Origin of the sequence: Microvirga sp. HBU67558 (assembly GCF_018069605.1) — a bacterium.
Lineage (GTDB): Bacteria > Pseudomonadota > Alphaproteobacteria > Rhizobiales > Beijerinckiaceae > Microvirga > Microvirga terrae.
In genome coordinates, this window is sequence record NZ_JAGPUP010000553.1 from 1 (window position 1) to 57,671 (window position 57,671).

Sequence of the window (57,671 nt, forward strand, 5' to 3'; positions counted from 1 at the left end):
AAGGTGATCGCCTCCGCGTTCGCCGATCTCGGCTTCGACGTGGATATCGGCCCGCTCTTCGCGACACCCGCGGAGGCGGCCCGCCAGGCGATCGAGAACGACGTCCACATCATCGGCGTGTCGTCGCTGGCGGCCGGCCATCTCACGCTGGTGCCGGAGCTCAAGGGGGAACTCGCGAAGTACGGCCGCGACGACATCATGATCGTGGTGGGCGGCGTGATCCCGCCACAGGACTTCGACGCCCTTCATCAGGCCGGAGCTTCGGCGATCTTCCCGCCCGGCACCGTCATCGCCGATGCGGCCGTGAACCTGATCGACGACCTCAACCGGCGCCTCGGCTACGGGCCGAAGCAGGCGGCGGAGTAGCGCCGCCCGGGGTGGATCGTCACTGCGCTCGCACCCGGTGCCGCAGGCATTGGCGGATCTCTCAAGTCTTCACCGTTAACACTGCCTTCATCATCGACCGCGAATAGGTACTTCCACCTAATTGCCCGCCCTCCGATCCATGAGAAACATGTCTCAAAGACCAAGTTTTTCATTGATCACTTTGCGGAGCACCGATGTCGGTCAATCTCGACGGATATTCACTGACTTTCTCTGACGAATTCGCCGGCTCCTATCTCGATACGTCGATCTGGGGCACGCAATACTGGTGGGGCGGCCGCACGATCGCGAGCAATGGCGAGATGCAGTATTTCGCCGACCGCTCGACGCCCGTCATTCGGCAGAACCCGGCACTCGATCCCTTCTCCATCGTGGCGGATCCGATAGAAGCCGGGGACGGCATCCTGACGATCACGGCGCGGCCCTCGCCCGATCCAGGTCTGACCGACGGGCTCCCCTACGTGTCGGGACTCATCAACACCCATGGCACCTTCTCGCAGACCTACGGGTATTTCGAGATTTCGGCCCAGGTGCCGTCGGGCCAGGGATTATGGCCCGCCTTCTGGCTTCTGCCGCAGAGCGGCAACTGGCCGCCGGAGATCGACGTTCTGGAACTCCTCGGCCACGACCCCGCAACCTACTATGTCGGGTCTCACTGGACCGACAGCCGCGGCGGCCATTTCTACGACACGCAGGGCATCTCCGCCGGGGTCGATCCTTCGCAGGACTTCCACGCCTACGGCACGATGTGGACAGCCGATGCCATCACCTTCTATCTCGACGGGACGGCGGTCTACTCCATGCAGACGCCTGCGGGCATGAGCGAGCCCATGTATCTGCTCGCCGGACTGGCCGTCGGCGGCAACTGGCCGGGCGCGCCCGACGAGACGACCCGGTTCCCGGCGGAGTTCAAGATCGACTACATCCGCGCCTGGTCGCTCGACACGCCATCGTCGATTCCGACGACCACGCCCAGCCTGAAGGGAACCTCCGGGGCCGACCTTCTCGTCGGCGACGCGAATGCGAATGCCTTGAACGACATCGTCTTCGCCTATAGCGGCAACGACACGCTCGAGGGCCTGAGAGGCAACGACACCCTGGCGGGCGGCCATGGGGCCGACACGTTCCTCTACCGGACAGGGCCGAGCGGAAACGACGTCATCGTCGACTTCGACCCCATGAGCGGCGACGCGGTTCGCGTCACGAAGGCCATCCTGGGCCAGAAGAATTTCTCCGGCCTCTACCGGATGATCAAGGACAACCCGGCCGGCGATGCGGTCCTCAAGCTGGCGGATGGCGGCTCCATCACGTTCGAGGGCGTCAGCAAGGCGCAGCTCGGTTACGACGACTTCTTCATCGTGTGACCTTGCCGCGGGCGGGCACGGCGTCGTGCTACGACCGCTCGATCGCCCGCTTGATCACCTGCTGCACGTCCTTGTTCGTCAGGAACAGGTCGTGGTTGATGATGCCGCCGCCGAACTCCGAGGCGTCGGCCACGCGCACGCCGAGGGATTCGAGCCGCTCGCGATCGGCCGCGCCGGCCCGGATAATGCCGCCTGCAAGACGGCTCGAAACGGCGAGCGCCCGGTCGTTGGTGGAGCTGATGACCGTGATCTTCTTCGCGTCGGGCCCGAGACGTTCGAGGCCGCGGGCGAAGAGGTCGATGTCGATGTCGGGGGCTGCCAGCACCACGGCGCCGATGCGGTCCATGGCGTTCTCACCGCCCGAGGCGCGCAGCATCCGCAGGGTCTCGAGGGTGAGAAGGGTGCCCATGCTGTGGGCCACGATGTGGATCCGCCCGCCGCTCGGGGTCTTGGCGATGGCGGTCAGCAGATCCTCGAGAGCGTCGCGGGACCACATGGCGCTTTCGCGATCGGCCACATAGCTGAAGGTCGAGGCTGCGGACGGCCAGGTGAACAGGCCCGTGACCCCGGCGAACTTGATGCCCTCAGACAGGTCGATGGTCGACGTCGCGGCCGTCTCGAAGCTCTCGCGATAGCCGTGAATGTAGAGCAGCAGGTTGTGCCCGAAGGCCGCCTGGGCGAAGGCCTGAGCGGCATTGCTGTGATCGACGTTCTCGACCTTCGCGATGCTCCAGCCGCTGCTCCCGATGAAGGAATCCGACGGCGGCTTCAGGCGCGCTTCCGCGAAGACGAGGTCCGCCGAGCGCTCGCTGCTGAACCAGGGCTTCTTCGGCGGATCGCCCACCGGCAGCCGCGTGGTCGCCACGAGGAGTTTCGGATCCCGGGCGAGACCGACCTGCGACGAGACCGGGCTGGTGAGGGCCGAGTCCTCTCCGAGGCATCCGGACAGGGCAAGGCCGGCAAGGCAGACGAGAGCAAGGCGCGAAAAGGGAAAGAGCATGAGGCCGGGTTTCAAGAGACAAGGGGGCAACGCTGTTTTGTCCTCGATCATGGCATGCGCAAGGCAGAGGACCGTCGATGACCCGTTCAAGCAGGAAGACGGTAAACCAAAGGTGAACGACGGCGTCCCCGTGTCGCCTTGATGGTGCGCCGGCGCATCCGTACTTTTGCGTGATGCTTGCCTTCCTGTCCCGTGTCTTCCTCGTCATTGTCGGCCTGTTTGTCCTGCCTCTCGGGGCTCATGCGCTCTGGTGGGCGATGCGCGACGACGTGGCGCCGAGCTGGCGCGCGGCGGATTGGTCGAGCGCGAAGCTGCTGCCGGCCGCATCCGAAGCGCCTCAGGCCGTCGTGGCCGTCTATGCGGCGCGGGTCGGCCGCTGGCGCGGCATCTTCGCCCACCACACCTGGGTGGTCGTGAAGGAGGCCGGCGCACGCACCTATACCCGCTACGACAAGGTCGGCTGGGGCAGCCCAGTCCGCACCAACGGCTGGGCGCCGGACGGCCGCTGGTTCGGCAACGCGCCGCATCCGGTCGTCCTGATCGAGGGAGAGGCGGCGGAACGGCTGATCCCGCAGGTGCGCCAGGCGGTGGCGAGCTATCCCTACCAGACCTTCGGCGCCTACAACGCTTGGCCGGGTCCGAACTCGAACACCTTCGTGGCCCATGTGATGCGGTCTGTCCCGGAACTCGGCGCGGCGCTCCCGCCGACGGCCCTCGGCAAGGACTGGCAGCCGTGGCGGGACATGGTCGGCCTGACGCCAAGCCGCACAGGCATCCAGATCTCGCTCGGCGGCTATGCGGGCCTCGCGCTCGGCTGGGTTGAAGGCATCGAGATCGATTTCATGGGGCTCGTCGCCGGCATCGACCTGCGCCGCCCCGCCGTCAAGATTCCCGCCTGGGGACGAATCGGCATGGACCCGATCACCTGGTGAACGCGGCACCGAGACGCTTCCCGTCTCGCTGAGCGAATCGTTCGACGCAGACCCGGAGGGCCGCGTCAGCGAAATCCGAGTCCACTTTTGCGCACGATGCGCTAAAGCTCTCCCATGACCGGGGGCTCGCAGCGAAAGACGGAGATTACGGCCGAAGCCGTGGCAGGGGGCGACCGCGCTGCGCTCGCGCGCGCCATCACCCTGATGGAATCGCGCCGCCAGGATCATCGCGAGGCGGCCCGCGCGCTCCTGCAGACGCTGATGCCCCGCACCGGCCGGGCGGTGCGCATCGGAATCACCGGAGTGCCTGGCGTCGGCAAGTCCACCACCATCGATACCTTGGGGGCGATGCTCACAGAACGAGGGCACAAGGTTGCCGTTCTGGCGGTGGACCCCTCCTCCACCCGCACGGGCGGCGCGATCCTCGGCGACAAGACCCGCATGGCCCGGCTCGCGGCCGATCCCAACGCCTTCATCCGCCCCTCGCCGTCCTCCGGCACCCTGGGCGGCGTCGCGGCCAAGACCAGGGAGACCATGCTGCTCTGCGAGGCGGCCGGCTTCGACGTGATCCTGGTCGAGACGGTGGGGGTCGGACAATCCGAAACAGCGGTCGCGGACCTGACCGATTTCTTCCTCGTGCTCATGCTGCCCGGCGCGGGCGACGAACTTCAGGGGATCAAGAAAGGCATCCTGGAGCTCGCCGACCTGATCGCCGTCAACAAGGCGGACGACGCGGGCGCGAAGGCCAAGGCGGCCGCCGCCGAGTACAAGGCCGCGCTGCACATCCTGGCGCCGGCCTCCGCCACCTGGACGCCGCCCGTGCTCACGATCTCGGGACTGACAGGCCAAGGGCTCGACGAGGTCTGGGACAAGGTGAAGGACCATCGCGCACGCCTGGAGGCCACGGGGGAGCTCGCCGCCAAACGCCGGGCACAAGACACGAAATGGATGTGGGCCCTCGTCCATGAGCGCCTGTACGAGCGCCTGCACCACGATCCCGCTCTGCGCCGGCGCGTGCCGGAGCTCGAACGGGCCATCGCGGACGGCACCCTGTCGCCGACCGCTGGGGCGATCGAGATCGCGACGCTGCTGGGACTCTAGCGCCAGCCATGCTCACAGGTCCACGCCCTCACCGGCCTTATGCCGGTGGCTCCACACCTCTCCGGCGCAGCACTCTTCCGAGCGGGATAGCCGGGACGAGCCCGGCCATGACGTGACGAGCCAATGAATCCTGACGCCCCTATCCGGAATTCCACCTGATCTTGCGCGCGAAAACCGCTTCACTGGATAGGTGCCCGACGGGCACCCGCAAGAGCGAACCGCGTCGTGATCGATCGGCTGCATCAGCTGCCCATTTTCATGGGCGCCGTCATCGTGTGCCTTTTCTTCCTGGTGCCGACCCTGATCGGTTCGGTGCTGCTGCAGCCTGCGGTCGGACGCCTCCTGCGCGACGAGCGGGACCCGAACACGATCGTCGGTCTGCTCCTGAACGCCTTCACCCTCTATTACGGCGTTCTCCTCGCGCTGCTCTCGATCGCGGTTTTCGACAATTACGGTAAGGCGGAGGATGCGGTCGGGCGGGAGGCGTCCAGCGTCATCGCCCTCTACCGCACCTTCAGCGGCTATCCGGAACCCCTCCGTACCGCCCTGTCGGACAATCTTCGCCAATATGTGGACGAGGAAACCGGCCCGGGCTGGTCGTTCCAGCGCAGCAACCAGGCATCGACCCGTGGAACGCTGCTGGTGGACCAGCTGAGTCGCCAACTCATGGCCTTCAGGCCCAATCGGGATGCAGGCGAGGACCTGATCCATCAGGCCGCCCTGCGGATCTTTGAGGACTTCATCGAGCAGCGCCGCCTGCGCATCCAGGCGGCCGGGACCAGCGTGCCCAAAGTGATCTGGTCGGTCGTCCTGGCGGGCGCCGCCCTGAACGTCTTCATCCTCTGGCTGTTCGACCTGAAGCGGACGACGCATTTCCTGCTGGGAGGCGTCCTCATGATCTTCGTCGGGCTGGTCGTCTACATGGTGGGCGTCCTCGACCGGCCGTTCCATGGCGCGCATGGGCTCAAGCCCGACGACCTCCTCCACGCCCGCCAGCAGATGAATCCGAGACCGTGAGACCCGGCTTAGATCGCTCCCAGGACCTCGGAGGCCAGGCGGATCCGCCCGACCTCGATCCCGTTCCAGTTCTTGAACACGGGCTGAGCCAGCTCCTCGACGGCCCGGCGCTCCCCGGTGTCCAGGTTGAGGAAGCGCAGCACGAGACCGGCCATCATGGCCTCGGCCGCGCGGCTGTTGCCGTCCTCGGCCTTCAGGGCAACTCCGTAGCCGAGGTCGGGAAAGGACGCGCAATAGACGCCCTCGGCCCCGACCTTCACGAAGGCGCGCTCGCCGAGAAGCTCCATCAGCCTGGTGTCGAAGCGGCCCGTGCCGGCGACCATGAAGGGGTGGCGTGCCACGGCCCGGCGGATCCAAGCGGAGGCGGCTCTTCCATCACCCGGAAGGCCACTCCCGGTGCCGAACCGGGCGAAGCCGAACGCGAGCGAGGGCAGCGGGATCGCATAGGTAGGGATCGAGCAGCCGTCGATGCCGCTCTTCTCGACCGTGTGGCAGGCGCCGGTGATCTCCTCCAGGGCTTCGCGCACGCTGCGCTGCACCGGGTGGTCCGCCAGCACGTAGCCCTTCGGGTTCTGCCCCTGACCGCAAGCCAGGCAGACGAAGCCCGCATGCTTGCCAGAGCAGTTGTTGTGGAGCGCGCTCGGAGTGCCGCCCGAGGCGGCGAGCGCCCGGTTCGCCGCCTCACCCATGGGCCAGTGCACGCCGCATTCCAGGCAGCCGGCATCCTGCCCGGCCTTGGCCAGCATGGCCTTGGCGGTCGCCACATGCTCGGGCTCGCCCGAATGGGACGCGCAGGCCAGCGCGATCTCTTCGTCGGTCAGCCCGTATTTGTCCGCAATGCCGCTCTCGACCAGCGGCATCGCCTGAAGCGCTTTCACGGCGGAGCGCGGAAAAACGCGCCTGTCGACATCGCCAATCGACAGAACTGTGGCCCCTTCGGAATCCACCACCGAGACGCTGCCCCTGTGGCGCGACTCGACCAGGTTCCCGCGGGTGACCTCGACAAGAAAAGGATTGTTCATCAATGCCCCGTTTGAAAAGCGGCGGTGTTGTGGAGGCACTTATTCCAGAAGTCAAAGGGGGCATTGTTGCAAAAGCCAAAAATGGTGCCCCGGAATGGTCTGCCGGCGCGGGTTGCTGTGAAGCCCGCGCCACTCTAAACCCAAGGTTGGAACAAACAGGGAGTCTCTGATGCGTGTTGCGATGATCGGAGCGGGCTATGTGGGGCTGGTGTCGGGCGCCTGCTTTGCTGATTTCGGGCACGAGGTCTGCTGCGTCGACAAGGAGCCGGCCAAGATCGAGGCGCTCAACCGGGGCGCGATCCCCATCTTCGAGCCGGGCCTGGACGATCTCGTGGCCAAGAACGTGCGCGAGGACCGCCTGACCTTCACCACCGATCTGGCGCAGGCCGTCAAGAGCGCACAGGCCGTGTTCATCGCGGTCGGCACCCCGTCCCGGCGCGGCGACGGCCATGCGGACCTGTCCTATGTCTACCAGGCCGCCCGCGACATCGCGGCCGCCATGGACGGCTACACCGTGGTGGTGACCAAATCGACCGTGCCGGTGGGCACCGGCGACGAGGTCGAGCGCATCATCCGCGAGACCCGGCCCGAGGCCGAGTTCGCCGTGGTGTCGAACCCGGAGTTCCTGCGCGAAGGTGCAGCGATCGCCGATTTCAAGCGCCCGGACCGCATCGTGGTGGGCACTGAGGACGAGCGCGCCAAGGACGTGATGACCGAGCTCTACCGCCCGCTCTACCTCAACCAGTCTCCCCTGCTCAGCATGTCCCGGCGCACGGCCGAGCTGACCAAGTATGCCGCCAACGCGTTCCTGGCCACCAAGATCACCTTCATCAACGAGATCGCCGATCTGTGCGAGCAGGTGGGCGCCAACGTGCAGGACGTGGCCCGCGGCATCGGCCTCGACAACCGGATCGGGGCGAAGTTCCTTCATGCCGGCCCGGGCTATGGCGGCTCGTGCTTTCCCAAGGACACGCTGGCCCTGATCAAGACCGCGCAGGACCACGAGGCGCCGATGCGCATCGTCGAGACGGTGGCGGCGGTCAACAGCCAGCGCAAGCGCGCCATGGGCCGCAAGGTGATCGCCGCCTGCGGCGGCTCGGTGCGCGGCAAGACCGTGGCGGTGCTCGGCCTGACCTTCAAGCCCAACACCGACGACATGCGCGATGCGCCCTCCATCGACGTGATCACGGCGCTCCAGGACGCCGGAGCACGGGTGAAAGCCTATGATCCGGAAGGCATGGAGGCGGCCCGGTCGGTGCTGACCGACGTGGCCTATGCCCGGGATGCCTACGATTGCGCCCGCGGGGCCGACGCCCTGGTGCTGGTGACCGAGTGGGACACGTTCCGGGCCCTGGACCTGTCGCGCCTGAAGGCGACGCTTGCCGCCCCGGTGGTGGTGGACCTGCGCAACGTCTACCGCCCCGAGGAGATGCGCCGCCACGGCTTCGCCTATGTGAGCATCGGACGGGGCTGAGGACGGCCCTAGGACCTTCGGCCGTGCCCTCCCCGTATCACCGGGACAAGCCCGGCCATGACGCCGTGTCAGGTTGAACCACAGAGGTTCTCACCGGCGTGCTCCCGTGCCATATCTCCCTGATCCTCACGTTCCAGACGACGCTCCGGAGACCCCATGCAGACCTTCTTCGTCGAGATCAAATGCAAGCTCGGCAAGACCTACGCGGTCGCCAACGCCCTCGCCGACCGGGAAATCGCGTCGGAGATCTACTCGACGGCGGGCAATTACGACATTCTCGCCAAGTTCCATGTGGATGACGGGGTCGATATCGGCCATTTCATCGCGGAGAACGTGCAGGTCATCCCGGAGATCGCCGACACGCATACGATCATCACGTTCAAGGCGTTCTGAAACCTTGGCCCTGCCAGGTGACTCCAAGCACAGCCCGGAGACGGCACCCGCGATAGGATAGAGGCTCCTTCAAGGAGGAGCCGATGGCATCTCATACGGACTGGCGCGAGGTCTACGACTTCTGGTTTCCTGTCGACCTCTCGGAGGCCGACGTCGCGGCGCACTGGCAGATGCTGGCCTGGTGGATGCGCGGCGGAGCCAATGCGGAGCTGCATCGGTTCGCCCCCCTGGTGTGTGCGGCCAGGGCCGGCGAACTCGACCGCTGGCGATCCACCCCGCTCGGTCGGCTGTGCCTGATCATCGTGCTCGACCAGTTCCCACGCGGCCTGTTCGCCGGCACGCCGGACGCCTATTCCTCCGATCCGGAGACGGTGAGGTTGGCCGAGGAAGGGTTCGATAACGGGCACTACGACGCCCTGACGAGCCCTTACGAAAGGTTCTTCTATTTCCTTCCGCTAGCCCATGCGGAAGGTCCGGACCATCTGGAGCGGATGAGGCGCATCGTGGCCATCTCGGAACAGGCCCTCGACGAGGCTCCGGAGCACCTCAAGCCGGTCTGGCATTTCTCCCTCAGCCAGGCCCGAGCCAATTTCGACATCATCGCCCGTTTCGGCCGCTTCCCGCACCGGAATCCGGTCCTCGGGCGCCACTCGACGCCGGAGGAGCTGACCTACCTGGCCAAGGGCGATTTCGTTCACACGCGCTCGCTGCCGGCCTCCGCGTCGTCGGCCATCAGCGCAGTCGGATGACGTTCGGGCGCAGCCCTTACTGCACGAGCGGCGATGCGTCGGCCGACACCTCGGCTGTGCGCTCGGTCTGACGGGAGATTTCGGCCAGATAGGGGCCGATGCCCTCGTAGCGGTCGAGGCGGCGGACGATCTTCGAATCGATCTTGTTGTAGAGCTCCGCCACGCTGACCGAACGGCGCTTGCGCCCCTTGCCTTCCGTGAACAGCCCGGCATTGGCCTTCGCGGCCCTCGGGAACAGCTTGGAGGCCTTCATGTTCGGGTCCTGGTCGAGGACCTCGAGGAACCGCACGGCGCTGGAGGCGCCCAGGAAATGGGCCAGGTAGAGCTCGGCCTCGGCAAGTTCCCGCTCGCCTTCCGCCTGCAACGCCCGCTCCACGTCCTTGATCAGCTCGCCGGCCATGAGGGCCGAGAAATATGGATCCGTGCGCAGGCTCATGATCCACTCCCGGTGCTTCGGACTCACCTCCAGCTCACCGTTGACGTAGCTGATCGCGTCCGCAGCGGCCCCGAACCCGTAATCGGCCGCATGGGCGTAGATGGTCTCGATCCAGGTGCTGTCGATAAACTGGAACAGCCCTTGGGCGGACGACGTCGGCGCCTTGGCCTCGGGAGAGAGGCTCGATTCCACATCCGCCAGGGTCATCATGTAGACCGGGTCGACCCCCGTCGCATGAGCGGCCTTCAGGATGGAATGCACGAGCCAGCGCGGCACGGTGCGACCGTTGAAGGGGATCAGCTCATCCGGATCGCCTGCTGTCTCGTCCGCCAGTTCCTGCGGCGCCGGCTTGACCGCGTGGGGTTTCTTGAACGTGAACGCACCCTCGAGGATCGCCTTGAAGAGGCCCGGCTCCTTCAGGAGCTTCGGGGTGAAGTCCATTGACGCGGTGATGAGCGAGCCGGTGGTGAGCGGCTGCTCGGCCGGGGCCGCGACGGGTCTTGCCAGAAGGGCGCTCGGGAGGGTGGCGACGGCCGCGGGTCCGGCTGCCAAGCCCTGAAGGCCCAGCATCAGGCCCGCGGCCAAGGTGAGGTGAATGAAGCGGCGATGTCCGGACTTGCGCACATCCGCAACAGGCTGCGGAACCGCGCACAGCAGCGTTCTCGCGTTACTCATCATCACTAATCCCGCAACAGCCCGACCTGATGACCGGGCCTTCCCTTGTGTCGTTCTGGGACAAGGGTTGACGGGTAGATGTGACGAGAATCGGTCAGCTTGGCCATAAGAAGTAGGATTTTGCTAACCGTGTCGGCATTTTCCCCGAAAAAATCTCAGGGGTTGGCCGGAAATTTAGGATGACTGCGCGACAAGCTGCGCGTTCGTCCGCTCGAGGCGCTTCGCCAGCTCCCGCATGATCGCCAGGGACATCTGCGGGAACTGGGCCAGAAGCTCGAGGAAGACGCGCTTGTCGATTCGCAGGGCCGTGGTCGGCTCGGCCGCCATGATCGTGGCGGAGCGCGGCGTGTCCGACAGGATACCCATCTCGCCCACCAGGGCGTTGCTCCCGAGTTCGGCCACCTGGATGTCGCCACCGGGCGTGTTGAGCAGGACACTCGCCCGGCCGTCGAGGATCACATAGGCGGCGTCGGACGGATCGCCCTGGGAGAAGAAGCGCTGCCCGTTGGAGAACTGCACCCGCTCGCTCGTGAAGGCGAGGAGCTTCAGGCGGGCCGGATCCACATCTCGAAACATGGGCACCTGCCGCAAGGACTGAACCTCTGTCTCAAGCGTCATGCCACCTCTCCTGTTATCCTCTGTGCGGCAGCCGACTCGGGCCTGGCAGGCCTGGGAGCCGGAGCGGCCGTCTTGTCCGTGATGATTTGTCCGTCGCGGAAGCGCAACTGAACATCGAAAGCGCCTGCCTGTCGATCATTCGGAAGGACCATGAACAGGCTTTGTTGGTCGAGGAACTCGAGCAGCAGTTCGAGCAGCTGCTGGCTGCGGGCTTCATCGAAGGGCGCGAAGGCCCCGTCGATGACCAGGATGTCCGGACGCTTGACCAGGCAGCGCACGAGATTGACGCTCGCCCGCTCCTGCGGCGACAGGAGCCTGCCCGCTGTGCCGACCTGGTAGTCGAGGCCGATCCGCTCGATACCCTCCAGAAGATCGAGCTCCCGGACCACTGTTGCGATGGCCTCCGCGACACGGGCGCGGGCATTGGCCACCTGATAGCTGACGCGTCCGAACAGGAGGTTGTCCCGGAGTGGCGCCGCCGCGCAGTAACGCTCGGGGTCGAGGAACTCCACGCCATCGGAACCGGCCTTTTCGAGAACCTCGCGGACAAGAGCCCGCGCCTCCACGATCCGAGCCGTCAGCTGGCTGTCCAGGAGGCCGAGGCGGTGCCGGGCCTCGACATAGGCGAGCGGCAGCGCCAGAAGCCGCGTCCGGTCCTCCCGCCTCAGGGTGCCCTCGCCCCTGCCGTGCCGGCGCAGGATGGCCTCGAATTCGGATAGCTCGTCGGCGCCGATGAAGGAAAACTGCTCGAACAGGGAATGGCCGGGGGGCAGACCTTCGAAGATCTCGGTCATGGTCTCGGCGATCTGCAGGCCCATGCGGACGAGATCGTCGGTCAGACCGGCTCGGTCGATGGCGCTGCGGAACTGGCCGTTCTCGGCGAGATTGCGCCCCCTGAACTCCTCCGAGATCGGCACCCCGAAGAGAAGATTCTCGGCGATGGTGGCCTGGCTGTTGTAGCGATCCGGATCGAAGGGCTCCACGAGATCGGCCATGCCGTTCGACAGGAACGTCTCGCGCAGGCGCCGCCGGGCTTCGACGACGCGCTCCGCGAGAGCCAGATGGCGTTCGGGATCGATCCTGCCCGCGAGGCCGAACAGGTAGACGGTGTCTCCCATGCCGATGCGGTCCAGGAGATCGAGGAGGATGCGGTCGAGATCGTTCTCGTCCCTTGCGCCGACCCGCTCGTAATCCACCCAGCGGTCGCCGATGCTCTCGATCGGATTGCCCGTCTTGAACGCTTCGGCGATCCGCCGGTCCATCTCCTTCTTCTCCTCCTCCGAACGGGCCAGGGGCTTCGTCCGGAGGCCGTAGATCAGGTTGTCGCGGATGCTGCCGGGAAACAGGATGGGATCAACCCCCGCATAGGCGATCCGACGCCCGATCACGGGAACGGACAGCTGGGTGAGGTCGCGCTCCCCGATCCGGATCTGCCCACTGAACTCCGACATGCGGCGGGCCAGGATGCGCGCCAGGGAGCTCGCGGCCGCCCCGCCGTTGGATATCAGGGCGACGCTCGCAGGCAGAGTGACGGCGAAGGCGCCTCCTTCGATGATCATGTCGCCATGGGGGCCCGCCACGCGGATATCCTTGGCCACGAGCTCGCCGACCAGGGGCTGATCCTCCTCCGCCTCCTCGCGAGCCTCGAGCTGCGGCACGAGCCGCTCCTCGGCGAAATGCTGGGTGACCTGATCGTATTTCACCTGAACGTCGAGACGCTGCTGGTCCCAGTCGATCAGCTCCTTCAAGGGCGGAGGCAGCTCCCGATAGGCGCCGATGACCGCGACGAGCTGGCCGATGTCGAGGGTGCCGCGCAGGGCGAAATAGCCGCCGATGGCGTAGAAGAAGAAGGGCGTCAGCTGCGCCAGGAAGTTGTTGAGCGATTTGACGAAGAACTTCCGGTTATAGATCTTGAGCCGGATGGTGAAGAGATTGAACAGCCGGTGTCCGATCTCCGCCCGCTCCCAATCGTAGGCATTGTGGACATGAACGACCTCGATGCCGTCCTGGACCTCGGCGATGCGCCCCGCCAGCTGACGGGAGGCGATCTGGCGCTGCTTTCCAAGGCGGAGGAGCTCGCGCCGCAGCTTCGGAATGATCGTGAACTGGACGGCGATCACCGCCAGGGCGATCAGTCCGAGCCACACGTTCTGGATCATGATGAAGGCGAGCGCCGTGATCGCCTGCATGCCCAGGAAGATTGGGGTGATGAACGCATCCCCGATGAAGCCGCCGATCGGTTCGACCTCATCCTTGATGATCGTTGCGGTCTCTGAGGCTTTGACCGTGCGCAGGGCATCCGGGGTGAACCGGAGCACCATGGAGAACAGGTCGAAGCGCATCCGCCGGAGCATCCGCTCGCCCAGCACGCCCTTGGCCACGTTGATCCAGTACTTGAACGCCCCGTTGACGATGACGAAGAACAGGAACAGGGTCGAGAGGCCGAAGAGCAGACCGAGCCGGCCGACCTGGAAGCCCTGGAAGATCTCCAGAGTGCCGCCCCCGAGCCATTTCGGCCATCCATAGCTGAGATGGAGGAACGGAGCGGTGGCGTTGCCGTCCCTGAAGGCTTCGCCCTGGATGGCCTGGTTGACGATCTGCCGGGGCAGATCCAGGGACATGAAGTAGAACGGCAGAGAAGCGAGCACTACGGCGCAGACGATGAGCTGGTCGCGCTTGGAATGTGTCCAAATATACCTGAAGAGGCTCTTTTCCATTGCCCAACGGTTACCACTTCTGTACGCCTGGATGAACCTCTTTCCGATCTCGGGCAATGCCTTATTTGATCGATAGGGACCTTAGCGCGTCGTGCGGAAAAGTGGATCCGGTCGTCCGCCCCCAGCGATGTGCTACTTATAGGAGGGAGCATCGGAATCCATCCCAAGCGTGCAAAATCACCTTTGGATCCGATACTCTTGAAGGTAGAGAAGGCGGACGGGTCGGCGTTCGACCCGGCCGACTGACCGTAGGGGCAGCCGCATGGCAGACCTGGTGAAGGACTTCGATCAGGACGCAGGTCCTTCCCCGGTGCAGCCCGTGAGCGGCCGCGGAACCCGTGTTCTCATCTACAGCCACGACACCTTCGGCCTCGGGCATCTTCGCCGGTCGCGGGCGATCGCGAACGCCATCGTCCAGAGCCATCCAGACACCTCGGTGGTCATCATCTCGGGCTCGCCGGTCATCGGCAATTTCGAGTTCGACAGCGGCGTCGACTACATCCGCATCCCGGGGGTCACGAAGCTGCCGGACGGGGATTACCGCAGCCTCAACCTCAATGTGGAGCTGGATGAGGCCGTCGGCCTGCGCCAGGCCCTCATCCTTCAAGCCGCCAAGGCTTTCAAGCCGGACGTGTTTATCGTCGACAAGGAGCCGACCGGATTTCGCGGCGAGGTCGTGCCGGCGCTCGATTACCTCAAGGCAGCCGGATGCCGCCTCGTGCTCGGCATCCGCGACGTGATGGACGAACCGGCTCTTCTCGTTCCGGAATGGGAGCGCAAGGACGCCAAGGACGCCCTCATCCGCTATTACGACGAGATCTGGGTCTATGGCCTCAAGGACGTTTATCAGCCCCTCCAGGCCCTCAACCTCCCCGCTCACGTGGAGGAGCGCATCACCTATACCGGCTATCTGCGCCGGGACGTGCCGCCGACCCCGTCCCTGACCCGCTATCCCAAGATCACGAAGCAGCCATTCGTCCTGGTGACCACCGGCGGCGGGGGCGATGGCGACGACCTGATCGACTGGGTGATCTCGGCCTACGAGGCCGACGCGGAGCTCGATCAGCCGGCTCTGATCCTGTTCGGCCCCTTCATCGACCGGGACAAGCGCCGGTCCTTCGTGGAACGCATCGCCAAGCAGCCGAAGCTCGACGTGATGTCGTTCGACAACAAGATCGAACGGCTCATGAAGAAGGCGGACGCCATCGTGGCCATGGGCGGGTACAACACCTTCTGCGAGGCCCTTTCGTTCGACAAGCGCACGCTCATCGTTCCGCGCACGCGTCCCCGCCTCGAGCAGTATATCCGGGCCGTCGAAGGCGAGCGGCTCGGGCTGGTGAGCATGCTCAGCGACTACAAGGAGCCGCGCACGCCCGAGCGCATGGCCGCCGCCCTTCGATCCCTGTCATCGCAGCCGCGCCCGTCGGAGGTGACCGTCCCGGGCCTTCTCGACGGACTCGACCGGGTCCAGGAACGCCTCAGGGCCTTGACGGATCCACGGGCGCCGTTCGCCACCTATCACCAGGCGGCCGAGTAATCGCCCCCATGCTCGCCTCAATGAAAGCCCGGCGCATCGCCATCGTGGTGAAAGGGTATCCACGCCTCTCGGAAACCTTCATCGCCCAGGAGATTCTGGCCCTGGAGCAGCGCGGTCTTGACCTTGAGATCTGGTCGCTCCGCCATCCGACGGAGCGGGCCGTGCATCCGATGCACAAGGCGATCAAGGCGCCCGTGACCTATCTGCCGGAATATCTCTACGAGGAGCCCCTGCGCGTGCTGCGCGGCGCCGTCTGGAGCCTGGGGCAGAAGGGTTTCGGACGCGCCATGAGGGCGTTCTGGCGCGATCTGAAGCGCGATTTCACCGCCAACCGGGTGCGCCGCCTCGGCCAGGCGTTCGCGATGGCCAGGGAGATGCCGGAGGACGTCGGCCACCTGCATGTGCACTACCTTCACACTCCGGCATCCGTCGTCCGGTACGCTGCGCTGCTCACGGGCCGGACCTGGACGTTCTCGGCTCATGCCAAGGACATCTGGACGACCCCCGACTGGGAGAAGCGCGAGAAGATCACGGAGGCGCTCTGGGGGGTCACCTGCACGGCGCAGGGTGCCGGCAATCTCCAATCGCTGTCCCGGCCCGAGCGCGTCTCGCTCGTCTATCACGGGCTCGATCTCTCGCGCTTTCCGTCGCCTCCGGAAGGCCGCCCTGCCAGGAACGGCGCGAACCCGCGCGATCCGGTGCGCATCGTGTCCGTCGGGCGGGCCGTGGCGAAGAAGGGCTACGGCGACCTGATCAAGGCGCTCGCGGCCCTGCCGCAGGACCTCCACTGGCGCTTCGCGCATGTGGGCGGCGGAGAGCTGCTCGCCAGCCTGAAGAAGCAGGCCCAGGAGGCCGGAATCGCCGACAGGGTGGCGTTTCTGGGCGCGAAGGCGCAGCCCGACATCATTTCCCTTCTGCGCGAGGCCGACCTGTTCGTACTGCCCTCCAAAGAAGCCCGATCGGGCGATCGGGACGGTCTGCCGAACGTGATCATGGAGGCGGCGAGCCAGGGGCTTGCCATCGTGGCGACGGACTTCGCCGGCATCCCGGAATTCATCCGCGACGACCTGGAAGGCCGGCTCGTGCCGCCGGGCGATTGGGAGGCCTTGTCCAACGCCGTCAATCTCCTCGCCCGCGATCCCGAGCGCCGGAAATCCCTTGGCGACGCGGCTTTCTCGCGCCTGCGGCGGGAGTTTTCCATGGAAGGCGGGATCGACGTGCTGGAAGCCCGGCTGCGCGCCGTGACGCAGAGCCCGACACGAGAACCGGAGCGCGTGTGACCCCCGCGCGGCCCATTGCGTTCTACGCTCCCTTGAAGAGCCCGAACCACCCCCTGCCCTCGGGCGACCGCACCATGGCGCGCCTGCTGATGAAAGCTCTCGGCGGGGCGGGCTTTTCGCCTTTCCTCGCCAGCGAGCTGCGGACCCTCGATAAGGCCGGCGACCGGGAGTGCCAGGACGATCTCCGACGGCGCTCGCTGGCGGAAGCCGATCGCCTCATCGCCCGCTACAGGGCAATGCCCGGCGCGATGCGACCGCGTCTGTGGTTCACCTACCACGTCTATTACAAGGCGCCGGACTGGATCGGCCCACGCGTCGCCGAGGCTCTCGGCATTCCCTACGCCGTTGCCGAAGGCTCGCGGGCGGCCAAGCGCGCCCGGGGATCCTGGGCGCTCGGACATGAAGGGGCGGAAGCGGCCCTCGACCGGGCCGATGTGGTCTTCGTGATGACCGCGCATGATCGGGAGGCCTTGGAGCGGGCGAAGCCGCAGCGGCAGGGTCTGGTGGATCTGCCGCCGTTTCTCGACCTGCAGGACTGGCCGGCACCGCCCTCCCGCCCATTGCCGGAAGCCGCGCCGCGCCTCCTGACGGTGGCGATGATGCGGGAGGGCGACAAGCTCGCCTCCTACCGCATTCTGGCCGTTGCCCTGGAGCGACTCCGGCACCTGCCCTGGACCCTGGACGTCGTCGGTGACGGCGAGGCCCGCGACGAGGTCGCACAGCTTTTCTCCGACATGGCGCAGCGCGTGCGCTTCCATGGGCGGATCGACAGCAAGGCCGATCTGGCGGCGTTCTACGGGGCGGCCGATCTCTTTGTCTGGCCGGCCGTCAACGAGGCCTACGGCATGGTGCTGCTGGAAGCGCAGGCTCTGGGCTGCACGGTGGCTGCAGGTGCGTATGGCGGGGTCGCCAGCGTCGTGCGGAACGGCGAAACCGGAACTCTCACGCCCCCGGGCGACCCCGTGGCCCTCGCGGGAGCGTTGAGCGATCTTCTAGGGGACCGCGGACGGCTGCGGGATCTCGGCGCCAACGCGTTGCGGTTCGTCCGGCAGGAACGCGGCCTCGATCATGCTTCTTTGCGCTTGCGCAATGCGCTCCAACCGCTCACGGATGAGGCGGGAGAATGACCGTGCGCGTTCTGATCGCCGTCACGCATCTGTTGGGCGCAGGCCACCTGACGAGGGCCGCCGCTCTCGCACGGGCCTTCGCACGGGAAGGGCACGAAACCACCCTCGTAACGGGCGGAAGCCCAGCCCGGCTGCCCGATCTGGGCACCGTCACCCTCGTTCAGCTGCCTCCCGTGCGAACGGTCGGAACGGATTTCAGGACGCTGCTCGACGAAGACCTCGAACCCGTGGATGCAGCCTATCTCGAAAGGCGCCGCACCCTCCTTCTCGACACCCTGACGACCGTCCGGCCCGACATCCTCATCACTGAACTGTTTCCCTTCGGGCGGCGCGTTCTGGCCGATGAGTTCTGCGCGCTGATCGAGGCTGCGCGCGGCGCGGATCCGAGCCCGCGGATCGTGTGCTCGATCCGGGACGTGCTGGTGCCGTCCTCCAAGGCGTCGCGGATCGCCGAAGCCCATGAACGCGTGCTCCGGCATTACGACGCGGTCCTCGTCCACGGCGACCCGGAGCTGGTTCCCCTGGAAGCCTCGTGGCCCCTGGACGAGCAGGTCAGACCCCTCATCCGCTACACCGGCTACGTGGACGAGAACGAGAGCCCGGTGCCGGAGACCCGCCGGCACGGGATCGTCGTCTCAGGCGGGTCGAGCGCGGCGAGCCTGCCGCTCTACCGCGCCGCCCTCGAGGCAGCCCAGGAGATCACCGACCGGCCCTGGCGTATCCTCGTCGGCCGGAGCGTCGCCGATTCCAACTTCCGTGAGCTTCGGGCCGGCGCTCCGGCTCATGTCGCCGTCGAGCTCGCGCGGCCCGACTTCCGGACTCTGCTCGCCGGCGCCGAACTATCCGTGAGCCAAGCCGGGTACAACACCACCGTCGACCTGCTGCGGTGCGGCGTGAGGTCGGTCCTCGTGCCTTTCGAGGCCGGCCAGGAGACGGAACAGCGTCTGCGGGCCGAGCGCTTGGCGGCCCTGGGCTTGGCTGAAATCCTGCCCGAGGCGGATCTGTCGCCGCCGAACCTCGTTCGGGCGATCGGGCGCTCGCTGTCATGGCCATCGTCCCGGAGGCCGGCCGTGTCCACCGACGGCGCCCGCCGGACGGTCGCCTTGGCCGAGAGCCTCGTGCAGTCCCGGCCAGCCCTTCACCGGGCCATCGACTGGTCGCCTCTCGACCAGGCGCTCGACCGAGCCCAGGATCGGGATTGCCCCGTCGGCTTCTGGTGGCGGGACGACGACGCGGTGGCCGATACACCCGAACTCGACCGGCTCCTCGGCCTTGCCCGCCGGTACGATGCCGGGATCGGCCTCGCGGTCATCCCGAGCGGCATCGAGGCTTCCCTTGCGGTCCGACTGGCGGAGGAGAACAAGGCCTTCGCGCTCGTCCACGGATGGAGCCATGCCGATCATGCGCCAGCGGGCGAGAAGAAGGCGGAATTCGGCCCTCACCGCACGCTGGACGAGATGACGGCGGAACTGGAACGGGCCCTGCACGCGGCGCGCCAGTTCCTCGGATCGAGGCTCCTGCCCGTCTTCGTGCCACCCTGGAACCGGATCGCCCGGGATATCGTCGCGATCCTGCCGGGCCAGGGATTTCGGGCGATATCCACCTTCAACGACCGGATGACCGCCTATCCCGTGTCAGGTCTCCTTCAGATCAACACCCACGTGGATCCCGTCGACTGGCACGGGACGAGAAGCCTGGCCGATCCGGCCCTGATCATCGCCAATCTCGCCAACGCGGTCGAGCGGCGCGCGATGGGCCGGGCGGACCGCGGCGAGCCGATCGGGCTCCTGACCCATCATCTCGCTCATGACGACGTCATCTGGTCGTTATGCGAAAGGCTTATCGCCCATCTCGCCGCCAGAGGCATACGTTTCCTGTGTCCAGATGCCTGTTTCGACTTGGAAACAAGATCACAATTGAGATCTAATGGGATCTGATGCGTTATGCTCATAGATCCTGGAGGAGCATATGGAAGCGCCACTCCTGTCGGTTCGCCAGCTGACAGTTGACTTCAACACCGACGCCGGGGACTTCCGCGCGGTCGACGGCCTGACGTTCGACATTCCCAAGGGGAAGACGGTGGCGCTCGTCGGCGAGTCCGGCTCGGGCAAATCGGTCACCGCGCAGGCCACCCTCCAGATCCTGTCGAAGAAGGCCAGGATCACCAACGGATCGATCCTCTTCAACGATCCGGCGAACGGGGGCAGCGTCGATATCGCGGCGCTCGCGCCCGAGAGCGACGCCATGCATGCCCTGCGCGGCGGGCGCATTGCCATGATCTTTCAGGAGCCGATGACATCCCTGTCGCCGCTCCACACCATCGGCGACCAGATCTCCGAGGCGCTGATGATCCATTCGGACGTGGATCAGACCAAGGCGAACCAGAGGACCGTGGACGTGCTGGCCCGGGTCGGCTTTCCCGATCCCAAGCGGGCCCTGACGACCTACCCGTTCGAGCTGTCCGGCGGGCTGCGCCAGCGTGCCATGATCGCCATGGCGCTCATCACACGCCCGGCCCTCCTGATCGCGGACGAGCCCACGACGGCGCTCGACGTGACCACGCAGGCGCAGATCCTCGATCTCATCAAGGAACTCCAGATCGAGACGGGCATGTCGGTGCTCCTCATCACGCACGATCTCGGCGTGGTCGCCAACGTGGCCGACGAGGTCGTGGTCATGTATCGCGGGAAGATCATGGAGGCCGGCTCCCGGGAGAACATCTTCCGCAACGCGCAGCATGCCTATCTCCAGGCGCTCATGCGGGCCGTCCCGCGCTTCGCCATGGGCGAGAACGAGCGGCTGACGCCCATCCGCGAGGTGAAGAGCGCGGCTCTCGCATCCGCCGGCGCTCCGCAGCGCATCCAGCCCAACGGCCCCATCCTGAAGGCCGAGCATCTCACCAAATGCTTCACGCTCCGGTCGGGCTGGTTCTCCGGCAAGACGCAGCAGATCCGCGCGGTCAGCGAAGTCGATCTCACCCTTCCTGCCGGGAAAACCCTGGGGCTCGTGGGTGAATCCGGATGCGGCAAGACCACCGTGTCCAAGATGATCATGCGGGCCCTGACGCCCAATGCGGGCCGCGTCCTCTTCGACGACGGCACGGGTCCGAAGGACGTGCACAAGCTGGAGGGCGATGCGCTGACGGCCTACCGTCGTTCGGTGCAGTTCATCTTCCAGGATCCGTTCTCGTCGCTCAATCCGCGCATGACGGTCTACGAGCTTCTGACGGAGCCCCTGCGCATCCACGACATCGGCACTTCGGACGAGCGCTACGAGCGGGTCAAGCAGCTCCTCGACATGGTCGGGCTCGATCAGCGCTCGCTCAGACGTTACCCGCATTCCTTCTCCGGCGGCCAGCGCCAGCGCCTCGGGATTGCGCGGGCGCTTGCCCTGGAGCCTCGCGTGCTGCTCTGCGACGAGCCCGTCTCCGCTCTCGACGTATCGGTGCAGGCCCAGGTGCTCAACCTGCTCAAGGATCTGCAATCGGCCCTCGGATTGTCCTACCTCTTCGTGTCCCACAATCTCGCCGTGGTGGACTACATCGCCGATACCATCGCGGTCATGTGCCGGGGCTATATCGTCGAGGAGGCGCCGAAATCCTCCCTCTTCCGCAATCCGGTTCATCCCTACACGCAGGCGCTTCTCGCCGCCGTGCCGGATCCGGACATCGATCGCCCGCTGGACTTCGCCAAACTGCGGACCGGCCGCTTCTCGCAGCCGTCGGAATGGCCCGAGCCGTTCCGCATCAAACCCGGCGAGTTCGGCCACATGAAAGAGATCGAACCTGGCCACAAGGTTCGTCTGGGGCACCTGACAGCCCGGGAGGCTGCGTGATGCTGATCCGTATCAGACCAAGACCGTTCGTCCTCGCTGCCGCTCTCGCATGGCTGGCATTGCCGGCCCTGGCGCAGGATTTCAAGGACGCTCCCTTCTTCGCCGAGCAGGTGAAGGACAAGAAGCTGCCGCCTCTGGCCGAGCGGCTGCCGAAAACCCCCATCGTGGTCGACGCGGCGGGCCAGTATGGCGGCGACATGGTCACCCTGGTGCCGCGGCCGCGCGACATCCGCTACATCTCGACCTACACCTACACGCGGCTCGTCGGCTACGACCGCACCCTGCATCTCAAGCCCGACCTGCTCGAAAAATACGAGAACGAGGACGACCGGGTTTTCACCTTCACCCTGCGCGCCGGTCACCGCTGGTCGGACGGCTCGCCCTTCACGGCGGAGGATTTCCGCTACTACTGGGAGGACGTGGCCCAGAACGCGGATCTCTCGCCCGCCGGCCCGCCCGAATTCATGCTCGTGGACGGAAAGCCCCCGCGCTTCGAGGTCCTCGACGAACGGACGGTGCGTTTCACCTGGGACAAGCCCAATCCGCGATTCCTGCCGCAGCTCGCCGGATCCCTCGATCCGGGCATTTACCGGGCCTCCACCTATCTCAAGCAGTTCCACGCCAAATATGCCGACAAGGCCGCACTCGACGACAAGGCCAAGCAGCAGAAGCTGAAATCCTGGGCCGCCCTGCACAACCGCATGGACGACATGAAGGAGCAGACCAACCCGGCCCTGCCCACGCTCATGCCCTGGCGCGTCATGAACGCGGCGCCGGCCAACCGCTTCATCTTCGAGCGCAATCCCTATTATCACCGGGTCGACCACCAGGGACAGCAGCTGCCCTATGTCGACCGGCTCATCATGGATGTTTCGGCCCCCGGCCTGTTCGCGGCCAAGGCCAATGCGGGCGAGCTCGATCTCCTGTTCCGCGGCCTCTCCATGAGCGACATCCCCGTCCTGAAGGAGGGTGAGAAGGCCAAGGGATATACCACCCTGCTCTGGCCCTATGCGCGCGGCACGGAGCTCGCGCTCTATCCCAATCTCAACACCGTCGATCCGGTCTGGCGCCAGCTCAATCGGGACATCCGCTTCCGCCGCGCCCTGTCCCTCGGCATCGACCGCAGGACCCTGAACAACGCGCTGCTGTTCGGGCTCGGCACCGAGGGCAACAACACCATCGTGGCCGAGAGCCCGCTCTTCTCGGCCGAGCTGCGCACGGAGAACGCCGGGTACGATCCGCGCGAGGCCTCCCGGCTTCTCGACGAGATCGGCCTGACGAAGCGCAACGGCGCCGGCATCCGCCTGCTGCCCGACGGACGCGAACTGGAGATCATCGTCGAAACCGACGGCGAGAGCAGCCTCGTGGTCGACGGTCTGACCCTGATCGGCGAATTCTGGCGCGAGATCGGCGTCAGGCTCTTCGTGAAGCCCCAGGACCGGACTGTCCTGCGCAACCGCTCCTATGCGGGCCTGACCGTCATGGTCGCGGCCCCCGGTCTCGACAACGCGATCCCCACGGCCATCATGCCGCCGACCGAACTCGCTCCCATGCGCCAGGACAACTACACCTGGCCGAAATGGGGCCAGCATGTGGAAACGAAAGGCAAGAACGGCGAGCAGGTCGATATCCCGGAGGCGCAGCGCCTGCTCGATCTCTACACGACCTGGATGAACACCGGGAACCGGACCGTGCAACGGGACGTCTGGACCGAGATGCTGCGCAACCACGCCGAGAACCAATGGTCGATCGGCACCATCTCCGGCGCCCTGCAGCCGATCGTCGTCCGCAACGGCCTGCAGGGGCTCCCCGCCAAGGCGCTCTACAGCTGGGAGCCGACCGCGATGCTCGGCATCTATCGCCTGGACGAGATCCATTGGAACAAAGCCGCCGGCAAAGAGGCCCGCCGATGATCCGCTTCCTGTTGCGTCGCATCGTCACCATGGCGGTGACATTGCTGATCATATCGGCCTTGATCTTCTTCATCATCAAGCTGCCGCCTGGGGACTTCCTGTCCAACCAGATCGCCGAATTGCGGGCCCAGGGCGAATCGGCCTCCGTCGCGAAGGCCGAATTCCTCATCAAGCAGTACGGGCTCGACAAGCCCGCCTGGCAGCAATACCTGGTCTGGGTCGGCGTCATGCCGGGACCGAACGGCTTCTCCGGCCTGCTTCAGGGCGACTGGGGCTGGTCCTTCGAGTACGACAAGCCCGTTGTGGAGGTGGTCGGCGATGCCCTGTGGCTGACGCTCCTCGTCAATCTCGCGGTGGTGATCTTCATCCACGTGGTGTCGATCCCGATCGCGATCTACTCGGCGACGCGGCAATATTCCGTGGGCGACTATCTCGCCACCTTCATCGGCTATATCGGACTTGCGACCCCGAGCTTCCTGCTCGCGCTGATCCTGCTCTATTACATGAACCGCTGGTTCGGCGTTTCGATCGGCGGGCTCTACGACGCAGAATATGCGGGCGAGCCCTGGACCTGGGCCAAGACGCAGTCCCTGTTCTCGCATCTCCTTGTCCCGACCGTCGTGATCGGGCTCGGCGGAACGGCCGCCATGATCCGGCGCATGCGGGCGAACCTGCTCGACGAGCTCGGCAAGCAATATTATGTGACCGCGAAGGCCAAGGGCCTCGGCCCCACCAAGGCCCTGCTGAAATATCCCTTCCGCATGTCGCTCAATCCCTTCATCGCCGATATCGGCAATCTCCTGCCGCATCTGGTATCCGGCTCGGTTCTCGTGTCCCTGGTCCTGAGTCTTCCGACCGTGGGGCCGATCCTGCTGAGCGCGCTGAAGAGCCAGGATCAGTTCCTGGCCGGGTTCATCCTCATGTTCGTCGCCATGCTCACGGTCGTCGGCATGCTGATCTCCGACCTCCTGCTCGCCTGGCTTGATCCGCGCATCCGGATGGGAGGCGGGCGATGAACACGGCCATCACCTCCAAGCGCCATTACGTCGATCCGGCGCCCTTCGATCCCGGCAAGACCGAGCCTGTCGGGGCCGAGAACGAGAGCTTCTACCGCGCCTCGTCCTGGCAGCTGATGTGGTGGAAGTTCCGTCGCCACAAGGTGGCGGTGGCGGCGGCCTTCGTGCTCCTGTTCTTCTACGCGATCGTGCCCTTCGTCGAGGTGATCGCGCCCTACAACCAGACCAAGCGCCACGGGGATTTTCTGTACGCGCCGCCGCAGGGCATTCATCTGATGCATGAAGGCCGCTTCGTCGGCCCCTTCACCTATCCCTACAGCTACAGCTTCGACCTCGAGAGCTTCCGGCGCGTCTACACGCCCGATACGTCGAAGCCACAGCCCATCCGGTTCCTGTGCAGGAGCGACGCCTATCAGTTCTGGGGCCTCTGGCAGATGGATGTCCATGTCGTCTGCCCGCCTGAGAACGGCACCATGTTCCTGCTCGGCACCGACCGGCTCGGGCGCGACCTGCTCTCGCGCATCATCTACGGGGCGCGAATCTCGCTCACCATCGGGATCGTCGGCATCGCGGTGTCGTTCGCACTCGGCCTCTTCTTCGGCGGTCTTGCCGGCTATCTCGGCGGATGGGTCGACCATGTCATCCAGCGCATGATCGAGATCCTGCGCTCGCTCCCGGAGCTGCCCCTGTGGCTCGCGCTCTCGGCCGCCCTCCCGGCGAACTGGAGCCCGATCCTGGTGTTCTTCGGCATCACGATCATCCTCGGCCTGCTCGACTGGCCGGGGCTGGCCCGCGCGGTGCGCTCGAAGTTGCTCTCCCTGCGCGAGGAGGATTTCGTCAAGGCGGCGGAACTGATGGGAGCGTCCAAGCAGCGCATCATCGCGCGCCACCTCATCCCGAACTTCATGAGCCACCTCATCGCCTCGGCGACCCTCTCGATTCCCTCCATGATTCTCGGCGAGACGGCCCTCTCCTTCCTGGGCCTGGGCCTGCGCCCGCCCGTGACGAGCTGGGGCGTGCTGCTCAACGAGGCGCAGAACCTGGCAGCCGTGCAGCTGCATCCCTGGCTGCTCTTCCCGATGGTGCCGGTCGTGATCGTGGTGCTCGCCTTCAACTTCATGGGCGACGGCCTCAGGGACGCGGCGGATCCCTACCATTAGCCAGTTGTCCTTGACGTATAGGAATGCGAGACACCCTGAATCCATAGCGATGGCAGAGGTGTTTCGTGGCCGAGTACCGGATTGAGGCTTCCCCGGAGACCATTCACTGGGGTTATTTCGACGCGAATCTCAAGCCGCTGCTGACGGTCGATCCCGGCGACACGGTCACGATCTCGACCGTGTCGGGCGGCCCGGAGGCGATGCCACCGGCGCCGTTCGTGATCCCGCAGGCACTCACCGACATCCATGCGGCCCACAGGCCGAAACTGCCGGGCCATATCTGCACGGGGCCTGTCGCCGTGCGGGGTGCCAAGGCCGGTCAGGTTCTCGAAGTCCGCATCAAGGACATCGCGCTGCATTACGATTGGGGCTTCACCTATTCCGCGCCCCAGAAAGGAGCCCTGCCGGACGATTTCGACGAGATCCACGTGATGAATATCCCGCTCGACCGGGGGCGGATGACCGGCCGGCTGCCGTGGGGCCTCGACCTGCCTCTGAAACCGTTCTTCGGCGTGATGGCGGTCGCGCCGCCCGCCGCCTGGGGGGCGCTCAGCACCCTGCCCCCACGGCGCAACGGCGGCAACCTCGACAACAAGGAGCTCGTTGCGGGGACGACCCTCTACCTGCCGATCCACATGGACGGCGCCCTGTTCTCCGTCGGCGACGGGCACGGCGTTCAGGGCGACGGCGAGGTCTGCGTGACGGCGATCGAGACGGGCCTAATCGGTACCTTCGAGCTGCACCTGCGGGAGGACATGCATCTCACCTGGCCCATGGCCGAGACGCCCACGCATGTCATGACCATGGCGTTCGACCCAGATCTCGACGATTGCGTGGTCATCGCGCTGCGCAGCATGATCGACCTGATCGCCGCCCGCACGGGCATCGCCAAGGCCGAAGCCTACGCCCTGTGCAGCCTCGCGGCGGACTTGCGCATCACCCAGGTGGTCAACGGCAACAAGGGCGTCCACGTGATGCTCGACAAGAGCCTGCTGCAGAAGGCGCAGCGCTGATCCCTCAGGGACTCCATTACCTGCCGGGTAATTTCCTTCGCTTCCGTGCGCGGCCATTCTGGTCATCAGAATCGAAGCGGAGGAGACGACGATGAAGCTCAGCCACACTCTCAAGGCGGCCGCCAATCGCGGAAACCAGAGTGATCCGGTGACCTTCGTGGTGACGATCAGCCTGAAGCCCGATTGCGAAGAGGCCTTTCTCGACCTTCTGATGCCGGTGCTCGATGCCATGCGCCACGAGACGAGCTTCATCAATGCCGTTCTGCATCAGGATCCCGAGGATCCGACCCGGTTCATGATCTACGAGACCTGGTCCGACCTCGACGACGTGGTCGAAGTCCAGATGCACCGGGACTACCGCAAGGCCTATTGGGAACGGCTGCCCGAGCTCCTGCGCGAGCCGCGGCAGATCCAGACCTGGAAACCCATACGTCGGGACTTCGCGTTCTTCGCCGGATGGTGAGCCAGTGCATCATGCAGGCGGCGGTTCGTCCCCGAACACGGAGCGGCCGCCGTAGGCATGCGACTTGGCGCGCTCCTGCCGGATATGCTCCTCCACATCGGGCCCGCTGGCATGGCGTTCCAGCTCGCGAGCCTGATCGTCGAGGCGCTTCAGGGCGAACAGCTCCTCCTGCTGCCCGAGCTTTGCCTTCTGGACGGCCGATTTCAGCACCCGGATGGTTTCATCGTAGACCCGGACGGGAACCGGATAGGGATGCCGGTCCTTGCCGCCATGGGCAAAGGAGAAGCGGGCCGGATCGCTGAAGCGGCAGGGTGTGCCGTGAACGACTTCGGCCACCATGGCCAGCGCCTGCACGGTCCGCGGCCCGACGCCCGGCGTCATCAGAAGATCGGGAAAATCCGCCGGGCCTCGATCGGCTGCCGCCGCAAGGCTCCCGTGCAGCCGTCGCAGCACCACGTCCTTGGCGCGAACGTCGTGGTGCTCGGGCATCACCAGATGCGGCAAAAGGGGTTGTGGCGCAGGCTCCGTCTCACGCTCCTCGAGAGCCAGGAACTTGCGGGCGATGCCGTCGGGTCCGAGGGAATCGAGAATGTCGATCTGGGCCTTTCGGGAGGCCGCCGCGCGGCGGTCGGTGAGGTTGACGATCGTGCCCTGCCCCTTGCCGTCGATCGCCGAATGCGGCTCGTCGACGAAGCTCTCCAGATCCTCGGACAGCCAATGGTAGCGGCGAGCCTGCCGCGAGGCATCGTTCATGCCCTGCTGGACCACGGCCCATCGGCCGTCGTCCGTGACGATGAAGCCGTGAAGATAAAGGTCGAAACCGTCCTGGATCGCCGCGCTATCGACCTTGGCCACGAGCCGGCTGGCATCCGCCAGAGCCGCGCCGTCGAAGCCGACGCGCTCACCAATGGCGATCAGCTCATGGGGCGTCTGGCGCGAGTGTTTGCCGCGCCCGCCGCAGACATGGATCCCGAGTTCCTTTGAGAGCGGCGTGAGTCCGCGTTTCAGGGCCCCGATGACGCTGGTGGTGATGCCCGAGGAATGCCAATCCATGCCCATCACGGCGCCGAACGACTGGAACCAGAACGGATGAGCGAGCCGGCGGAGCAGTTCGTCGCGTCCGTAATGATGCACGATGGCCTCGCTCACCACACCGCCGAGGCGCGTCATGCGCTCGGCCAGCCATTTCGGCACATGGCCGGAATGCAGCGGCAGATCGGCGCTTCCAGCGCGCTTGGCCATGAAGTGTCTCTCCTTTGGGCGTGGCTCGTACCGCAGATTCTAAGCCATGGGCTGGACGCGATGGGCCATTGCGCAAGAAAAAGGCGCCCGAAGGCGCCTTTGACGATTGTTACCGGCGGCGGGGGCTCTTTTCGAGCCACGCCACCTGGGCTCCGTCACCGCGGCGTCCATCCTGGCGGTTGGAGGCCGGCTTGCCCTGAGCGGGTCGTTGGCCCTGGGCCGGGCGCTGGCCCTGCGCGGGCCGCTGCTGATTCCCGGTCGGCTGTCCGCCCTGCGGCTGAGCGGTGCCACCCGGCTTTCCGCCGCGTCCACGACGGCGCTTCGGACCGCGTTCGGCGTTCGGGTCGGCGCTGCGCGGCTGGCCGTGGCCCTGATGCCCGCGGGCATGGGGTGCCGGACGTCCGCGCTGCGGCTGCTCGCGACGCTGCTCGGACGCCTCGCCGGCCGCCGGCGCGGCCGGCAGGCCCTCCGGCAGCGGCATGACCGGAACCTTAAGCCGCGTCAGCTTCTCAATGTCCTTGAGATACGCCTTTTCCTCGTCGTTGCAGAACGAGATGGCGAGACCCGTCGCGCCAGCGCGGGCCGTGCGGCCGATGCGGTGGACGTAGGACTCCGGCACGTTCGGCAGGTCGTAGTTGATGACGTGCGTCACGCCCTCGACGTCGATGCCACGCGCGGCAATGTCGGTCGCCACCAGCACCCGGCAGGAGCCGTCGCGGAAGCCGGCGAGCGCACGCTCGCGCTGCGGCTGGGACTTGTTGCCGTGAATGGCCGCTCCGGCGATGCCGGCCTTGTCGAGGCCGCGCACCACCTTGTCCGCGCCGTGCTTGGTGCGGGTGAAGACGAGGACGCGGTCGATGGACGGATCGCGCAGGAGCGTTTCGAGCAGCACCTGCTTGCGGTTGGTCTGCACGAACATGACGCTCTGCTCCACGCGCTCCGCGGTCGTCGCCACCGGGGTGACGGCCACATGGGCCGGGTCGCGCAGGAAGGAATCGGCCAGCGTCGAGATCGTCTTCGGCATGGTGGCCGAGAAGAACAGGCTCTGGCGCTCCTTCGGCAGCAGGGTCACGATGCGCTTCAGGGCATGGATGAAGCCGAGATCGAGCATCTGGTCGGCCTCGTCGAGGACGAGGATCTCGATATCACGGAGCGACAGGGACCGACGGTCCACCAGGTCGATCAGGCGGCCCGGCGTGGCCACGAGCACGTCGACGCCCTGGGCGAGCGCCTTCTCCTGACGGGAGATGGTGACGCCGCCGAACACCACTTCCGTGGTGAGGCGCAGGTTCCGGCCATAGGCTTTGAAGCTGTCGGCGATCTGGCCCGAGAGCTCGCGGGTCGGGCTGAGCACGAGCACGCGGGGGCTCTTGGGCTTGCGCGGCTTCGGGTTCGCGTTCAGGCGGTGGAGGATCGGCAGTGCGAAGGCGGCCGTCTTGCCGGTGCCGGTCTGGGCGATGCCGCAGACGTCTCGGCCGTCCATGGCATAGGGAATGGTCTGGGCCTGGATCGGGGTGGGCTTCTCATAGCCTTCGGCCGCCAGGGCCTTCAGGATCGGCTGGGCCAATCCGAAATCGGTGAAGAGTGTCAAAGTGGTAACGTCTTTCGAACGGATGCGGTGAGCCGCAAAGCAGGTTCGGCTTGATAAAGCAAAGGCGCTTCAGGGCTCTTGAGGCGAGAGCCCGCGTGATGGGGCCGTCGTATGATTGAGCGATTGAAGAAGGGGACCGGGGTCTTCGCCGTTCCGCGAATATCCGTCACGCAGTCCCGCTCAAGCGTTCCGGTTGCCGGACGCCGTCGCCTGCCGTGCATATGGGGGCTAAAAGCCTATCCGTCAACCTCTGGCGCGTCGGGAGGGAAAAGGATCCGGTTTTCGCCGGCGGGCCCTCCTGGCCTGCCCAGGACGGGCGCGGGCCTGAGAAGGTGCATCCCATCGTTCCAAAGTTCACTTTTGGGTCTGATGCTTTAGGGCTGACACCGAGGTCTCGACAGGGATAAGACTGGATTCATGTCCGCCCCCGCCCGCATGCCCTGGGCCTTTGTCTCCGCTCTGTCTCTGAACGTGCTGATCTCCTACGGCACGATATTCTATGCCTTCGCCTTGTTCGTCGAACCCATGGGCCGGGAGCTGGGCTGGGGCAAGTCGGAGCTGATGGCGGCCTATTCCCTGGCGCTGGGGACTTCGGCCTTCTGCGCCGTGCCGGTGGGACGGCTCATCGACCTTGGCTATGGCCGGGCGGTGATGACCGGCGGGTCCCTCCTCGCCGGAACCCTTCTGATGCTCTGGTCATGGGTCGGAAGCTACCCCGCCTTCGTGCTGATCTGGATCGGCATGGGGATTGCCATGAGCACTGTTTTCTATGAACCGGGCTTTGCGGTCCTGACCCGCAGGCTCGGATTCATGGCCCGGCGCGGCATCACCTTCATGACCCTGGTCGGGGGCTTCGCCAGCACGGTCTTCATTCCCATCACGCATCTGCTGATCGAGCATCTGGGCTGGCGCAATGCCCTGCTCGTTCTGGCCGCTTTCAACATCGTCATCTGCGCGGCCCTGCATGCCCTGACGATCCCGAGCGCCCCGCCCAGGACGCCGCCTCATCCGGATGCCGGACCGGCCCATCCTTCTCCGGCACACGCCCGATGGGTCCTCCGGCGAATGTTCTTCTGGTGTTTTGTCGCCTCGTCCGTCCTGCAGGGGGTCATCGCGGCGGGATTGCCGATCCACCTGCTTCCACTTCTCGTCGAGAAGGGCTTCTCGCTGGAGATGGCCGTCGCCGCGTTCTCGCTCATCGGGCCCGCGCAGGTCGTCGGCCGGTTCGCCATGGCCTTCGGGGAACGCGCCTTCGGCATGAAGGGTCTCGGCATCATCGTGCTGACCCTGGGCCTTCTTGCCTTCGCGCTTCTGCCCTTCACTCCGGTGAGCTTCTGGCTCGTGGCGGTTTTTGCCCTCCTGTTCGGGGCCTCGAACGGGATGATGACGATCGTCCGGGCCCTGCTGCCGTCCGAGCTGTTCGGGCGCGAGAGCTACGGCACGGTCCAGGGCATGATCGCCATGCCGGTCCGGCTGACCACGGCGGCCGCCCCTTTCGTCTTCGGGGCGCTCTGGGCTTGGTGGGGAGGCTATGCGGCCGTGATGGCTCTCTGCCTGGGCATGTCCTGTCTTGCGCTCGGCTTCTTCATCCTTGTATTGGTGTTTCAAAAGGGGCCTGAAAGCCCTGAGAAACCCCTTGCGTTAGACGGCTAAAGAACTCATGTGCTGAGCGGCAGAATCGCTTGGCTTTGATGAAAGACGAGTTTCGTGACGACAGTGACTGATCTTCTGATTGTGGGCGGCGGCATCAACGGTGCAGGCATCGCGCGCGACGCTGTGGGCCGGGGACTCTCGGTCGTGCTCTGCGAGCAGGGCGACCTGGCCGGCTACACCTCATCCGCCTCCACCAAGCTGATCCATGGCGGCCTGCGCTACCTGGAATATTACGAGTTCCGGTTGGTGCGCGAGGCCCTGTTCGAGCGCGAGCGCCTGCTGGAATCCGCCCCCCACATCATCTGGCCGCTGCGCTTCATCCTTCCCTACGAGAAGGGCATCCGCCCGGCTTGGTTTGTGCGCCTGGGCCTGTTCCTCTACGATCATCTGGCGCCGCGCAAGAAGCTGCCGGGCACCGAGGGGATCAAGCTGACCCGGCACCCGGCCGGCCAAGCCCTGAAGCCCGGCTTCGACACCGCCTTCGTCTATTCGGATTGCTGGGTCGAGGACAGCCGCATGGTGGCGCTCAACGCCCTCGACGCCTTCGAAAAGGGTGCCGACATCCGGGTCCGGACCAAGCTCGTCTCCGCCCGGCGCGACGGCGATCTCTGGGTCGCCAAGCTTCAGAACGTGGACACGGGCGAGGTCCAGGACATCCGCGCCAAGGTCATCGTCAATGCCGGCGGGCCTTTCGTGGCCGACGTGCTCAACGCCAAGCTCGGCCTCAACACTACGAAGAACGTGCGCCTGGTGAAGGGCAGCCACATCGTCGTGCCGAAGCTCTTCGACACCAAGGAAGCCTTCATTCTCCAGAACACGGACAAGCGGATCGTCTTCGCGATCCCCTACCAGGAGAAGTTCACCCTGATCGGCACCACGGACATCCCGGTCGAGTCGGTTCCGGACAAGAAGGTCGAGATCAGCCAGGACGAGATCCAGTACCTCTGCAACGTGGTGAACCACTTCTTCAAGAAGCAGGTGACGCCGGCCGACGTGGTCTGGACCTATTCCGGCGTGCGGCCGCTTTTCGACGACGGATCCTCCAACGCCTCCGCCGTGACCCGCGACTACGTGTTCGACATGGACGCTCCACAGGGCCAGGCGCCGGTGCTGTCGATCTTCGGCGGCAAGATCACCACGTTCCGCAAGCTCGCCGAGCACGCTCTCGACGAGCTGAAGGCCTATTTCCCGACCATGAAGCCCGCCTGGACGGAAGACGCCAAGATGCCGGGCGGCGACATGCCGAATGCGGATTTCGACCGCTTCTTCGCCACGGTCCGTCAGCGCTGGCCTTTCCTGCCGGAGCCCCTCGCCCATCGCCTGGCCCGTGCCTACGGCACGCGAATCGAGGAGCTTCTGGGCTCCGCGACGTCCATGGGCGATCTCGGGGAGGATTTCGGCGGCGGGCTAACGGCCGCGGAGGTCGATTATCTCGTGCGCCGCGAATGGGCCCGCACGGCCGAAGACATCCTCTGGCGCCGCTCCAAGCTCGGCCTGCATGTGCCGGTTGACGCCCCAGCCAGGATCGATGCCTACTTGACCACGAAGAACGCGGCCTCCGTCGCCGCGCAATAAGGGTTGGGGCACGAAGGGTTGGGGAAGGACATGGCTCACTACGTCGGCGCCATCGACCAGGGCACGACCAGCTCGCGCTTTATCGTGTTCGACAAGGTCGGGTCCATCGTGTCGGTCGCCCAGAAGGAGCACGAGCAGATCTATCCCGGGCCCGGCCACGTGGAGCACGATCCGCTCGAGATCTGGCGCAACACGCAGGGGGTCATCGAGCAGGCGCTGGCGAGGAAAGGGCTGTCGCCCCGCGACCTCGCCGCCATCGGCATCACCAACCAGCGCGAGACGACGCTGATCTGGGACCGGCGCACCGGCCGGCCGCTCTACAACGCCCTCGTCTGGCAGGACACCCGTGTCGATCCCGTTGTCGAGGAATTCGCCCGCGACGGCGGGCACGATCGCCTGCGCGACAGGACCGGCCTGCCGCTGGCGAGCTATTTCTCCGGCCTGAAGCTGCGCTGGCTGCTCGACAACGTTCCGGGCGCGCGCGAGAAGGCGGCCGCCGGGGATGTGCTGTTCGGCAATATCGACACCTGGCTGGTCTGGAATCTCACTGGCGGCGTCAGGGGCGGCTGCCACATCACCGACGTGACCAATGCCAGCCGCACCCAGCTCATGAACCTCGGGAGCCTTGCCTGGGACGAGGAGATCCTGAACCTCTTCGACATCCCGAGGGCCTGCCTCCCGCAGATCCGCTCCTCAAGCGAGGTCTATGGGGAGGCGGCCGACGGACTCGCGGGCGTTCCCATCGCGGGCATCCTCGGCGACCAGCAGGCGGCCCTCGTCGGGCAAGCCTGCTTCCGGCAGGGCGAGGCGAAGAACACCTACGGCACCGGCTGCTTCATGCTCATGAACACCGGCGAGACCCCCTACCCTTCGAAATGCGGCCTGCTCACCACCGTGGGCTATCGGTTCGGCCAGGCCAGGACCGTCTATGCCCTCGAGGGCTCCATCGCGATCGCCGGTGCCCTGGTGCAGTGGCTTCGCGACAATCTCGGGATCATCGGGTCGAGTGCCGAGATCGAGACCCTCGCCCGCGGCGTCGACGACAATGGCGGCGTGACGATCGTGCCGGCCTTCTCGGGCCTCTATGCGCCGCACTGGAACGCGCATGCCCGCGGCCTCATCGGCGGCCTGACGCGCTTCGCCAACAAGGGTCACATCGCCCGCGCGGCGCTGGAAGCGACCGCGTTCCAGACCCGCGAGGTGCTGGACGCCATGACGAAGGACACGGGCATCGCCGTGAAGGAGCTGCGCACGGACGGCGGAATGGTCGTCAACGAGCTTCTGATGCAGTTCCAGGCCGATATCCTGAATGTGCCCGTGGTGCGGCCCAGGGTGATCGAAACCACGGCCCTGGGCGCCGCCTATGCGGCCGGCCTGGCGACGGGCTTCTGGAGCGGGACGGATGAATTGGTGCGCAATTGGGCCGTCGACAGGCGGTGGAATCCGGCCATGGACGCGGCCCGGCGCGAGCGGCTGAACGCCGTCTGGGACAGGGCCGTCGCCCGCTCGCTCGACTGGACGGACTGAGCTTCGAGCATCCTGTTGGAGCCCTGTCTTGTCATGGCCGGGCTGTCCCGGCCACACCCGTCATCTGACGCGCAGCGCCACTCGCATCGGCATCACCGGCACAAGGCCGGCAGCGACGACGTGCAGGGCCGCCGCCTGTCACGCCGCGGGCAGCGCGGCACGGATCCTGGACGCGAGTTCGGTCAGGATCTCGGGCTTTTCCATCTGGCCCGTATGGGGCTTCAGCGCCACGCCCTCGAAGCGGGGGATCACATGGAAGTGAATGTGGAAGACCACCTGTCCGCCGGCGCTCTCATTGAACTGCTGGATCGTCAGGCCGTCGGCCGAGAGCGCCGTTTTGGCAGCCTTCCCGACGATCTGAACGGCCTTCGCCAACTCGGCCAGATCGTCGGGATCGACGTCGAAGAGGTTGCGGGCCTTGTTTTTCGGGATGACCAGCACGTGCCCGTCCCCTCGGGGCATGACGTCCATGAAGGCCAGGATCCGGTCTGTCTCGTAGATTTTGTGGCAGGGAAGCTCGCCCCGTAGGATCTTCGCGAACACATTGCTGTCGTCGTAGGTCATCCCGCCCTCTCTTCCTGCGATACGAAGGTTGCAGGCGCCCGCCCACGAACACCCGCGACGAGCCTTTTACAGGCATCACGGGTGATAATCATCTCTTTCGGTCACAGCGGGGACCGTCCCTCCGAGAGTCCTCACCGTCTTGCGCAAAAGGACCCTTCTCAGTTCCGGACAGGCGAGGATCTACTACTTACCTTCGCCACGACCTTATTCGCAAATAGAACGCATCGGAGGAACTGGTATCGAGGTAAGTACCTTTTTGGTTCTTATTCCCACGGACAAGTTGTTGCCACGTTTCCGCGGCTTAAATCTCTCTGCTAAGCGTAACAATTCGACGCATTTGAATATTTTCGTGAAAATTTTTGCAAAGGTTCGATCAAACCTACCGGAACCATCGAATCCCCTTGCGGTTGAAGAAACACGGACACCATTGATAAGGAGGCATAAATGGCAGGTGGTTCGACCTCGAAGCGTGGCTTCGCGTCGATGGACTCTGACCGGCAGCGCGAGATCGCAAGCAAAGGCGGTAAAAGCGTTCCGGCCGAGAAGCGGTCTTTCTCCCAGGATCGCGAACTCGCCTCGGAAGCTGGCCGCAAGGGCGGTCAGGCCTCGGGCAACACCCGCGGCAACCAGGAGTAGTTCTTTTCCGACAACGATTGGTTTAGGGGCCGCTGGACGGCCCCTTTACTTTTTGAGGTCTTCATTGGCTTACCGCAATCTCAACCGGATCGCGCCGCTGACACGGCCCTCTTCTCCGACAGCGACAGGGCCGTAGCGGCCAGCATGATGCCCATGCCGAGACCTTCCGCCCAGCCGAACGGTTCATGGGCGTAAGCCACTCCGGCGGCAACCGCGATGATCGGACTGATGAAAGAATAAAGTCCCGCCCGAAAGGCGCCCCAGTCACGCACGAGCCCCAGATAGATCCAGAAAGCGACCAGCGAGCCGCCCAGCACCAGGATCCCCAGGCCGGAAAGGGCCCTCGGGTCGGACAGCGCCGCGAAATATGCGGGATCATATCCCTCGATCGCGAAGGAGACCGGGACCAGCGCAACGCCGCCGATGAGGCTCTGCCAGAAGGCGAGGATCAGCGGCGGCATGGCCAGGGTCAGCGGCCGGCTGATCACCGAACCCCATGCGTAGGACACGGTCCCGATGGCAACGGCGATGAGGCCGAAAACCGGCGTGGCGCCATCCTGAGCGGAGCCCGTTCGACCGGAGAAGAGAAGGGCAAGACCCACAATCCCGAACCCGATAGCCGCGACCCTTCGCAGTGTGATCCGCTCCTGCCCGTAGAGCGCTCCGATGATCACCAGGAAGATGGGCATCAGGGACAGATTCACGATGGCGGACAAACCGCTCGGCGCCCTCGCGACGCCCCAGAACAGGAAGCCGTAGCAGCCGGTCGTGATCAGCAGGGAGGCAGCCACGATGCGGCCGAACTGGCCGGACCGGACAGGAAGGCCCTGTATCTGCGCGACCAGGAGAAAGCAGGGTGCTGCGAGGAGGAAGCGCATCGCCGCGAGAAAGATCGGCGGGACCACCTCCGAGGCAACCTTCATCGGCAGCCAGGTCAAACCCCAGATGAGCGCCATCAGGGCGAAAGCTGCGATGCGCCTCACGCGAGAGACCCGATGACGGCCATTCCTGATTCCGGAAGATTGGGCTGCGAAGAACGTTATCGTGGCAGCAGGAGAACGATTTGAACAGATGGACGGTAGGAGTCTTTGCAGGAAGACACCGGTTCGGAGCCAGAACCCGAGCGGGCTGGAGCATCGGACGCAAGAGTGGGCCCACTCTTAGGATCTGATCCGATGCTAATCCATGGAACGGCGCATCGTTGAGTGCGGCCCCTCCGGGTCCGCACGGTGCGCTAGTGCCTCAGGTTGCGCCCCGCCTTGCCCGGGGCGGCCTCGACAAGGACCTCCTCGGAGGATCCTGTCCCCATCATGGCTCTGAATTCGGGCAGGCTCGGAAGCACGAACACGAGGCCCCCTGCATCCATGTATCGAACGATCTCCCCGGTCAGGGCTCCCATGAAATGGAGCGAGGCGACATCCAGGAGCGTCGCGGCGTCGACGGCCAAGTCGGACGCGAGGTTGCGCGAGGAGGCGATCAGGGTGAGCAGGCAGAACTCGTCCAGGCTCCCATGACGGGATCCGACAGGACGATAGGAGAACGGTCTGCCGCGCTGGCGCGTCAAGGCGAAGGCCAGCAGAAGGGCGTCCGAGACGATGGCCTTGGCGGCGTCAGGCCCGGTATAGGCGGTCAGTCCATGCTCGGGCCCGTCGAGAAGAGCCAGATCATATTGATCCTCGAGGAGGTCGAGAGACCGGAAAACGTCGATGACGGGAACGATGCTCGGATGGAGCAGGACCGCAACGGTCCGTGGCGCATTCAAGCATGGGAACACTTCAAGCATCAGGCAACAGACCTCAGATATGCGGGCGGCTTCCCGTCGGCACCACATGCGGCAAGGCGGGAACGAGAAGATGCCTCCTCAGCAGCAGCGGACAGGTCACCTCGTCCTGGGAGCAGACCGGAATGATGCCGCTGAGCATGGAGGCTACGGATGTCTTGTCCCGAGGCGGGGAGCTGGAGGCGAGCCGGGAGAATTCGTCCGGAAGCTCTTCCTGACAGAGAACCGCGTCCAGTTCGTTCGTGGCAGTCATGATCATTTCCTCCGCATTCTCATCGTGCTTGGAACGGCAACGTATGCGTCAACCCTCGGTTCCTTGTGCGGCAACAAGTCCGGTCGTGCCTGGGAGAGCGAACCCAGCCGGGGGAATGCGTTGCGCCCGCGTGTCGGCATGGGCGCGACGGGTGGGCGCCGCACACAGCAAAACGGCGCCTGAGTGACCTCAGACGCCGCCTGCCGGCAGAAGCCGCGATTGCAGTTACTGCTTCGGAGCCGTGGTGGTGCCGGTCGTCGAACGGTTGGCGCTGTTGTCGCCGTCCTCATCGAAAGCCGGAGCAGCCTGGAGCTCGGCCTTCGTCATCCGAAGGACGACGCGCTCGGGCTGGTTCTGGTTGCTCGACGAGGTGTTCGCCGCGGTGTTGGTCGAGCCGGCCGTGCCGGAACCCATCGTGGTCGTGTTGCCCGTGGTCGCCGTCGAGCCGGCTGTCGAACCCGTGGTGTTCACGTTGTTGTTGCCGCTGCGGCTGCTGTCCATGGCCTGCGCCTGCTGGCTGGTCATGAACTCGAGCGACTTGAACGGAACGGCCACATCCTTCTCGCCGATGCCGAGGAAGCCGCCCACGCCGACGACGGCCGCCATGATCTGACCGTTACGGTCCAGGATCACGTCATTGATGTCGCCAATCGATTCGTTGTTGGCGCTGACCACCTTGGTGCCGATCAGATCGGACGCCATGACGTGGTTCGTTTCCATCTTGGTGATGAACTGACCCTGCATGGCGCTGTTCTGGCCCATGGTGGTCGTGGACTGCGCCGAAGAGGAGGATCCGGAGGCACCTGGCTGCATGGCCGGCGAGCCCGTGGTGGTCGAGCCCGAGCCCGAAGCAGCCGGGCGATCGGTCGGAGCCGACGGGGACGAAGTCTGTGCGAGTGCGGGCGCGGCCGCAAAAGCCGTCACGACAAGGCAAGCCGCCATATGCTTCTTCAGCATTGCATATTTCTCCTGAGGATCGGTTAAAATCGCGTTGTGCACCGAAGTGCGCGGGGGTGTAACGCGCAGCCCTAGCCTCCGTTCCGAATATCCGCTGGATCAAGCTAATATTATCGGCGTCTATATTCCGAAAATCTAAGATGAATACTTATTAATATTTTATGGCGGCAAAGTACCTGTGCCGCCTGCACGATGACAGGCAACATCAAGCATGCCGATAACGGCAACAGTCTTGACGATGATTGGTTCCGGCCGGATCGTGCGACCCCGGCTGCCCGCCGCTGAAGGGATGCAACGGACCAGACCGAATGACAGCCGGCTCACCGGAGAAGCCGCTTGCCCGATGCGGAGATGCCGGACATCAAGTCCTCAGGACAGCGACTGCTCGAGGAAAGCGAGGCAAAGGCTCGGCATCCGGTTGGCGCTTGCCTTGGCAAGCGGGGAGACGTCGCCGACGCAGCCGATGGGGTTGCGGCTCTTTGGCTTCTGGGTCTGGTTCTGCGGAGCCTCATTGCCCTCCTGGCGGCGAACCGGGTGCTGTGCAACCGGGCCCTGCACCTCCTCCTTGAGGGTCACGACCGGCAGGTCCGTGTCCCGCGCGAAGGTCGTGGTGCCGGAGCGGGGATCCGACTTGTAGAGCACCTTGCCTTCCTGGTCCCGCAGGATCACGGCAGCGTTGGACACGCCGACCAGCTCCACGATCGAAACCGCTGCCGGCCGGCTCGACGGAACAGGCGCCGCGATCCGATCGCCCCTCACCGAGACTGGAGCCGCGAGAGCCAGGGCTTCCGACTGCACCAGCGGAGACATGGTGAAGGACGATGGTGCGAAGCTTCCGGCCACGAAGAAAGCCCCAGCCAATCCGACCAAAGCTACAGGTGTGCGGAACATCCCTCTCTCCTGCTATCCCAGCTCAACTATTCGAAAAAACAACGCGACCATTTCTTTGATGTTCCTGCCTCATTCCCTGGGAGCGAAGAATAAAAAGTGGGGTAAAAAAGCTGGGAACCTTTGTTTTCGATAGGGCGTTCTTAAAGTACCGGCCTCCTGGTCCTCCCCGCATTCCCCTTGTGCATTGGCCGGCACCTAAGACGGGCTCATCAGCCCGTCTTTTTTTGTGCTTATACGTCACGATAAAAGAAAAGCCCGGCCAACGGCCGGGCTATTACTTGGTAATCCTATCAGCTTGAAGGATCAGGCAGTTGCAGCACGGGGCTCGCGGCGCCGGGCGCTCTGCTGGAAGAAGAGGGCCTGGCTGATCACGGCCGAGACGTTCGCCGGCTGGAACGGCTTGGCGATCAGGAAGGCGGGCTCGGGCCGCTCGCCGGTTAGGAAGCGCTCGGGATACGCCGTGATGAAGATCACCGGAACCTCGAAGGCCTTGAGGAGGTCGTTGACCGCATCGAGACCCGAGCTGCCATCGGCCAGCTGGATATCGGCCAGGATCAGGCCCGGCTGCTTGGCGGAAGCGAGCTTGACGGCTTCGGTCCTCGTGCGGGCGACTCCCGTCACGTTGTGGCCGAGGCCCTCGACTAGGGCCTCGAGGTCCATGGCGATGAGAGGCTCGTCCTCGATGATGAGGATGTCCGTCGCCATATCGGCCGCGAGCTCCCGTCCAGCCTCGTCGACGAGTTCACGGACGGTCTTCGTGTCGACGTCGAGGATCTGGCCGACCTCCTCCTCTCCAAAGCCCTCGAGGCAGGACAGAAGGAAGGCCTGACGGGGAAGTGGGGTGATCTGGCCGAGACGGACCTCCGCCGGCAGGTCGCGCTGGATCTGCTCGCTGCGTCCGTTCACCGACAGGGAATTCCAGATTCGGGTAAAGACCTGAAAGAGCTCGACCTTCACGTTTCCGGAAGGACCGATGGTCTCGGGCTCGCTGACGAGGGTTTCGAGGGTGGCGGCCACATAGGCGTCACCAGCCATCTGGCTGCCTGTGAGCGCGCGCGCGTAGCGGCGAAGATACGGTAAATGCTGGACGACAAGCTGCGCTGTCGACATTCGCTTCCCCTTAACTGTGCTTTTGGCTCGTTGTACTGACGGACCATTAAACGCGGCGAAGCTGCGAAAGTTCCATGGATGGAACCGGGCGCAGCAACCAGCGTTATTGCTCGAAAACGAATATATGGATATTGCCAAGATTGGCTATCCCCCTGAAAAAATTGGGATGGCAAGGGGACGAAGATGACGGTCGATAAGGGGAACAAGCTTGCTCGGGCCATTCTGGATGCATCCGTGAACGACAAGGACGATAAGCTTGCCAACGACCCCAAGCTCGACAGCGGCAGTCAGAAGCGCATCGGCGACCAACTTCGTGCCATGTATGACGAACTGATGCAGCAGCCTGTCCCGGACCGTTTCAAGGAACTGCTCGATCAGCTGGACAAGAAGAACGGGGGGAAGGAGGGGTCTCAATGACCCCAGAACCCGAACCGGAGTTACGGGAAGCTCTTCTCGCAGCGGTTCCCAGCCTTCGTGCCTTCGCCATCTCGCTTTCGGGTCAGGTCGACAGGGCGGACGACCTTGTTCAGGATACTCTCCTCCGGGCCTTGGCCAATCTGCATCGGTTCGAGCCGGGAACGAACCTGAATGCGTGGCTCTTCACTATCCTTCGCAATCTTTTCCATTCCGAGTACCGCAAGCGGCGCCGCGAGGTCGAGGATCCCGACGGCTCCTATGCAGGGCGCCTGAAGGTTCAGCCCGAACAGGGCTCCCACCTGGATTTCGAGGATTTCCGCAGCGCGCTCGCCAAGCTCCCGTCCGACCAGCGCGAGGCTCTGCTTCTGGTTGGCGCATCCGGCTTCTCCTACGAGGAGGCCGCGCATATCTGCGGCTGCGCCGTCGGGACGATCAAGAGCCGCGTGAATCGTGCCCGCTTTCGCCTCGCGTCACTGCTGAACGTCGAGGACATCGAAGACCTCGGTCCCGACAGCATGACAAGAGCGGCCCTGCAGGGCTGACCGTTCCCCTCTCCTTTCCCAAACGTCACCTCATAAACGAGAACGCCGCCCTTGCGAGGCGGCGTTCGTGACCTCGACGCCTGATCGGCGTCACGAGGCCAACATCACATGGGGCTTCGTCCCCGCAGCAGACCGATCACGGCCGAGATGGCGAAAAGAACGATCGCTACGAAGAAGATCAGCTTCGCAATCTCGACAGCCGTACCGGCAATGCCGCCGAAGCCGAACAGAGCTGCGACCAGAGCGATGATGAGAAAAGTGACTGCCCAACCGAGCATGGTGTTACCTCGCTGAATTTACAATCGACTGTAAGCCGACGATGTTCAAACAACGCCAAGCGCGACTGTAGGGTTCCAATCGGAGCACGCTCAACTGTGTTCATCCACCGTTCAAAGGTATTCGGGCAGGCTTTCTTTCACATGGAACCTGCCCCTAGCCCATACGTTTTCCAGATCACTTGGGAGAGATGGTCGATGACTCGTTCGGTTGCCCTTCGCGCATTCTGTATCTTTGCGGTTGTTACTGTCCTGGCAGCGATGACTGGTGCGGTGTCTCAAGTCGAAATTGCAGAAGTCCTTTTCGTTCTTGGCGGGTCTCTGTCGGCTGTCATGCTTTTCTTCGCCTGGGCGACGCCGCAGCAAAGCCTCGTCCCTGTTCGCGTCCGCCGCAGACGCTGACGCGCTACTCGGTGCTTACAGAAAGGGCGGCCCTTTGAGCCGCCCTTCCCTTTTCAGGATTCCGTCGCATCCCCGCCATTCGGGTGCAGGACCGAACCTGTGATGTAGGAAGAGTCCTCGCACGCCAGGAACAAGTATGAAGGCGCGACCTCGTTCGGCTGCCCTGGACGCTTCAGGGGTGTGTTGGCACCGAACTGCTTCACCTTTTCGACCGGGAAAGTGGATGGAATGAGGGGCGTCCAGATGGGTCCTGGAGCCACGCCGTTGACCCGGATCCCGTCTCCAGCGAGCTTCTGGGCCAGAGAGCGCGTGAAGGCGACGATCGCGCCCTTGGTGGCGCTGTAGTCGAGAAGGTCGGCGCTGCCGCGGTAGGCCGTCACCGACGTGGTATTGATGATCGCAGCGCCCGGCTTCAGATGCGGCATGGCCGCCTGCACCATATAAAAGTAGCCGAAGATGTTGGTGCGGAAGGTGCGATCGATCTGATCCGGCGTGATCTCGCCGATATCCTTCTTCGGATGCTGCTCGGCCGCATTGTTGACGAGGACGTCCAGCTTGCCGAAGCGCCGGACGACCTGCTCGACGGCAGAGCGGCAGAAGCCGGGATCGCCGACATCGCCGGCGATGGTCAGGCATGCCCGCCCTTCCCGTTCGACCAGTCGCTTCGTCTCCTGCGCATCCTCGCCCTCGTTCAGATACAGGACCGCCAGATCGGCTCCCTCGCGGGCGAAGAGAACGGCAGTCGCCCGCCCGATGCCGCTGTCGCCGCCGGTGATGAGCGCGACCCTGCCCTGCAACCGGCCGCTGCCGGGATAACGGGGCTCGTATTCGGGTCGCGGGGTCATTTCGGTCTCGTGTCCAGGCTGCCGGTCCTGCGTTTGGGGAGGAAGGGTCTGCGTCTGCTCGGAGCTCATGGCATCATTCCGTCAAAGAAGAGGATGCGGGCCCCCGACCGGCCAGGATGGAGGTCAGGTCTCCAAAGAAGCGAAGCCCGCGTTGGGGCTCAACGCGGGCTCCAATTGCCTGTTCCTGAGAAAGGGCCGGCGCTATTCCGCCGGGTGTGGACGCTCGGCGGTTTCAGGCGTCATCCGCAGGATGTGGTAGAGAATGATTGCCCCGAAGGTGGCCGTGCCGATGCCGTCGAGGGTGAAGCCTCCGACGTTCAGCTTGAAGTTTCCGGCCCCGAGGACCAGCGCGACCGCCACGGTGATGAGATTGCGCGGGTTCGAGAAATCGACCCGGTTCTCGACCCAGATCCGGCCGGCCGTCGCGGCGATGAGCCCGAAGACCACGATGGACAGGCCGCCGAGGACCGGCCCCGGAATGGTCCCGATGAAGGCGCCGAACTTCGGAGACAGCCCGAGGAGAAGCGCGAAACCGGCCGCGATGATGAAGACCAGCGTCGAGTAGATGCGGGTCACCGCCATCACGCCCATGTTCTCGGCATAAGTCGTCATGCCCGTGCCGCCCGCCGCGCCCGACAGCATGGTGGCGATACCGTCGCCCATGAAGGCGCGGCCGAGATAGGGATCGAGGTTGCGGCCCGTCATGGCGCCGATGGCTTTGATATGCCCGAGATTCTCCGCCACCAGGATGATGGCCACCGGGGCGATGAGGCTGATGGCTCGCGCGTCGAAGACCGGGCTCTGGAAGGTCGGCAGGCCGAACCACGCGGCCTGGCCGATTTTCGTGAAGTCGATCGGCTGTCCGAGGCCCAGGATGTTGGCGCAGACGTAGTAGATCAGGTAGCCGGCGGCGCCGCCGATCAGCACTGGCAGGCGGCGCATCGTTCCCGGCGCATAGACGGCCACGAAGCCCACCGCCACCACGGTGGCGAGAGCGATCCAGCGGGCGAAGTCGCTGCCGGCCTGGTTGTCGGGCGTGACCCCTGAGGCGCTGTTGATCGCGATCGGCGCGAGCACGAGGCCGATGGCCGCCACGATCGCGCCCGTCACGACCGGAGGCATCAGCCGTTCGATCCAGCGGTGTCCCGCCAGCTGGACCACGAGGCCGATGAGGAAATAAAGGGCGCCGGCCGCGATGATGCCGCCGAGCGCCAGGGGAATGTTCCCGTTGGGGCTGCCGACGCTCGCGCCGGTGGCCACGAGAACGGGCCCGATGAAGGCGAAGCTCGAGCCGAGATAGCTCGGAACTCGACCACCGACCACGAAGAAGAAGATGATGGTGGCAAGGCCTGAGAACAGGATCGACACGTTGGGGTCGAAACCCATGAGGATCGGTGCGAGCACGGTCGCGCCGAACATGGCGACCACATGCTGCAAGCCTACGACGATCATCTGGCCGGTCGGCAGCCGCTCATCCGGCATGATGATGCCTTCGGTCTTCAGGCTCCATCGCGGCAGGAAACTGTCGGACATGAATACTCCCCCAGGATATGGCTTATCGAGCAGCACCGTAGACCCGTGATCCCGGGAATGGCTAGGTGAGATAAGGACTTATTAACCGCCGCGAGAGCCTGGATTCTGGACAAGTGCTCTCTTGGCCGCCACATCATGCCCCATTGCGACGGATGAGGATGACCATGCGCAAAGATCACGACGTTCCGGAAGGCATGCTTCACACCCTCTGGCTCGACAGCCGAAGCCTCAAGGGGAACCTTCTCGGGGATCCCTCCCGTCGCCGGATCGACGTCTATGTGCCGGCAGGTCAAGACGGCCGGAACCTGCCCCTCCTCGTGGATCTCGTGGGCTATACGGCAGGCGGCCCAGCCCATACCAACTGGAAGAACTACGGCGAGAACGTGCCCGAGCGCCTCGACCGCCTGATCGGCACGGGCGCCATGCCGCCGGTCGTGGTGGCCTTTCCCGACTGCTTCACGCGCCTCGGCGGCAATCAATATGTCGACAGTGCCGCCATGGGTTCCTGGGAGACGTTCCTCGTGCGCGAGATGCTCCCCTTCGTCGAGGAACGCTTCGGCTGCGGCGGGGATGGGCGCCGCGGCGTCTTCGGCAAGAGTTCGGGCGGTTACGGCAGCATGGTCCATGCCCTACGGCATGGCGGTTCCATTTGGTCAGCGGCGGCTTCCCACTCCGGAGACGTCGGGTTCGAATATCTCTATCACCTCGGCGAGTTCGCCGGGGCGCTGCGCCACCTCGTCGACCACGGCATGTCCATCGAGGCTTTCCTGCGCAAGTTCGAGGCCGGTCCGAAGGCGAAGGACAAGGATTGGCATGTGCTGATGCTCCTCGCCCAGGCGGCAAGCTTCGACCCGGACCCGGGTCAGTTCTACGGGGTCCGCCTGCCGGTGGATCTGCAGACCTGCGAGGTGATCGAGGAGCGCTGGGCCAACTGGCTGCGCTGGGACCCCCTGCGCATGGTCGATCATCCCGAGCTTCAGGAGAACCTGCGCACGCTGAAGGCCTTCTACATCGATTGCGGCGACATCGACCAATACAACATGGTCTACGGCTCCCGGATCATGCACCGGAAACTCGAAGCCGCCGGCGTCCCTCACACCTACGAGGAATTCCACGACGACCATTCCTCGGTCGACTACCGCATGGACGTCAGCCTGCCGCTCCTGGCCAAGGCGCTTTCGTGACAGGCCCTGTCACGCGCCGCCCGGCTCGTCCTCGGTCGGCAATTCGCAGTGATTGTGGATGTGGGTTGCGGCGAGCGCCGCATGACCCATGCCGACCACGATCTGGTCGAGACCGCGGACGATGTCGCCGGCGGCATAGAGCCCTTTGACGGTGGTTTGGCAATGGTTGTCGACGGTCAGGGCGCCCGACTTGTCGTGCTCGGCACCGAGCGCAATGGCGAGGTCCGAGCGGTAGGTCAGCCCAAGGGCCGAATAGAGTACGTCGAACCGGTGCTCCTTGCCGCCCATATGCACGGCGGAGATGCGATCCTCCTCCATATCCAGCGATTCGACGGGCGTTTCCATGATCTTGATGTCGTGCTCCTCGAGCCTCCCCCGCTGCTCGGGGGTCAGTTCGAGGGGTTGACCTAACGTGAGCAGGGTCACGTCGCGGGAATAGGTGCGGGCGATGAAGACCGCCTCCCCGATCCCGTGGGAGCCGTACGCGATGACGGCGATCTTCCGATCCCGGGACTCATAGCCGTCGCAGATCGGACAATAGCGCACGAGTCCCCGTTGGACGGCGTTGGGCACATCCGGCAGATCGGGCTCGATGTCGACGGAGCCCGTGGCCAGCACCACGCGCTTGGCCGCAATCTGGCTCATGCCGCCGTCGTTGTCCTCCACGACCGCAATGAAGCGGTCCGGCTGCTTGCGAAGGCCTGTGACCCGCCCTGCCTGGATCGTCGGCCCGTACTGCTCCAGATTGGTCCTGGCGCGGGCCAGGATGTCCCTGCCGGAGATCCCTTCCGCAAAGACCGGGATGTTGTGGCTGGTCGGGATCCAGGCTGCCCGTGGTGTGCCGCTGTCCACCACCACGAAGCGGCGCTTGAAGCGGGCGAGATACAGCGCCGTCGTCAGCCCCGCCGGTCCGCCGCCGACGATCAGACAATCCAGGATGTCCCCGTTCGACCCCATTCCCGCACAATCCTCCCGCTAGCCTCACAGGAGGCACAACACCCGAGGGCGGAAAAAGATCGCCACGGCGAAGCCGGTTAGCGGCTACAGGTACCCTCGACACGGATGATGTCGTCCTCGCCCGTGTAGCTGCCAATCTGGATTCCGATGATTTCCAACGAGACGCGACCCGGATTGGCAAGGCGATGCACCGCCCCCACCGGAATGTAGGCTGCCTCCCCCTCCCGTACGAGCGTGGTTCTTCCTTCGACCGTCACCTCCGCGCCCCCATGCAGGACCACCCAGTGCTCGGCTCGGTGATGATGCCGCTGCAGCGAGAGCCCTGCACCGGGTTTGACCACGATTCGCTTGACCTGGAAGCGGGAGCCCCGATCCATCGTCTCGTACCACCCCCACGATTGATCCATGCGAACGGGTTCACTGGCTTCAGGACGCTGTTTAGCGCGCAGCGACGCCACAAAATCCTTCACAAGATCCGGGCGCTTTCGTGCAGCGACAAGCACCGCATCCGGCCTAGTGACCACCACGATATCGTTAAGGCCCGCCACGGTCGTGAGAATGCCGTTACTGTCGATGAGGCTGTTGCGAGTCTCGGTCACTTCCACGTTGCCGCGCAGGCAATTGCCCCTCTCATCTCGGGGCGAGGCATTCCACAAAGCCTCCCAGGTTCCGATATCCGACCAGGAGAAGGAAACTGGGATGACACCGGCTCGGTCCGTATGCTCCATCACGGCATAGTCGATGGACGTCTTCGGTGCGAGCCCGAAGGATCCCTCGTGCAGGCAGATGGAGTCCTGATCCGCAGTGGCCCTTTGAAGCGCCTCCCGGGCCCCTGCGAGGATTTCCGGCTGGAAGCGCGCGAGCTCGTCTAGCATCACGTCGGCCCGAAACATGAAGATCCCACTGTTCCAAAGGTAGCCTTGCTCGATATAGCCCTGGGCGGCGAACCCATCGGGCTTCTCGATGAAGCTGTCGACCTTGAAGGCCGCGGTGCCATCGATTCGTATTCCCGGGCGGATATAGCCATAGCCCGTGGCCGGATCCTGCGGCACCAGGCCCAGGATCATGATATGCCCCTGTCTCGCTGGTTCGATCGCTGCCTCGCATGACATCAAGAATGCCTCGGGGTCGTCGATCACATGATCCGCGGGGACGATCAGGAGGATCGCCTCTGGGTCGCTCGATGCGGCGTGACAGGCTGCGACTGCGATCGCCGCTGCGGAATCCCGTTGAACCGGCTCCAGGATGATAGCGGCTCCAGCGCCAATCTGCGCCAATTGATCCGCTGCGGCGGACTTGGCGGCTTTGCTCAGGATGATGACGGGCTGAGAGAATATAGCAGGTGATGCGACGCGCTGAACGGCCATCTGGAAGGTGGAATAAGGCCCCAGCAGATTGAGGAAAGGCTTAGGTCTGCTGTCCCGCGAGGCGGGCCAAAGACGTGCGCCTGAACCACCACAGAGAATGACGGGAAGGATCTGGGAGCTTCCCTCGCGCATGGCGAACCTTCTTTCGACCTATGATACGCATCCTAGAGTAGCAATATAGTTTCATCAATCGGTTTTTCTTGGGACTCATTTCCGGTACGCAGCTTGGACCGGCGGCCTGATCAGCCCCAGAACGTTCGAAAAGCGCTGTTGACCTCGATTGAAGCCTGCAACCGGGAGCTCGGATCCACGCCGCAGGCCGCCTCTCTTTGCAGATCAGCGCAACAGAGCTATAGGTTCCGATCTTACCGACAATCCCCCTGTTTAGCCGTGCCAACAGGCACTCGGGATGTGATCCTCACGAATGAGCATTGCACAGAACCTCAAGCGTATCCTTCCGACTGAGGCGCGAACCCTCATCAAGCGGAAATTCCCGGAGCCGGTCAGGAGGCTTGCGATCGGGTTGGATTCCATTCCCCTGGTGTTGAACGGCCAAGCCTGGGAGAGATTTCAGCAGCCCAACCCCAACCGCGAGCCGCACCCCCTGTTCTCCAAGATCTGGTCAGGCTTTGGAGAACGGGCCGCTAGGGAGCTCGAGCTTTCCAAACCGCTGGCTCAAAGAGACCGTGCCACCTTGGCCGCGACGGCCTGGTCCCTCGCGAAGTGGTACGCCTATAATGGAAACTACGTCGCCACGCTCGAAAACTTGGTGCTCATGACGACGGCGTTCCCCCGAATGCGCCGCAACGTCTACACTCAGCTCATGATGGTTGAATGCCTGCTTCGCCTCGACCGCCCGGACGAAGCTCAGGCATGGCTGCTATGGGCCTCGAAACACACGAGGATGCGGGCGGAGTTCTATTTCTCGGCCGCGAATATTTGCCATGCTCTGGCAAGCCGGGCCGGGTCGGTGCGCTCCGCCGATGCCGAGCGCCTGGCGTGGCTGAACAAGGTCTACGAGGAAGGCGGATTTTCGAAGGTCGGCCTACTGAACGATGATGCGCCCTTGAGCATCGAGAACCTCACCGTTGCTCATCCACGCCCCACGGAGGCTTCCGCCAAGCTCAGCGTTCTGGTTCCCGCCTACAACTGCGCCGAGACTCTCCCGATCGCCCTGAACAGCATCCTCAATCAGACGTGGCGCAACCTGGAAGTCCTCGTCGTCGATGACCGGAGCCCGGATGAGACCTGGCAGGTCATCCAGGACTTTGCCCAGCGGGACCATCGCGTCATTCCGCTGCGACATGAGCGGAATGGAGGCGCATACGCCGCGAGGAATACGGCCCTGTCCCACGCCACGGGCGATTTCGTCACCGTTCATGATGCCGACGACTGGTCGCACCCTGAAAAGTTCGCCGCTCAGATGCTTCATGCAACATCCCGCCCAGAGGGCATCAGCACCACGATCGGCGTCCGGGTCTCGACGGATCTCCGGTTCGACGTGAAGGCCAACATGGCCGGAATGCTGATGGAGAACACCTCCTCGCTGCTCGTGAAGAGGCAGACCCTTGCCGACCTCGGCGGTTGGGACGCCACTCGGCTCGGGGCCGACTCGGAGTTGTACGAGCGTATCCGGGCACGGCACAGTCTCGTGGCGAACAAGCTTTATCCCGCAACGCCTCTGACGCTGATCCTGTTCAGCGGCTCGTCCCTCACCCAGACCAAGGCCGCCGGGATCGCAACCGTGAACTACGGCGCACGACGCCAGTACAAGGAAGCTTACCGCTTCTGGCATGCCACGGAGATGGCGAAACCCGAGCCCGACCTTCGCATGACGCCTGACCGGCGCTTTCCGGCTCCCCGGATTATCCTGGGACGTCGGGAGCCGATCCAGAACATCGACGTCATCGTCGTCGGGAACTTCGCCGATGCGGCCCGGCCTCTCGAGCAGGACGTCGGACGCTGGCGGACGCTGGCGGAGGCAGGCCTAAAGCTCGGGGTCGTTCACTGGCCGAGCTTCAGACGGGCCGAGGCCAATATCGTGCCTTCGGTCCGCGCTGCCATTGCGGAAGAACTCGTCGGGAACATCGTTCCCGGTGAAAACGTGGCGTGCAAAGCCGCTGTTCTCCTGGATGCCGCTCTCCTCGACGATCCGCCGTCGCCCTTGCCGATAATCGCGGCCGAACGCCTGTACGTGATTGGCAGCACCGACCTGCCGGTCTCCCAAGCAGAGGCCGCCGCGAACTTTTTCGGGTGCACCCCGCTCCTCATCGAGGAGGCCGGGCTGATGGGCGCGTTACGCAGCCTCGCGCCTATCCCGCCGAAGGCTCCAGGCTTGTAGGTCGGCCTCCGTAGGTACCTGAGCGGCCCGCTTATAGGAGCCAGACCCGCATCGCACGAAGCGGACGCCTTCATCTTGGCGCGTTTGATCCGGGGAGCAGACTGTCCGGGACCGGAAACGGGCGCGTCTCGAGAGGGAATGGCATATAGAGACTCTTCGTCGTCTCGTGCCAGAGACCGAAAGACCGGCGGTAGGCGCTGCGAACGGGACTGAAGAGCCCCAGTTCGCTGTCGATGGCGAAGACTCCACCGCCCGAGAGCGTCCCTTCGGACCAGTTTACGAACGACAGCAGCTTGCCGATCCTCACGATGCTCTGTCGTCCAAAGGCTCGTTCAAGCCGCAGATGGAATTCTCCATCGCCTGCCGCCCGGACAGAGTCGTACCAGCCGATCCGTCCGATCACCGCCTCCCGCCTGAACATCAGAGACGAGGCGTCGGGCCGGAGATAGCCGCTCAAGGCCCGGAATCCTCGTTCGTGGGAGCAGCGGATGTGCTCGACCCATGTCGCGACCGCCGATCGATTTCTTTGCAGCTCGGCGACGGCGAGTGCGATCTTCTGCGGATGAGCCCAGTCGTCCGCATCCTGATTGGTGACGAACTCGCCGGTTGCGGCCGCCAAGGCGGTGTTGCGTGCCACGAACGCGCCCGCGTTGCGCTCCAGGGTGATTAGGCGGAAACGCGGGTCAGTGTCACAGAACCGGGCGGCGATCACGCCGGTTTCGTCCGTGCTGCTGTCATCGACGATGATGACCTCGAGATCCTGGTAGGTTTGATGACGCAGGGACTCCAGGGCGTAGGACAGGGTCTGCGCGCTGTTATAGGCCGGCATCAGAATCGAGACCAGCGCCCCCCGTATCGGATCTGCCGCAACGGAAGTTCCCACCACGTTGTCGCAGGAGAGGGGCGCACGGGCATCTCTCAGGGCAACCGGGTCGAGACCTTGGCGCACGAGAACAGCATTGATGCGGTCACGCTGGAGGTCGTAACGGCCGTTCCGAAAGTGGATCTGCGCGTCGAGGATGTCGATCTTGGATCTATTCCGGTCGCTGCGCGCCTCGCGCCTGAGCACAGCCTCGAGTTCGTGCGCTTCCGCGACCATACCACTAGACTGGAGGTGATGAGCACACTTCAACAGGATGTCAAAATGGCTTGCGGCCAGCGCTGCCCGCTGGTCCAGGACGCGCTTCAGCACCGCCTTGCCGGTGTCCGGACCCATGGTCTCGGCGAACAGGTGCGCCTTCGCCAGAAACACCGACGCCTCCTCGCTGCCCGGCTCCTCCAGAACGGTCACGATGATCTGCTCGACCACGTCGAAGCGCTTCAGGTTGGCCGCCGCCAGGAGGTGGAGGTACCGGCACTCGAAATCCGCCCTGCCCTCTTGGGGCATCGCCTCATAGGCTTGGACGAGTTCGTCGAACCGATGCGCCGCGAGGAGCGCATTGAGCAGCGCTCTCCAGACGCGCGCCGTCTTGGGTTCGGCGCGGGCAAGATACTCGGCCGCCTGGTTGAAATTTCCCGTATCGAGGAGCGCGCCAGCCCGACCGAGAACCGCTGTCCGGCGGTCCGGCGACATTGCTCTCAGCTGAAACACCGCCCTCCTGAGAAGATCGTTCTGCTTGAGGCGAGCAGTGGCTCGCCGGAGGAGCTGTTTCATCGGTGAATGGTCAACCTGCTGCACGTGGGGCGCGAGATTTACCATTCGGGCGGACGACGGGGCAAGCCGCCCGCCTACGGTCGCATCCGCCTCTTTACAGCCGCTGGCCTCCCGGTCGTTCAGTGGCTTGAGCGTGCTTCTGTTTCAGGCCACTCAGCCGGGGCGGCATGAGCCGCCCTATGCCGTAGATCGCGATGGGAAGCCATGAGAGTTCTTCTGAAGGCTACGTTAATCTCGATCCCCAACCGTTAAGGCGGGCGATGAACGCTATCGCTCCAGACTGGCTCCCCCGAGCAACCGCCGAGTTTATCGCTGCGCTGACGCGGCCCCGCCCTAGGCAGAAATCGCGCAAGACCGCCAAAGGAGATCGCTTCCCTGTTCGATACTCTTGGAACGTCAGCCTGCATTCTGAGGGACCAGCCGATCATGACGAGGCATACAGCAGCAATCTTGTGGATGCGGGATGGCAGCCCACTGGCTGAGCCAACTTTCTGCTAATACTCGCCTGCCGGCGCGTGCGGATCTGCCGCAACTTCATCTCGCAGGTGGCGAACCAGTCGGGATAGGGAAGTCTGGCTTCCTTGCCGAAAGCGGCGAATTTCACCTACTCGGCCTAGCCCGGACGTGCCCAGTCGGGCGCATCAATGTCTTGGTCGCAAATGACTCAGTTCCGTGCTTCAGTGCCCAATCCAAAAAGATCATTCGTGATCTCAGCTCCAGAGCGCGAGCCTCCACCTAGAACACCACCACCCGCCGGAGGCGCCGGATTTCGGGGATCTGCCAAAGCCCTTAGAGCATACCGTGCTGCAGAACTGCTCGATGCTAAGGTATTGCGATATCAACGTTCTGATCTTATTGGTCTTACAGCTTTAGCGGGCTTAGCGCCAAGCGTCACAACCAACGGTAATGACTATGAGCCAATCTAACGCGAGCGGTGCATCCCCTCTTGGGACCGAGCCTCACCTCGCCGCGGCCTCTAATCACTGGACTCAGTGCATATCTCCAGCATCCTTTTGGCCTTGCTCGCACCTGATCAGATCGGACTGGCTTGAGCACGGCCCGTTTGCTTTTTGGTTGATCGAAGCTCTCAAGCCGCAAACATTGGTTGAGCTTGGGACTCAGGATGGGTTCTCGTACCTCGCTTTCTGCCAAGCTGTGCGCCGCCTTGAGTACGTTACATCTTGCTATTCTGTAGGAACTTGGGAACGCATCGACATTACAGGCTCACCTAGAGAGGGCGATTTTGCTCTTGTAAATGCACTGAACGGTCAGAACTACGCGGATTTTTCGCATGTAATGCAGGGCCCATGTGACGAGATCATACCGCGTTTTGCTGACGGAAGCATCGACCTACTCCATTTTGAGGGGCACCACACGTATGAGGCGATGCAAACCACGTTTGGAAAGTGGCAGAAGAAGATTTCCTCGCGAGGCGTATTCCTTGTTCACAACATCAATGTCCGTGACGACAACATCGGCGCCTGGCGCCTTTGGTCTGAATTGAAGACAAGATTCCCGTCATTCGAATTCACTCACGGCTCCGGATTGGGGGTGATCGCAGTCGGAACAGAGATACGAGCACCTCTTCAATCCCTATTTTCGCTGCGCGACGGAGACATCGACATCATTCGTGCGACCTATTCGAAGCTAGGACGTGCTGTGAGAGAAGAGTTTGAACTCGAAAAGACCAAGGCAAGCCTCATTAGCGCTGTAACCGAACAACGCAGACTTCGCGCCGACATCTCAATGCAGAAGCGGCAACACACGGCAGAGATCACAGCCCAAGAGGAAGCACTTCAGCAGCTCGGCACAGTTGTCGCGCGTATTCCCAAACCTGTCCGCGCAGCGATCCGATATGGCGCCAAGGCGGTTTGGTGGCTTCTCACGCCAGAACGAATACGGATGCGCCTCACCGCATTGCGGGCCCGCGTGAAAGCTCAAGCCCTGGCGAGACGAAAGAAGGTTCATCCGACTCCCATAGATATGGGACACTACTCTCGATGGGATCAAAAGCAACGAACTGTAGGACCGCAAGCAGGGGTCGAGTTATCTGCTACAGAAATCCGACCAAACAAATCTTCGCCAATCCGGCTCGGGATACTTGCGGCTGACGTACAAGACTTCACACTCAACATTTCAGGCTGGGTGATCAACGAGAAGTATCCGGGTCTTCCAATCCAACTCGCACTCGAACTCGGTAACTCCTCAAGCCCCCGGGCGACGTTCTTCGCCTACAGTCGATCTGGGAGCCTCGAATACAGCCTCCCCGAGGCTGCCTTGCACTTCAGCATCTCGCACGAAATTCCTGAGCGCCTCCTCGGACACAGTGTCCGAATCCGAGCCTTGGACGATGACGTCATCTTTGAGGACCTGCTCGTAAACTGGAATGGCTTCTCCTCTCATCCGAAGAATGAGACTGCGCTTTCGCTCGCATATGCGCCAACGCGCACGAGCGACTTGATCGTCGGCAAGGTCGAGATTGCGAGAACTAATCGTGTCAGTGGTTGGGCTTTGAATAGAACCAATCCTCAGAGCGACGTCGTAGAACTAATTTTGACAATCGATGACGTTCCTTATGCACGTACGAAAGCCGCTCACTTCCGTGAGGATATTGAAAATGCAGAAGGTGAAGGCGGCTTTGTTGGATTCGAATTTCCTCTTGCGCCAAACGTCCTTGCAGCCGGTAGCATCAAGGTAAGCGTTCAACCCTCAGTCGGAAGGCCAAGGGTCGCTCAGAATGTTCGCGAGATCAAACCATCAGGACATCACATTGCCTCAAGCCTTGCCCCTGAGCCGTACCTTTTCGATGTCCACCGCAGGATGCGGCGGGAACAGAAGATTTCAGTCATCATTCTGAACCGCAACGGAGCGGACGTTCTAAAAGATTTATTGGACTCAGCACGGAGGACCGGCGATCTCGAGCGCTTTGAGTGGATCATCGTCGATCATCACTCGACCGATGATTCCGCTGATGTCTGCGCCAGAGCAAAAAGTACTGGTGCCGACATTCATTTCTTTGACCGGAAGGGTAATTTCAGTTTTAGCGACTCAAACAATTTCGGAGCAAAGAAGGCAGCGGGTGATATCCTGGTATTCGCCAACAACGATCTCATTTTCCGACATCCGACCTATGAGCGCATACTGGACTCCTTTGAAGATGATCGCGTCGGCATCATCGGAGCGAGGCTCTTAGATTTCGTCGAGGCGCCAGGTTGGGAATCTCGCCTCCCCGTTCAACACGTTGGGGTGTTTGCTAAGCCAAGAACGGAGAATGGTTGTCTACGGCCGTACGAGTCAAGACTGGCGAGAGAAACGCCAATCTTCCCTAATGCCAGACAATCACGCCCGGCTGTGACCGCCGCATTTATCGCAATGCGGCGGACTGACTTCGAAGCTGTCGGCGGCTTCGACGAGACTTACTCATACGGGCTTGAGGACGTCGACCTAAGCTTCAAGGTCAGAAGCCAACTGGAGAAGGAAGTACTTTGTGACCAAGGCCTAGAGATCATTCACCGCCACGGCTACAGCCGGAGCAAGGACGAGAGCGCCGCGATCAGACGCCGTAACAATAACCATCACTTCAACCGCTTATGGGCTCAATGGCTTCGGCGAAATATTCGTCGGGATGTGCTGTCCCGGCCCGGCTATTGGACTGGTGCGCGTCCGACTATCGGATTTATCGTGAAAGATACCGTAGGCAGCGACGACTTTGTCGTTGCGCTCGAACTTGGTCGCGCACTTCAAGATATCGTGCCAGTTCACCTTCGGTATCTGGGGGAAGCCGATTGGTATAACCTAGGCGGAATTGACATATTGATCGTCATGGTAGGCGAATTCAGTCTTACTAAAGTGAAGACGATGAATCCTTACATGACGACTGTAAACTGGGTGCAGCAGTGTGATGGCAGCTGGATTGAGAATCCCTCCGTTCACGAATATGACCATGTTTGGGCTCTATCTGAGCGCGCCGCAGATTTCCTGCGGACGCACAGTGGGCGCAAAGTCGAGCTTCTGCCGCTTGCCAGCAACATCAATCGTTCTCCGGACCATCGGCCACTCCCAGAGTTCGATTGCGACTACTGCTTCATAGGCAACAATCATGGTGGTCCGAGAACCATTCAATTCGACCTGGATCCCTCATCGATCAATGGACGAGGGATAATACTTGGAGCGAACTGGGATCGCACCCCACTCTCCGCTATCAGCATAGCTCCCGTCGATTATACTAAGTATCCAAGTGTCTACGCATCGAGTAAGATCGTAATCGATGACGTACAAGGCACTGCGAAAGTGTGGGGAAGTTGTACAAGAGGGATCTTCGACGCGATTGCTGCGGGCTGCCTTGTTGTATCAAACGGAGTTGAAGGCGTTCGTGAACTATTTGGCGACTTGGTGCCGACCTATCATGATCGCCAGTCATTAACCGAAACACTTAACTACTGGATCTCACACGAAGAGGAGCGGGAGCGGCGCGTCGAGGAACTCCGTCGAGTGGTGAACGAGAAGCATACCTATAAGCTCCGGGCCAAGACGGCTGTAGACCTTCTCGCGACTTCATCCGACTCCATTCGCGTGGCGATCAAGTGTCCGGCTCCATCGGGTGTTGGGAGGGATTGGGGCGATTATCACTTCGCTCAAAGCCTCGCAGGCGCTCTCCGTCGCGTCGGATGTGTGGTCCGGGTCGACCTGCGTGAGGATTGGGAATGCGCATTGTCCGACACCGACGATGCCGTAATCGTGTTGCGCGGTGTAAAAGACCTGAATCCCAAACCACACCAGAAAAGTATCCTATGGCTGATAAGCCATCCGGAGGACGTCCCAACGCAGGAAATCAACAGATACGATCACGTTTACGTTGCCTCTGCTCTGCATGCTGAAATCCTGCAAAGTCAATGTAAGGTGCCGGTGGAGTATATGCCTCAATGCACTGACACTGCTCGTTTTAGATTCGATCCGACAACTGTCAGAAATCCCAGAGACCGGGTCGTGTTCGTTGGAAACTCACGCGGCGCCTTCCGAGATACAGTACGATGGGCGATCGAGCACAGTTTGGACATTCATATCTATGGAAGCGGTTGGAAGCCATTTATTAGCGACAATCGGTTTAAAGGCAGAAAAGTACCAAATGCGATTTTAGGAGAGTTCTATGC

Annotated in this window: 47 protein-coding genes (1 of these 47 running past the window's edge); 27 read left to right on the top strand and 20 right to left on the bottom strand. The window is 63.8% G+C overall.

Annotated elements, in window-relative coordinates; translation table 11 throughout:
• On the top strand, positions 1-366 hold a 366-nt coding region (locus KBI52_RS25180), incomplete at its 5' end, for a cobalamin-dependent protein (protein WP_210812123.1).
• Between the two features lie 194 nt (positions 367-560).
• Complete coding sequence (locus KBI52_RS25185) at positions 561-1,748, top strand: family 16 glycosylhydrolase (protein WP_210812124.1); 1,188 nt, start codon at positions 561-563, stop codon at positions 1,746-1,748.
• 28 nt (positions 1,749-1,776) lie between these two features.
• On the opposite strand, the gene KBI52_RS25190 is transcribed toward KBI52_RS25185, so the two are convergent.
• A complete protein-coding gene (locus KBI52_RS25190; RefSeq protein ID WP_210812125.1) occupies positions 1,777-2,748 on the bottom strand; it encodes an alpha/beta hydrolase in 972 nt (323 codons plus the stop codon).
• A 173-nt stretch (positions 2,749-2,921) separates the two neighbouring features.
• Between KBI52_RS25190 and KBI52_RS25195 the strand changes: the two genes are divergently transcribed.
• The 3 genes from KBI52_RS25195 (at position 2,922) to KBI52_RS25205 (ending at position 5,798) form a co-directional block, all read left to right on the top strand.
• A complete protein-coding gene (locus KBI52_RS25195; protein WP_210812177.1) occupies positions 2,922-3,680 on the top strand; it encodes a DUF3750 domain-containing protein in 759 nt (252 codons plus the stop codon).
• Between the two features lie 114 nt (positions 3,681-3,794).
• A complete protein-coding gene (meaB, locus tag KBI52_RS25200; RefSeq protein ID WP_173945370.1) occupies positions 3,795-4,781 on the top strand; it encodes a methylmalonyl Co-A mutase-associated GTPase MeaB in 987 nt (328 codons plus the stop codon).
• Between the two features lie 225 nt (positions 4,782-5,006).
• On the top strand, positions 5,007-5,798 hold the full coding sequence (locus tag KBI52_RS25205) for a DUF4239 domain-containing protein (protein WP_173945369.1): 792 nt from the start codon (positions 5,007-5,009) through the stop codon (positions 5,796-5,798).
• A gap of 8 nt (positions 5,799-5,806) precedes the next feature.
• Here KBI52_RS25205 and KBI52_RS25210 read toward each other — a convergent pair whose 3' ends face one another.
• Positions 5,807-6,820, bottom strand: coding sequence for an asparaginase (locus KBI52_RS25210; protein ID WP_210812126.1), 1,014 nt, complete (start codon positions 6,818-6,820; stop codon positions 5,807-5,809).
• A 169-nt stretch (positions 6,821-6,989) separates the two neighbouring features.
• Between KBI52_RS25210 and KBI52_RS25215 the strand changes: the two genes are divergently transcribed.
• From KBI52_RS25215 to KBI52_RS25225, 3 genes are all read left to right on the top strand, one after another.
• Positions 6,990-8,294, top strand: coding sequence for a UDP-glucose/GDP-mannose dehydrogenase family protein (locus tag KBI52_RS25215; protein ID WP_210812127.1), 1,305 nt, complete (start codon positions 6,990-6,992; stop codon positions 8,292-8,294).
• Positions 8,295-8,450: 156 nt separating this feature from the next.
• On the top strand, positions 8,451-8,687 hold the full coding sequence (locus KBI52_RS25220; protein WP_009494007.1) for an Lrp/AsnC ligand binding domain-containing protein: 237 nt from the start codon (positions 8,451-8,453) through the stop codon (positions 8,685-8,687).
• A gap of 83 nt (positions 8,688-8,770) precedes the next feature.
• Complete coding sequence (locus tag KBI52_RS25225; RefSeq protein WP_210812128.1) at positions 8,771-9,436, top strand: DUF924 family protein; 666 nt, start codon at positions 8,771-8,773, stop codon at positions 9,434-9,436.
• A 16-nt stretch (positions 9,437-9,452) separates the two neighbouring features.
• On the opposite strand, the gene KBI52_RS25230 is transcribed toward KBI52_RS25225, so the two are convergent.
• From KBI52_RS25230 to KBI52_RS25240, 3 genes are all read right to left on the bottom strand, one after another.
• Complete coding sequence (locus KBI52_RS25230; protein WP_210812129.1) at positions 9,453-10,547, bottom strand: transglycosylase SLT domain-containing protein; 1,095 nt, start codon at positions 10,545-10,547, stop codon at positions 9,453-9,455.
• A gap of 174 nt (positions 10,548-10,721) precedes the next feature.
• The gene (locus KBI52_RS25235) at positions 10,722-11,165 is read right to left on the bottom strand and encodes a Crp/Fnr family transcriptional regulator (RefSeq protein WP_173945044.1); all 444 of its coding nucleotides are present in this window, start codon (positions 11,163-11,165) and stop codon (positions 10,722-10,724) included.
• A complete protein-coding gene (locus KBI52_RS25240) occupies positions 11,162-13,882 on the bottom strand; it encodes an ABC transporter ATP-binding protein/permease (RefSeq protein ID WP_210812130.1) in 2,721 nt (906 codons plus the stop codon). The genes KBI52_RS25235 and KBI52_RS25240 overlap by 4 nt, the downstream gene beginning before the upstream one ends.
• Positions 13,883-14,144: 262 nt before the next feature.
• Between KBI52_RS25240 and KBI52_RS25245 the strand changes: the two genes are divergently transcribed.
• The 10 genes from KBI52_RS25245 to KBI52_RS25290 all read left to right on the top strand — a co-directional run bounded on the left by KBI52_RS25245 (position 14,145) and on the right by KBI52_RS25290 (position 27,225).
• Entirely contained in the window at positions 14,145-15,419 is a 1,275-nt protein-coding gene (locus KBI52_RS25245; protein ID WP_173944998.1) for a glycosyltransferase family protein, read from the top strand.
• An 8-nt stretch (positions 15,420-15,427) separates the two neighbouring features.
• Complete coding sequence (locus tag KBI52_RS25250) at positions 15,428-16,699, top strand: glycosyltransferase family 4 protein (RefSeq protein WP_247654649.1); 1,272 nt, start codon at positions 15,428-15,430, stop codon at positions 16,697-16,699.
• On the top strand, positions 16,696-17,826 hold the full coding sequence (locus KBI52_RS25255) for a glycosyltransferase family 4 protein (protein ID WP_262265456.1): 1,131 nt from the start codon (positions 16,696-16,698) through the stop codon (positions 17,824-17,826). Before KBI52_RS25250 ends, KBI52_RS25255 begins: the two co-directional genes overlap by 4 nt.
• Entirely contained in the window at positions 17,823-19,763 is a 1,941-nt protein-coding gene (locus KBI52_RS25260; RefSeq protein WP_210812131.1) for a glycosyltransferase, read from the top strand. Before KBI52_RS25255 ends, KBI52_RS25260 begins: the two co-directional genes overlap by 4 nt.
• 31 nt (positions 19,764-19,794) lie before the next feature.
• Positions 19,795-21,660, top strand: coding sequence for an ABC transporter ATP-binding protein (locus KBI52_RS25265; RefSeq protein WP_210812132.1), 1,866 nt, complete (start codon positions 19,795-19,797; stop codon positions 21,658-21,660).
• Positions 21,660-23,573, top strand: coding sequence for an ABC transporter substrate-binding protein (locus KBI52_RS25270; RefSeq protein ID WP_210812133.1), 1,914 nt, complete (start codon positions 21,660-21,662; stop codon positions 23,571-23,573). Before KBI52_RS25265 ends, KBI52_RS25270 begins: the two co-directional genes overlap by 1 nt.
• Complete coding sequence (locus tag KBI52_RS25275; RefSeq protein ID WP_173948508.1) at positions 23,570-24,589, top strand: ABC transporter permease; 1,020 nt, start codon at positions 23,570-23,572, stop codon at positions 24,587-24,589. Before KBI52_RS25270 ends, KBI52_RS25275 begins: the two co-directional genes overlap by 4 nt.
• Positions 24,586-25,749, top strand: a complete 1,164-nt coding sequence (locus KBI52_RS25280) for an ABC transporter permease (protein WP_173948509.1) — start codon at positions 24,586-24,588, stop codon at positions 25,747-25,749. Before KBI52_RS25275 ends, KBI52_RS25280 begins: the two co-directional genes overlap by 4 nt.
• Positions 25,750-25,814: 65 nt before the next feature.
• A complete protein-coding gene (locus KBI52_RS25285; protein ID WP_173948510.1) occupies positions 25,815-26,762 on the top strand; it encodes an acetamidase/formamidase family protein in 948 nt (315 codons plus the stop codon).
• Positions 26,763-26,853: 91 nt separating this feature from the next.
• Entirely contained in the window at positions 26,854-27,225 is a 372-nt protein-coding gene (locus KBI52_RS25290) for a putative quinol monooxygenase (protein WP_210812134.1), read from the top strand.
• Between the two features lie 9 nt (positions 27,226-27,234).
• Here the strand turns inward: KBI52_RS25290 and KBI52_RS25295 are convergent, their stop codons facing one another.
• Both KBI52_RS25295 and KBI52_RS25300 read right to left on the bottom strand, forming a co-directional pair.
• On the bottom strand, positions 27,235-28,467 hold the full coding sequence (locus KBI52_RS25295) for a DUF763 domain-containing protein (protein ID WP_210812135.1): 1,233 nt from the start codon (positions 28,465-28,467) through the stop codon (positions 27,235-27,237).
• A 109-nt stretch (positions 28,468-28,576) separates the two neighbouring features.
• Positions 28,577-30,058, bottom strand: a complete 1,482-nt coding sequence (locus tag KBI52_RS25300) for a DEAD/DEAH box helicase (RefSeq protein ID WP_173948513.1) — start codon at positions 30,056-30,058, stop codon at positions 28,577-28,579.
• 417 nt (positions 30,059-30,475) lie between these two features.
• On the opposite strand from KBI52_RS25300, the gene KBI52_RS25305 reads away from it, so the two are divergent.
• Genes KBI52_RS25305 through glpK form a run of 3 tightly spaced genes read left to right on the top strand, consistent with a single transcriptional unit; the run spans position 30,476 to position 34,813 of the window.
• The gene (locus KBI52_RS25305; protein WP_210812136.1) at positions 30,476-31,711 is read left to right on the top strand and encodes an MFS transporter; all 1,236 of its coding nucleotides are present in this window, start codon (positions 30,476-30,478) and stop codon (positions 31,709-31,711) included.
• 54 nt (positions 31,712-31,765) lie between these two features.
• Positions 31,766-33,286 (top strand): glycerol-3-phosphate dehydrogenase, encoded by a 1,521-nt coding sequence (locus tag KBI52_RS25310; protein ID WP_173948515.1) that lies wholly within the window; start codon positions 31,766-31,768, stop codon positions 33,284-33,286.
• 30 nt (positions 33,287-33,316) lie between these two features.
• Positions 33,317-34,813, top strand: coding sequence for a glycerol kinase GlpK (gene glpK / locus KBI52_RS25315; RefSeq protein WP_210812137.1), 1,497 nt, complete (start codon positions 33,317-33,319; stop codon positions 34,811-34,813).
• 138 nt (positions 34,814-34,951) lie between these two features.
• Here glpK and KBI52_RS25320 read toward each other — a convergent pair whose 3' ends face one another.
• Positions 34,952-35,377 (bottom strand): HIT family protein, encoded by a 426-nt coding sequence (locus KBI52_RS25320; RefSeq protein ID WP_173948517.1) that lies wholly within the window; start codon positions 35,375-35,377, stop codon positions 34,952-34,954.
• A 444-nt stretch (positions 35,378-35,821) separates the two neighbouring features.
• Here KBI52_RS25320 and KBI52_RS25325 point away from each other — a divergent pair, with 444 nt between their 5' ends.
• Positions 35,822-36,013 (top strand): general stress protein, encoded by a 192-nt coding sequence (locus KBI52_RS25325; RefSeq protein WP_009494027.1) that lies wholly within the window; start codon positions 35,822-35,824, stop codon positions 36,011-36,013.
• An 80-nt stretch (positions 36,014-36,093) separates the two neighbouring features.
• Here KBI52_RS25325 and KBI52_RS25330 read toward each other — a convergent pair whose 3' ends face one another.
• From KBI52_RS25330 to KBI52_RS25355, 6 genes are all read right to left on the bottom strand, one after another.
• Positions 36,094-36,996: a DMT family transporter gene (locus KBI52_RS25330; RefSeq protein ID WP_262265457.1), complete on the bottom strand. Its 903-nt coding sequence runs from the start codon at positions 36,994-36,996 to the stop codon at positions 36,094-36,096.
• 251 nt (positions 36,997-37,247) lie between these two features.
• Entirely contained in the window at positions 37,248-37,775 is a 528-nt protein-coding gene (locus KBI52_RS25335) for a hypothetical protein (RefSeq protein ID WP_210812138.1), read from the bottom strand.
• A 34-nt stretch (positions 37,776-37,809) separates the two neighbouring features.
• Positions 37,810-38,046 carry a hypothetical protein gene (locus KBI52_RS25340; protein WP_173948519.1) on the bottom strand — a complete coding sequence of 79 codons (237 nt, stop codon included), beginning with the start codon at positions 38,044-38,046 and terminating at the stop codon, positions 37,810-37,812.
• A gap of 225 nt (positions 38,047-38,271) precedes the next feature.
• Complete coding sequence (locus tag KBI52_RS25345; RefSeq protein WP_210812139.1) at positions 38,272-39,003, bottom strand: PRC-barrel domain-containing protein; 732 nt, start codon at positions 39,001-39,003, stop codon at positions 38,272-38,274.
• A gap of 369 nt (positions 39,004-39,372) precedes the next feature.
• Complete coding sequence (locus tag KBI52_RS25350; RefSeq protein ID WP_173948521.1) at positions 39,373-39,894, bottom strand: hypothetical protein; 522 nt, start codon at positions 39,892-39,894, stop codon at positions 39,373-39,375.
• A 303-nt stretch (positions 39,895-40,197) separates the two neighbouring features.
• The gene (locus KBI52_RS25355; RefSeq protein ID WP_173948522.1) at positions 40,198-41,004 is read right to left on the bottom strand and encodes a response regulator; all 807 of its coding nucleotides are present in this window, start codon (positions 41,002-41,004) and stop codon (positions 40,198-40,200) included.
• A gap of 234 nt (positions 41,005-41,238) precedes the next feature.
• Between KBI52_RS25355 and KBI52_RS33520 the strand changes: the two genes are divergently transcribed.
• Together KBI52_RS33520 and KBI52_RS25365 are read left to right on the top strand one after the other, a co-directional pair.
• Positions 41,239-41,421 (top strand): NepR family anti-sigma factor, encoded by a 183-nt coding sequence (locus tag KBI52_RS33520; protein WP_262265458.1) that lies wholly within the window; start codon positions 41,239-41,241, stop codon positions 41,419-41,421.
• The gene (locus KBI52_RS25365; protein WP_173948524.1) at positions 41,418-41,963 is read left to right on the top strand and encodes a sigma-70 family RNA polymerase sigma factor; all 546 of its coding nucleotides are present in this window, start codon (positions 41,418-41,420) and stop codon (positions 41,961-41,963) included. Before KBI52_RS33520 ends, KBI52_RS25365 begins: the two co-directional genes overlap by 4 nt.
• A 104-nt stretch (positions 41,964-42,067) precedes the next feature.
• Here KBI52_RS25365 and KBI52_RS25370 read toward each other — a convergent pair whose 3' ends face one another.
• The 3 genes from KBI52_RS25370 to KBI52_RS25380 form a co-directional block, all read right to left on the bottom strand.
• The gene (locus KBI52_RS25370) at positions 42,068-42,241 is read right to left on the bottom strand and encodes a DUF1328 domain-containing protein (protein ID WP_009494036.1); all 174 of its coding nucleotides are present in this window, start codon (positions 42,239-42,241) and stop codon (positions 42,068-42,070) included.
• 452 nt (positions 42,242-42,693) lie between these two features.
• Entirely contained in the window at positions 42,694-43,554 is an 861-nt protein-coding gene (locus KBI52_RS25375; RefSeq protein WP_210812141.1) for an SDR family oxidoreductase, read from the bottom strand.
• A 132-nt stretch (positions 43,555-43,686) separates the two neighbouring features.
• Positions 43,687-45,018: a solute carrier family 23 protein gene (locus KBI52_RS25380; protein WP_210812142.1), complete on the bottom strand. Its 1,332-nt coding sequence runs from the start codon at positions 45,016-45,018 to the stop codon at positions 43,687-43,689.
• A 164-nt stretch (positions 45,019-45,182) separates the two neighbouring features.
• Between KBI52_RS25380 and KBI52_RS25385 the strand changes: the two genes are divergently transcribed.
• The gene (locus KBI52_RS25385; protein WP_210812143.1) at positions 45,183-46,202 is read left to right on the top strand and encodes an alpha/beta hydrolase family protein; all 1,020 of its coding nucleotides are present in this window, start codon (positions 45,183-45,185) and stop codon (positions 46,200-46,202) included.
• A 9-nt stretch (positions 46,203-46,211) separates the two neighbouring features.
• On the opposite strand, the gene KBI52_RS25390 is transcribed toward KBI52_RS25385, so the two are convergent.
• Complete coding sequence (locus tag KBI52_RS25390; protein WP_210812144.1) at positions 46,212-47,159, bottom strand: NAD(P)/FAD-dependent oxidoreductase; 948 nt, start codon at positions 47,157-47,159, stop codon at positions 46,212-46,214.
• Between the two features lie 77 nt (positions 47,160-47,236).
• Entirely contained in the window at positions 47,237-48,658 is a 1,422-nt protein-coding gene (locus KBI52_RS25395) for a mannose-1-phosphate guanylyltransferase/mannose-6-phosphate isomerase (RefSeq protein WP_210812145.1), read from the bottom strand.
• A 292-nt stretch (positions 48,659-48,950) separates the two neighbouring features.
• Here KBI52_RS25395 and KBI52_RS25400 point away from each other — a divergent pair, with 292 nt between their 5' ends.
• Complete coding sequence (locus KBI52_RS25400; RefSeq protein WP_210812146.1) at positions 48,951-50,867, top strand: glycosyltransferase family 2 protein; 1,917 nt, start codon at positions 48,951-48,953, stop codon at positions 50,865-50,867.
• Positions 50,868-50,937: 70 nt separating this feature from the next.
• Here KBI52_RS25400 and KBI52_RS25405 read toward each other — a convergent pair whose 3' ends face one another.
• Positions 50,938-52,521, bottom strand: a complete 1,584-nt coding sequence (locus tag KBI52_RS25405; RefSeq protein WP_210812147.1) for a glycosyltransferase family A protein — start codon at positions 52,519-52,521, stop codon at positions 50,938-50,940.
• A gap of 1,074 nt (positions 52,522-53,595) precedes the next feature.
• Between KBI52_RS25405 and KBI52_RS25410 the strand changes: the two genes are divergently transcribed.
• On the top strand, positions 53,596-57,671 hold the 5' portion of the coding sequence (locus tag KBI52_RS25410; protein ID WP_210812148.1) for a glycosyltransferase. 313 nt of this gene lie beyond the right edge of the window; only the first 4,076 of its 4,389 coding nucleotides appear in the window; its start codon is at positions 53,596-53,598; its stop codon lies beyond the right edge, outside the window.

Coding starts and splice junctions, on each gene's coding strand:
- KBI52_RS25185 (WP_210812124.1), top strand. CDS start 561: ATGTCGGTCAATCTCGACGGATATTCACTGACTTTCTCTGACGAATTC.
- KBI52_RS25190 (WP_210812125.1), bottom strand. CDS start 2,748: ATGCTCTTTCCCTTTTCGCGCCTTGCTCTCGTCTGCCTTGCCGGCCTT.
- KBI52_RS25195 (WP_210812177.1), top strand. CDS start 2,922: ATGCTTGCCTTCCTGTCCCGTGTCTTCCTCGTCATTGTCGGCCTGTTT.
- meaB (WP_173945370.1), top strand. CDS start 3,795: ATGACCGGGGGCTCGCAGCGAAAGACGGAGATTACGGCCGAAGCCGTG.
- KBI52_RS25210 (WP_210812126.1), bottom strand. CDS start 6,820: ATGAACAATCCTTTTCTTGTCGAGGTCACCCGCGGGAACCTGGTCGAG.
- KBI52_RS25215 (WP_210812127.1), top strand. CDS start 6,990: ATGCGTGTTGCGATGATCGGAGCGGGCTATGTGGGGCTGGTGTCGGGC.
- KBI52_RS25220 (WP_009494007.1), top strand. CDS start 8,451: ATGCAGACCTTCTTCGTCGAGATCAAATGCAAGCTCGGCAAGACCTAC.
- KBI52_RS25225 (WP_210812128.1), top strand. CDS start 8,771: ATGGCATCTCATACGGACTGGCGCGAGGTCTACGACTTCTGGTTTCCT.
- KBI52_RS25230 (WP_210812129.1), bottom strand. CDS start 10,547: ATGAGTAACGCGAGAACGCTGCTGTGCGCGGTTCCGCAGCCTGTTGCG.
- KBI52_RS25235 (WP_173945044.1), bottom strand. CDS start 11,165: ATGACGCTTGAGACAGAGGTTCAGTCCTTGCGGCAGGTGCCCATGTTT.
- KBI52_RS25240 (WP_210812130.1), bottom strand. CDS start 13,882: ATGGAAAAGAGCCTCTTCAGGTATATTTGGACACATTCCAAGCGCGAC.
- KBI52_RS25245 (WP_173944998.1), top strand. CDS start 14,145: ATGGCAGACCTGGTGAAGGACTTCGATCAGGACGCAGGTCCTTCCCCG.
- KBI52_RS25250 (WP_247654649.1), top strand. CDS start 15,428: ATGCTCGCCTCAATGAAAGCCCGGCGCATCGCCATCGTGGTGAAAGGG.
- KBI52_RS25260 (WP_210812131.1), top strand. CDS start 17,823: ATGACCGTGCGCGTTCTGATCGCCGTCACGCATCTGTTGGGCGCAGGC.
- KBI52_RS25265 (WP_210812132.1), top strand. CDS start 19,795: ATGGAAGCGCCACTCCTGTCGGTTCGCCAGCTGACAGTTGACTTCAAC.
- KBI52_RS25270 (WP_210812133.1), top strand. CDS start 21,660: ATGCTGATCCGTATCAGACCAAGACCGTTCGTCCTCGCTGCCGCTCTC.
- KBI52_RS25275 (WP_173948508.1), top strand. CDS start 23,570: ATGATCCGCTTCCTGTTGCGTCGCATCGTCACCATGGCGGTGACATTG.
- KBI52_RS25280 (WP_173948509.1), top strand. CDS start 24,586: ATGAACACGGCCATCACCTCCAAGCGCCATTACGTCGATCCGGCGCCC.
- KBI52_RS25290 (WP_210812134.1), top strand. CDS start 26,854: ATGAAGCTCAGCCACACTCTCAAGGCGGCCGCCAATCGCGGAAACCAG.
- KBI52_RS25295 (WP_210812135.1), bottom strand. CDS start 28,467: ATGGCCAAGCGCGCTGGAAGCGCCGATCTGCCGCTGCATTCCGGCCAT.
- KBI52_RS25305 (WP_210812136.1), top strand. CDS start 30,476: ATGTCCGCCCCCGCCCGCATGCCCTGGGCCTTTGTCTCCGCTCTGTCT.
- glpK (WP_210812137.1), top strand. CDS start 33,317: ATGGCTCACTACGTCGGCGCCATCGACCAGGGCACGACCAGCTCGCGC.
- KBI52_RS25320 (WP_173948517.1), bottom strand. CDS start 35,377: ATGACCTACGACGACAGCAATGTGTTCGCGAAGATCCTACGGGGCGAG.
- KBI52_RS25325 (WP_009494027.1), top strand. CDS start 35,822: ATGGCAGGTGGTTCGACCTCGAAGCGTGGCTTCGCGTCGATGGACTCT.
- KBI52_RS25340 (WP_173948519.1), bottom strand. CDS start 38,046: ATGACTGCCACGAACGAACTGGACGCGGTTCTCTGTCAGGAAGAGCTT.
- KBI52_RS25345 (WP_210812139.1), bottom strand. CDS start 39,003: ATGCTGAAGAAGCATATGGCGGCTTGCCTTGTCGTGACGGCTTTTGCG.
- KBI52_RS25350 (WP_173948521.1), bottom strand. CDS start 39,894: ATGTTCCGCACACCTGTAGCTTTGGTCGGATTGGCTGGGGCTTTCTTC.
- KBI52_RS25355 (WP_173948522.1), bottom strand. CDS start 41,004: ATGTCGACAGCGCAGCTTGTCGTCCAGCATTTACCGTATCTTCGCCGC.
- KBI52_RS25365 (WP_173948524.1), top strand. CDS start 41,418: ATGACCCCAGAACCCGAACCGGAGTTACGGGAAGCTCTTCTCGCAGCG.
- KBI52_RS25370 (WP_009494036.1), bottom strand. CDS start 42,241: ATGCTCGGTTGGGCAGTCACTTTTCTCATCATCGCTCTGGTCGCAGCT.
- KBI52_RS25375 (WP_210812141.1), bottom strand. CDS start 43,554: ATGAGCTCCGAGCAGACGCAGACCCTTCCTCCCCAAACGCAGGACCGG.
- KBI52_RS25380 (WP_210812142.1), bottom strand. CDS start 45,018: ATGTCCGACAGTTTCCTGCCGCGATGGAGCCTGAAGACCGAAGGCATC.
- KBI52_RS25385 (WP_210812143.1), top strand. CDS start 45,183: ATGCGCAAAGATCACGACGTTCCGGAAGGCATGCTTCACACCCTCTGG.
- KBI52_RS25390 (WP_210812144.1), bottom strand. CDS start 47,159: ATGGGGTCGAACGGGGACATCCTGGATTGTCTGATCGTCGGCGGCGGA.
- KBI52_RS25395 (WP_210812145.1), bottom strand. CDS start 48,658: ATGCGCGAGGGAAGCTCCCAGATCCTTCCCGTCATTCTCTGTGGTGGT.
- KBI52_RS25400 (WP_210812146.1), top strand. CDS start 48,951: ATGAGCATTGCACAGAACCTCAAGCGTATCCTTCCGACTGAGGCGCGA.
- KBI52_RS25405 (WP_210812147.1), bottom strand. CDS start 52,521: ATGAAACAGCTCCTCCGGCGAGCCACTGCTCGCCTCAAGCAGAACGAT.